Origin of the sequence: Magnetospirillum sp., from assembly GCA_027532905.1 — a bacterium.
Classification (GTDB): Bacteria; Pseudomonadota; Alphaproteobacteria; order CACIAM-22H2; family CACIAM-22H2; genus Tagaea.
The window spans coordinates 230,687-285,327 of sequence record JAPZUA010000005.1 but is presented as its reverse complement, the minus strand read 5'-3'; the positions used below and the strand labels follow the sequence as shown (position 1 = coordinate 285,327).

General features: G+C 65.7%; 62 protein-coding genes and 1 pseudogene (2 of these 63 running past the window's edge). 25 read left to right on the top strand and 38 right to left on the bottom strand.

The features are described from left to right. Positions 1-375, top strand: the 3' portion of a protein-coding gene (locus tag O9320_17945) for an Lrp/AsnC family transcriptional regulator (GenBank protein MCZ8312731.1). 72 nt of this gene lie to the left of the window's left edge; the window shows 375 of its 447 coding nt (coding positions 73-447); its start codon lies beyond the left edge, outside the window; its stop codon occupies positions 373-375. Here O9320_17945 and O9320_17940 read toward each other — a convergent pair. Next, positions 372-1,265, bottom strand: coding sequence for a YegS/Rv2252/BmrU family lipid kinase (locus O9320_17940; GenBank protein MCZ8312730.1), 894 nt, complete (start codon positions 1,263-1,265; stop codon positions 372-374). The two genes, O9320_17945 and O9320_17940, sit on opposite strands and share 4 nt — an antisense overlap. A 150-nt stretch (positions 1,266-1,415) precedes the next feature. Between O9320_17940 and O9320_17935 the strand changes: the two genes are divergently transcribed. The 3 genes from O9320_17935 to O9320_17925 are packed head-to-tail and all read left to right on the top strand — an operon-like array spanning position 1,416 to position 3,592. After that, on the top strand, positions 1,416-2,234 hold the full coding sequence (locus tag O9320_17935; GenBank protein MCZ8312729.1) for a UDP-2,3-diacylglucosamine diphosphatase: 819 nt from the start codon (positions 1,416-1,418) through the stop codon (positions 2,232-2,234). Further along, positions 2,231-3,307: a glycosyltransferase family 1 protein gene (locus O9320_17930; protein MCZ8312728.1), complete on the top strand. Its 1,077-nt coding sequence runs from the start codon at positions 2,231-2,233 to the stop codon at positions 3,305-3,307. Before O9320_17935 ends, O9320_17930 begins: the two co-directional genes overlap by 4 nt. Positions 3,308-3,349: 42 nt before the next feature. Beyond that, positions 3,350-3,592 carry a hypothetical protein gene (locus tag O9320_17925; protein ID MCZ8312727.1) on the top strand — a complete coding sequence of 81 codons (243 nt, stop codon included), beginning with the start codon at positions 3,350-3,352 and terminating at the stop codon, positions 3,590-3,592. 12 nt (positions 3,593-3,604) lie between these two features. Here O9320_17925 and O9320_17920 read toward each other — a convergent pair whose 3' ends face one another. Next, positions 3,605-3,853 (bottom strand): hypothetical protein, encoded by a 249-nt coding sequence (locus tag O9320_17920; protein ID MCZ8312726.1) that lies wholly within the window; start codon positions 3,851-3,853, stop codon positions 3,605-3,607. A 268-nt stretch (positions 3,854-4,121) separates the two neighbouring features. On the opposite strand from O9320_17920, the gene fusA reads away from it, so the two are divergent. Further along, complete coding sequence (fusA, locus tag O9320_17915; GenBank protein MCZ8312725.1) at positions 4,122-6,197, top strand: elongation factor G; 2,076 nt, start codon at positions 4,122-4,124, stop codon at positions 6,195-6,197. Positions 6,198-6,263: 66 nt separating this feature from the next. Here the strand turns inward: fusA and O9320_17910 are convergent, their stop codons facing one another. Genes O9320_17910 through O9320_17900 form a run of 3 tightly spaced genes read right to left on the bottom strand, consistent with a single transcriptional unit; the run spans position 6,264 to position 8,474 of the window. After that, a complete protein-coding gene (locus O9320_17910) occupies positions 6,264-6,659 on the bottom strand; it encodes a DUF350 domain-containing protein (GenBank protein MCZ8312724.1) in 396 nt (131 codons plus the stop codon). Positions 6,660-6,664: 5 nt separating this feature from the next. Beyond that, positions 6,665-7,801, bottom strand: a complete 1,137-nt coding sequence (locus O9320_17905; protein MCZ8312723.1) for a glutathionylspermidine synthase family protein — start codon at positions 7,799-7,801, stop codon at positions 6,665-6,667. A gap of 19 nt (positions 7,802-7,820) precedes the next feature. Beyond that, entirely contained in the window at positions 7,821-8,474 is a 654-nt protein-coding gene (locus O9320_17900; protein ID MCZ8312722.1) for a DUF1190 domain-containing protein, read from the bottom strand. Positions 8,475-8,735: 261 nt separating this feature from the next. On the opposite strand from O9320_17900, the gene O9320_17895 reads away from it, so the two are divergent. Continuing rightward, positions 8,736-9,365, top strand: coding sequence for a cyclic nucleotide-binding domain-containing protein (locus tag O9320_17895; protein MCZ8312721.1), 630 nt, complete (start codon positions 8,736-8,738; stop codon positions 9,363-9,365). A gap of 7 nt (positions 9,366-9,372) precedes the next feature. On the opposite strand, the gene O9320_17890 is transcribed toward O9320_17895, so the two are convergent. From O9320_17890 to tldD, 4 genes are all read right to left on the bottom strand, one after another. Continuing rightward, the gene (locus O9320_17890; protein MCZ8312720.1) at positions 9,373-10,179 is read right to left on the bottom strand and encodes an undecaprenyl-diphosphate phosphatase; all 807 of its coding nucleotides are present in this window, start codon (positions 10,177-10,179) and stop codon (positions 9,373-9,375) included. An 18-nt stretch (positions 10,180-10,197) separates the two neighbouring features. Next, positions 10,198-10,818, bottom strand: a complete 621-nt coding sequence (locus O9320_17885) for an exopolysaccharide biosynthesis protein (GenBank protein ID MCZ8312719.1) — start codon at positions 10,816-10,818, stop codon at positions 10,198-10,200. Between the two features lie 74 nt (positions 10,819-10,892). Further along, on the bottom strand, positions 10,893-11,210 hold the full coding sequence (locus O9320_17880) for a cupin domain-containing protein (protein MCZ8312718.1): 318 nt from the start codon (positions 11,208-11,210) through the stop codon (positions 10,893-10,895). Then, complete coding sequence (tldD, locus tag O9320_17875) at positions 11,207-12,643, bottom strand: metalloprotease TldD (protein MCZ8312717.1); 1,437 nt, start codon at positions 12,641-12,643, stop codon at positions 11,207-11,209. The genes O9320_17880 and tldD overlap by 4 nt, the downstream gene beginning before the upstream one ends. 163 nt (positions 12,644-12,806) lie before the next feature. On the opposite strand from tldD, the gene O9320_17870 reads away from it, so the two are divergent. From O9320_17870 to O9320_17860, 3 genes are read left to right on the top strand one after another with little or no spacing between them, the layout of a single operon-like run. Further along, a complete protein-coding gene (locus tag O9320_17870; protein MCZ8312716.1) occupies positions 12,807-14,117 on the top strand; it encodes a DUF3422 domain-containing protein in 1,311 nt (436 codons plus the stop codon). Then, positions 14,118-15,791 (top strand): acyl-CoA synthetase, encoded by a 1,674-nt coding sequence (locus O9320_17865; protein ID MCZ8312715.1) that lies wholly within the window; start codon positions 14,118-14,120, stop codon positions 15,789-15,791. A 17-nt stretch (positions 15,792-15,808) separates the two neighbouring features. Beyond that, positions 15,809-16,327, top strand: a complete 519-nt coding sequence (locus O9320_17860; protein ID MCZ8312714.1) for a cyclic nucleotide-binding domain-containing protein — start codon at positions 15,809-15,811, stop codon at positions 16,325-16,327. 18 nt (positions 16,328-16,345) lie between these two features. Here the strand turns inward: O9320_17860 and O9320_17855 are convergent, their stop codons facing one another. Beyond that, complete coding sequence (locus O9320_17855; GenBank protein MCZ8312713.1) at positions 16,346-16,510, bottom strand: YdcH family protein; 165 nt, start codon at positions 16,508-16,510, stop codon at positions 16,346-16,348. 156 nt (positions 16,511-16,666) lie between these two features. Then, positions 16,667-17,173: a TIGR02444 family protein gene (locus O9320_17850; GenBank protein ID MCZ8312712.1), complete on the bottom strand. Its 507-nt coding sequence runs from the start codon at positions 17,171-17,173 to the stop codon at positions 16,667-16,669. Between the two features lie 24 nt (positions 17,174-17,197). Here O9320_17850 and O9320_17845 point away from each other — a divergent pair, with 24 nt between their 5' ends. Beyond that, positions 17,198-17,404 carry a DUF465 domain-containing protein gene (locus O9320_17845; GenBank protein MCZ8312711.1) on the top strand — a complete coding sequence of 69 codons (207 nt, stop codon included), beginning with the start codon at positions 17,198-17,200 and terminating at the stop codon, positions 17,402-17,404. Positions 17,405-17,408: 4 nt separating this feature from the next. Here the strand turns inward: O9320_17845 and O9320_17840 are convergent, their stop codons facing one another. Then, positions 17,409-18,158: a GGDEF domain-containing protein gene (locus O9320_17840; protein ID MCZ8312710.1), complete on the bottom strand. Its 750-nt coding sequence runs from the start codon at positions 18,156-18,158 to the stop codon at positions 17,409-17,411. Between the two features lie 145 nt (positions 18,159-18,303). Between O9320_17840 and purE the strand changes: the two genes are divergently transcribed. Then, complete coding sequence (gene purE / locus O9320_17835) at positions 18,304-18,792, top strand: 5-(carboxyamino)imidazole ribonucleotide mutase (GenBank protein ID MCZ8312709.1); 489 nt, start codon at positions 18,304-18,306, stop codon at positions 18,790-18,792. Continuing rightward, a complete protein-coding gene (locus O9320_17830; protein MCZ8312708.1) occupies positions 18,789-19,889 on the top strand; it encodes a 5-(carboxyamino)imidazole ribonucleotide synthase in 1,101 nt (366 codons plus the stop codon). The genes purE and O9320_17830 overlap by 4 nt, the downstream gene beginning before the upstream one ends. Here the strand turns inward: O9320_17830 and O9320_17825 are convergent. Then, positions 19,886-20,536, bottom strand: coding sequence for a COQ9 family protein (locus O9320_17825; protein ID MCZ8312707.1), 651 nt, complete (start codon positions 20,534-20,536; stop codon positions 19,886-19,888). The genes O9320_17830 and O9320_17825 overlap by 4 nt on opposite strands. Continuing rightward, positions 20,533-21,099, bottom strand: coding sequence for a peptide deformylase (def, locus tag O9320_17820; protein ID MCZ8312706.1), 567 nt, complete (start codon positions 21,097-21,099; stop codon positions 20,533-20,535). Before def ends, O9320_17825 begins: the two co-directional genes overlap by 4 nt. A 185-nt stretch (positions 21,100-21,284) precedes the next feature. On the opposite strand from def, the gene rpsU reads away from it, so the two are divergent. After that, positions 21,285-21,488, top strand: a complete 204-nt coding sequence (gene rpsU / locus O9320_17815; protein ID MCZ8312705.1) for a 30S ribosomal protein S21 — start codon at positions 21,285-21,287, stop codon at positions 21,486-21,488. Positions 21,489-21,554: 66 nt separating this feature from the next. On the opposite strand, the gene O9320_17810 is transcribed toward rpsU, so the two are convergent. From O9320_17810 to O9320_17790, 5 genes are all read right to left on the bottom strand, one after another. Then, entirely contained in the window at positions 21,555-21,953 is a 399-nt protein-coding gene (locus tag O9320_17810) for a type II toxin-antitoxin system VapC family toxin (protein MCZ8312704.1), read from the bottom strand. Further along, complete coding sequence (locus O9320_17805) at positions 21,950-22,189, bottom strand: hypothetical protein (protein ID MCZ8312703.1); 240 nt, start codon at positions 22,187-22,189, stop codon at positions 21,950-21,952. The genes O9320_17810 and O9320_17805 overlap by 4 nt, the downstream gene beginning before the upstream one ends. 159 nt (positions 22,190-22,348) lie before the next feature. Next, the gene (locus tag O9320_17800) at positions 22,349-23,755 is read right to left on the bottom strand and encodes an NAD(P)(+) transhydrogenase (Re/Si-specific) subunit beta (GenBank protein MCZ8312702.1); all 1,407 of its coding nucleotides are present in this window, start codon (positions 23,753-23,755) and stop codon (positions 22,349-22,351) included. A gap of 18 nt (positions 23,756-23,773) precedes the next feature. Next, positions 23,774-24,184, bottom strand: coding sequence for an NAD(P) transhydrogenase subunit alpha (locus tag O9320_17795; protein MCZ8312701.1), 411 nt, complete (start codon positions 24,182-24,184; stop codon positions 23,774-23,776). A 15-nt stretch (positions 24,185-24,199) separates the two neighbouring features. Further along, a complete protein-coding gene (locus tag O9320_17790; GenBank protein ID MCZ8312700.1) occupies positions 24,200-25,348 on the bottom strand; it encodes a Re/Si-specific NAD(P)(+) transhydrogenase subunit alpha in 1,149 nt (382 codons plus the stop codon). Between the two features lie 195 nt (positions 25,349-25,543). Here O9320_17790 and O9320_17785 point away from each other — a divergent pair, with 195 nt between their 5' ends. The 5 genes from O9320_17785 (at position 25,544) to O9320_17765 (ending at position 30,833) form a co-directional block, all read left to right on the top strand. Then, positions 25,544-26,650 carry a winged helix DNA-binding domain-containing protein gene (locus O9320_17785; protein MCZ8312699.1) on the top strand — a complete coding sequence of 369 codons (1,107 nt, stop codon included), beginning with the start codon at positions 25,544-25,546 and terminating at the stop codon, positions 26,648-26,650. A 154-nt stretch (positions 26,651-26,804) separates the two neighbouring features. Further along, positions 26,805-28,097 carry an O-acetylhomoserine aminocarboxypropyltransferase gene (locus O9320_17780; protein MCZ8312698.1) on the top strand — a complete coding sequence of 431 codons (1,293 nt, stop codon included), beginning with the start codon at positions 26,805-26,807 and terminating at the stop codon, positions 28,095-28,097. Positions 28,098-28,100: 3 nt separating this feature from the next. Continuing rightward, positions 28,101-28,889: an alpha/beta hydrolase gene (locus O9320_17775; GenBank protein MCZ8312697.1), complete on the top strand. Its 789-nt coding sequence runs from the start codon at positions 28,101-28,103 to the stop codon at positions 28,887-28,889. A gap of 4 nt (positions 28,890-28,893) precedes the next feature. After that, the gene (locus tag O9320_17770; GenBank protein ID MCZ8312696.1) at positions 28,894-29,334 is read left to right on the top strand and encodes a thioesterase family protein; all 441 of its coding nucleotides are present in this window, start codon (positions 28,894-28,896) and stop codon (positions 29,332-29,334) included. 101 nt (positions 29,335-29,435) lie between these two features. Beyond that, complete coding sequence (locus O9320_17765; GenBank protein ID MCZ8312695.1) at positions 29,436-30,833, top strand: hypothetical protein; 1,398 nt, start codon at positions 29,436-29,438, stop codon at positions 30,831-30,833. A 12-nt stretch (positions 30,834-30,845) separates the two neighbouring features. Here the strand turns inward: O9320_17765 and O9320_17760 are convergent, their stop codons facing one another. Next, entirely contained in the window at positions 30,846-31,331 is a 486-nt protein-coding gene (locus O9320_17760) for a hypothetical protein (GenBank protein ID MCZ8312694.1), read from the bottom strand. Between the two features lie 63 nt (positions 31,332-31,394). Beyond that, positions 31,395-31,856 (bottom strand): Hsp20 family protein, encoded by a 462-nt coding sequence (locus O9320_17755; protein ID MCZ8312693.1) that lies wholly within the window; start codon positions 31,854-31,856, stop codon positions 31,395-31,397. A 177-nt stretch (positions 31,857-32,033) separates the two neighbouring features. Here O9320_17755 and O9320_17750 point away from each other — a divergent pair, with 177 nt between their 5' ends. Then, positions 32,034-32,456, top strand: coding sequence for a DUF1465 family protein (locus tag O9320_17750; protein ID MCZ8312692.1), 423 nt, complete (start codon positions 32,034-32,036; stop codon positions 32,454-32,456). Positions 32,457-32,462: 6 nt separating this feature from the next. Here the strand turns inward: O9320_17750 and O9320_17745 are convergent, their stop codons facing one another. Genes O9320_17745 through O9320_17735 form a run of 3 tightly spaced genes read right to left on the bottom strand, consistent with a single transcriptional unit; the run spans position 32,463 to position 34,657 of the window. Continuing rightward, a complete protein-coding gene (locus O9320_17745; protein ID MCZ8312691.1) occupies positions 32,463-33,389 on the bottom strand; it encodes a DMT family transporter in 927 nt (308 codons plus the stop codon). Positions 33,390-33,399: 10 nt separating this feature from the next. Next, positions 33,400-34,062 carry a peroxiredoxin-like family protein gene (locus tag O9320_17740; protein MCZ8312690.1) on the bottom strand — a complete coding sequence of 221 codons (663 nt, stop codon included), beginning with the start codon at positions 34,060-34,062 and terminating at the stop codon, positions 33,400-33,402. A gap of 25 nt (positions 34,063-34,087) precedes the next feature. Next, positions 34,088-34,657 carry a carboxymuconolactone decarboxylase family protein gene (locus O9320_17735; protein ID MCZ8312689.1) on the bottom strand — a complete coding sequence of 190 codons (570 nt, stop codon included), beginning with the start codon at positions 34,655-34,657 and terminating at the stop codon, positions 34,088-34,090. 127 nt (positions 34,658-34,784) lie between these two features. On the opposite strand from O9320_17735, the gene O9320_17730 reads away from it, so the two are divergent. Then, positions 34,785-35,696 carry a LysR family transcriptional regulator gene (locus O9320_17730; protein MCZ8312688.1) on the top strand — a complete coding sequence of 304 codons (912 nt, stop codon included), beginning with the start codon at positions 34,785-34,787 and terminating at the stop codon, positions 35,694-35,696. A gap of 223 nt (positions 35,697-35,919) precedes the next feature. On the opposite strand, the pseudogene rpmE reads toward O9320_17730, so the two are convergent. Next, positions 35,920-36,132 (bottom strand): annotated as a pseudogene (gene rpmE, locus O9320_17725) (50S ribosomal protein L31). 207 nt (positions 36,133-36,339) lie between these two features. Between rpmE and cyaY the strand changes: the two are divergent. From cyaY to O9320_17710, 3 genes are read left to right on the top strand one after another with little or no spacing between them, the layout of a single operon-like run. After that, complete coding sequence (gene cyaY, locus O9320_17720; protein MCZ8312687.1) at positions 36,340-36,669, top strand: iron donor protein CyaY; 330 nt, start codon at positions 36,340-36,342, stop codon at positions 36,667-36,669. A 13-nt stretch (positions 36,670-36,682) separates the two neighbouring features. Continuing rightward, positions 36,683-38,524 (top strand): ABC transporter transmembrane domain-containing protein, encoded by a 1,842-nt coding sequence (locus tag O9320_17715; GenBank protein ID MCZ8312686.1) that lies wholly within the window; start codon positions 36,683-36,685, stop codon positions 38,522-38,524. Beyond that, positions 38,521-39,594, top strand: a complete 1,074-nt coding sequence (locus O9320_17710) for a hypothetical protein (GenBank protein ID MCZ8312685.1) — start codon at positions 38,521-38,523, stop codon at positions 39,592-39,594. The genes O9320_17715 and O9320_17710 overlap by 4 nt, the downstream gene beginning before the upstream one ends. A 1-nt stretch (position 39,595) precedes the next feature. Here the strand turns inward: O9320_17710 and O9320_17705 are convergent, their stop codons facing one another. Then, on the bottom strand, positions 39,596-40,294 hold the full coding sequence (locus O9320_17705; GenBank protein ID MCZ8312684.1) for a response regulator: 699 nt from the start codon (positions 40,292-40,294) through the stop codon (positions 39,596-39,598). Continuing rightward, positions 40,291-41,778, bottom strand: coding sequence for a DUF4118 domain-containing protein (locus O9320_17700; protein MCZ8312683.1), 1,488 nt, complete (start codon positions 41,776-41,778; stop codon positions 40,291-40,293). Before O9320_17700 ends, O9320_17705 begins: the two co-directional genes overlap by 4 nt. Before the next feature lie 152 nt (positions 41,779-41,930). Between O9320_17700 and O9320_17695 the strand changes: the two genes are divergently transcribed. Further along, positions 41,931-43,850, top strand: coding sequence for a potassium transporter Kup (locus O9320_17695; protein ID MCZ8312682.1), 1,920 nt, complete (start codon positions 41,931-41,933; stop codon positions 43,848-43,850). Here O9320_17695 and O9320_17690 read toward each other — a convergent pair. From O9320_17690 to efp, 11 genes are all read right to left on the bottom strand, one after another. After that, positions 43,840-44,142, bottom strand: a complete 303-nt coding sequence (locus O9320_17690) for a GNAT family N-acetyltransferase (protein ID MCZ8312681.1) — start codon at positions 44,140-44,142, stop codon at positions 43,840-43,842. The genes O9320_17695 and O9320_17690 overlap by 11 nt on opposite strands. 9 nt (positions 44,143-44,151) lie before the next feature. Next, entirely contained in the window at positions 44,152-45,660 is a 1,509-nt protein-coding gene (locus O9320_17685) for a tripartite tricarboxylate transporter permease (GenBank protein ID MCZ8312680.1), read from the bottom strand. 16 nt (positions 45,661-45,676) lie between these two features. After that, on the bottom strand, positions 45,677-46,150 hold the full coding sequence (locus tag O9320_17680) for a tripartite tricarboxylate transporter TctB family protein (protein ID MCZ8312679.1): 474 nt from the start codon (positions 46,148-46,150) through the stop codon (positions 45,677-45,679). Between the two features lie 18 nt (positions 46,151-46,168). Then, entirely contained in the window at positions 46,169-47,137 is a 969-nt protein-coding gene (locus tag O9320_17675; protein ID MCZ8312678.1) for a tripartite tricarboxylate transporter substrate binding protein, read from the bottom strand. 107 nt (positions 47,138-47,244) lie between these two features. Continuing rightward, a complete protein-coding gene (locus O9320_17670) occupies positions 47,245-48,132 on the bottom strand; it encodes a TauD/TfdA family dioxygenase (protein ID MCZ8312677.1) in 888 nt (295 codons plus the stop codon). Between the two features lie 246 nt (positions 48,133-48,378). Beyond that, complete coding sequence (locus O9320_17665) at positions 48,379-48,813, bottom strand: CAP domain-containing protein (protein MCZ8312676.1); 435 nt, start codon at positions 48,811-48,813, stop codon at positions 48,379-48,381. Further along, positions 48,810-49,940 carry a peptidoglycan -binding protein gene (locus tag O9320_17660; GenBank protein ID MCZ8312675.1) on the bottom strand — a complete coding sequence of 377 codons (1,131 nt, stop codon included), beginning with the start codon at positions 49,938-49,940 and terminating at the stop codon, positions 48,810-48,812. The genes O9320_17665 and O9320_17660 overlap by 4 nt, the downstream gene beginning before the upstream one ends. 6 nt (positions 49,941-49,946) lie before the next feature. Further along, positions 49,947-51,104 (bottom strand): flagellar motor protein MotA, encoded by a 1,158-nt coding sequence (locus tag O9320_17655; protein ID MCZ8312674.1) that lies wholly within the window; start codon positions 51,102-51,104, stop codon positions 49,947-49,949. A 29-nt stretch (positions 51,105-51,133) separates the two neighbouring features. Next, on the bottom strand, positions 51,134-52,297 hold the full coding sequence (locus O9320_17650; protein MCZ8312673.1) for an OmpA family protein: 1,164 nt from the start codon (positions 52,295-52,297) through the stop codon (positions 51,134-51,136). A gap of 61 nt (positions 52,298-52,358) precedes the next feature. Continuing rightward, entirely contained in the window at positions 52,359-53,180 is an 822-nt protein-coding gene (locus tag O9320_17645) for an inositol monophosphatase family protein (protein MCZ8312672.1), read from the bottom strand. Beyond that, positions 53,181-53,747: an elongation factor P gene (gene efp / locus O9320_17640; protein ID MCZ8312671.1), complete on the bottom strand. Its 567-nt coding sequence runs from the start codon at positions 53,745-53,747 to the stop codon at positions 53,181-53,183. It abuts the gene before it with no gap. A gap of 117 nt (positions 53,748-53,864) precedes the next feature. Here efp and O9320_17635 point away from each other — a divergent pair, with 117 nt between their 5' ends. Further along, positions 53,865-54,641, top strand: partial view of an SMP-30/gluconolactonase/LRE family protein gene (locus O9320_17635; GenBank protein ID MCZ8312670.1) — the 5' portion only. It continues 114 nt past the right edge of the window; the window shows 777 of its 891 coding nt (coding positions 1-777); the start codon lies at positions 53,865-53,867; the stop codon falls past the right edge of the window.

Here is a 54,641-nt window from a genome sequence, read left to right as displayed (position 1 = left end):
GCCAAGGTCGGGCTGTCGCACTCGGCCATCTCGCGCCGCATTGCGCGTCTCGAGAAGGCCGGTATCATCGAAGGCTACGGCGCGCGCATCGACCGCGCGAAGCTCGGCCTAACCGTGCGCGCCTTCGTGGGTGTGACGCGCGATCCGTCGATCTCGGCCGAGGACTTGGCGCAAACGCTTGCGGCGATTCCGGGCGTTGCTGTCGGCTACGTGGTGACCGGCGACCAGGACGTGTTCCTGGAGGTATTCGCCAAAAACCTGCAGGACTTCGCCGACCTCATGCTGGCGCGCGTGCAGAGCGTTCGCGGTGTGGCGACCACGCGTACCATCTTCGTCATGCGCGAATGGCGCGCCGATGCGGAGGCTGTCGCTTAACCCGGCGGACCGACGAGGATTGCGGCAGCGCGCAGCGCTTCGAATTTTGCGGGCAGGTGTGCGATCACGTCGCCGTCGCCTTGCACGGGCTCGCCGACAGGCCCGTCGATGTCGATCGTTTGGGCCGCAAGGATGCGCACGTCGGGCCGCGTGGGCAGGCGGCCGGTGGCAAGGGCGAGCGCATAGCGGATCGTCGCAAACCGCCCGGCGCGCTGGAACAGCACCACTTGCAGCTCCGGCGATTCGAGCCGCGCTTGCGGGGCGGCCACGAACTGGCCGCCGTAATAGTGCCCGTTGCAGATCAGCAGCGAGGCCGCGCGCATTGGCACACCATCGACGCGCACATCGTAGAATTTGTTGCTGTAGACGACGAGCTGGCGCAGCGTCTCGAGCACGTAGGCGCCCTTGCCGAGTGCGCGCTTGAGCTTGCTCGACACGTCGCGCACCACGTGCGCATCGAAGCCCACGCCCGCCATCATCGAAAAGCGACGGCCGTTGACTGTGCCGAGCGTGACGCTGCGCGGGCGGCCGTCCATGATCGCCGCCGCGACGTTTTTGGCCGACATGCCGATGCCGAGTTCGGCGGCGAGCACGTTGGCGGTCCCGAGCGGCACGATGCCGAGAGCCACCGAGCTGCCGCAGAGCCCATTGAGCGCCTCGTTGATCGTGCCGTCGCCGCCCGCCACCACGAGGCGGGCTGCCCCGGTAGCTGCGGCCGCACGCGCCAGCGCTTCGGCATCGCCGCGCGCCTGAGTGGGCTCGAGCCGCACCGAAGCGGCGCGCGCTTCGAGCGCTTCGAGGACGCGCGACAGAAATCGGCGCCGCCGCCGCCCGGCGATCGGGTTGTAGACCACGAGCAACGGCGCGGGGGCCGCGAGGTCTTGTGACATGACGATGACGATCCTGTGAAGTTACGAAGATATTCGACCGCAATGGAATATTCACTTAAGTTTACTACCACAAAAACAATATACAGAAGATGAATTCCTGACGACATCCATATATGGGGTGGGCTTGTGGATCGTTCTGTGGACAATCGTATGCTGCACGAACCCGACGGTCTCGATCGCGGCGCCGTGCCCGACGAGGTCGGCGTCCGGCGTTGGCGCGCCATCTTCGTGTCCGACATCCATCTCGGCACGCGCGGCTGCAAGGCCGAATTCCTGCTCGATTTCCTGCGCTACAACGAAAGCGACAAGCTCTATCTCGTGGGCGATATCGTCGACGGCTGGCGCATGAAGCAGAGCTGGTTCTGGCACCAGTCGCACAACGACGTGGTGCAGAAGATGCTGCGCAAGGCGCGCAAAGGCACCGAGGTCGTCTACATCCCCGGCAACCACGACGAAATGCTGCGCGACTATCTCGATCTGCATTTCGGCGGCGTTTATGTGGCGGGCGACGCGATCCACACCACCGCCGACGGGCGCAAGATGCTCGTGATCCACGGCGACGCGTTCGACGGCATCGTGCGCTATGCGCGCTGGCTCGCGTTCCTGGGCGACCACGCCTACAATTTCGCCCTCTGGTCGAACGAATGGTTCAACCGCGGACGCCGCGCTTTCGGCTTCCGCTACTGGTCGCTGTCGGCCTGGCTCAAGAACAAGGTCAAGAACGCGGTCAAATACATCGACGATTTCGAGCAAGCGCTCGCCGCCGAAGCGCGCCGGCGCGGGCTCGACGGCGTGATCTGCGGCCACATCCACAAGGCCGAGATCCGCGACATCGACGGCATCGCCTACATGAACGACGGCGACTGGGTCGAAAGCTGCACGGCCCTGGTCGAAGACTGGGACGGAACTTTCCAGATCGTGCATTGGGCCGAAGTTCGGCAGCTCGACATGATGGAGACAGTGCGATGATCGATTCCAGCGCTGCGGACTCGCGCAAGAGCTTGCGCATCGCGATCGTCACGGATGCGTGGCGCCCGCAGGTCAACGGCGTGGTGCGCACGCTGACGGAGACCAAGCGCGAGCTCGAGCTCGCGGGCCACACGGTGGAGATGGTGGCACCCGAACTTTTCACGACGTTCCCGTGCCCCACCTATCCCGAGATCCGCCTGTCGCTCGCAGGGGCGGGCAGTGTCGGCAAAATTCTCGATCGTTTTGCACCCGACGCCGTACACATCGCGACCGAAGGCCCGCTCGGCTGGGCGGCGCGCAAAGCCTGCCTCACGCGCGGCCTGCCGTTCACGACCGCTTACCACACGCGCTTTCCCGAATATGTCGAAGCGCGCACGAAGCTGCCCGTGGGCATCAGCTATTCGGTGCTGCGCCGCTTCCATGCGCCCGCCAGCCGCGTGATGGTGCCCACGCCCACGGTCAAAGCCGATCTCGACAAATGGGGTTTCAAGAACGTCGTGCTGTGGACGCGCGGCGTGGATCTCGAAATCTTCAAGCCCGGCCCGCGCGACCGGCTGCAGACCAAGCCGCCGATTTTCGTTTATGTCGGCCGCGTCGCGGTCGAGAAGAACGTCGAAGCGTTTCTCGCCCTCGATCTGCCCGGCTCCAAATGGGTCGTGGGCGAGGGGCCGGCGATGGCGTCGCTGAAGGCCAAGTACCCAACCGTCTCGTATCTTGGCGTGCTGCAGCAGAAGGAACTGGCAAGCGTTTACGCCGCCGCCGACGTGTTCGTGTTTCCGTCCAAGACCGACACGTTCGGCCTCGTCCTTCTCGAGGCCATGGCCTGCGGCACGCCCGTGGCGGCGTTCCCGGTCACCGGCCCGCTCGACGTGCTGGGCGACGTTCCGCCCGACCAATCCGGCGGGGCGATGGACGACGATCTGCGCGTCGCCTGCTTGCGTGCGCTCGAAATTCCGCGCGAGCGTGCCCGTGCCCACGCCATGCGCTACAGCTGGGCCGAATGTGCGCGCCAATTCGCCGACCATCTGCGCCCGCGCAACTTCGGCGGGCCGACGGCAGCCGCGGCCGAATAGCCCTCGCCGCCTGCGCGTTGTCGCTTCCAAGGAGGCGACACGATGCGGATTTTCATCTATGCGGCGATCTTTGCGGCCCTGGCGGGGCCGGCACTGGCCGAAACGCTCGTCCAGCGCGATGCGGCTGGACGGCGAACGGGGACTATCGAGATCGAGCCCAGCGGGCGCCAGATCTTGCGCGATGCACAAGGGCGGCGGACAGGCACCATCGAACCCGATGGCCCAAACCGCATGGTCGTGCGCGACGCGCTCGGTCGGCGCATCGGCACGCAGGAACGGCAATAGACGCAGTAGGGTTTAGTGCTTGATGCCGCGCAGGCGGGCTTGCAGTTCCTGCTGGAAGACCCCGCCGTCGCGGCGGTTTTTGGCCTTCAGGAACTCGCCGACGACCTTTTGGGCGGCGGCCTTGTCGTAGATTTCCCCGCCCTCGACCACGCACTTGGCGCGTTCGAGCACTTTGGGGTCCAGCTTGACGCGGATTTTGTCGGCCTGGGCGTTGATCAGGCGCAGGCTGGCTTTGCGTTCGGGGCTCGGCGGATTCGGCATGGTTGAATCGTAGCCCAAAACCCCTAAATCAGCCAGCGATACGGCCGGGCCCTGGCCCAAGAACCAGCCTTCGGGCCAGCCTGGGGGGTTGCCAAGAGCACCCCGGCAGGATATATCCCGCGCCGTTTCAAGGTTTCCGGGCTGGCTCGCGCCCCGCCCCCCGATTCGGGGACGGGCGTCGGTCCGGTTTTTCTTGGAAATCGAACCCCATTTCCGGATTGCGGCCCCGTCCGGGGCGCGCGTCCGGCACTCTCCGACGGAGGCAGTCGTGCCCAGAACAGTCGCGCTCGAGAAGATTCGCAATATCGGCATCACGGCGCATATCGACGCCGGCAAAACCACGACAACCGAGCGCATCCTCTATTACACGGGCAAGTCCCACAAAATCGGGGAAGTGCACGACGGCAACACCACGACCGACTACATGGCGCAGGAACGCGAGCGCGGCATCACCATCACGTCCGCCGCCGTGACCGCCGAGTGGGAAGGCCACCGCATCAACGTGATCGACACGCCGGGCCACATCGATTTCAACATCGAAGTGAACCGCTCCTTGCGCGTGCTCGACGGCGCGATCTTCGTCATTTGCGGCGTGGCCGGCGTGCAGCCGCAGTCGGAAACCAACTGGCGCCTCGCCGACCGCTACAACGTGCCGCGCGTCGTGTTCATCAATAAGATGGACCGCACGGGTGCGGACTTCTACAAGGCCGTCGACTCGATGCACGAGAAGCTCGGCATCAAGACCGCGATCTGCCAATTGCCGATCGGTGCCGAAGGCGAGTTCAAGGGCATCATCGATCTCGTGCTGATGAAGGGCGTGGTGTGGCAGGGCGACGAGCTCGGCGCCAAGTTCAACGACATCCCGATTCCGGAAAACCTGGTCGAAAAGGCCAAGGAGTACCGCCAGCAGCTGCTCGACACCGTGCTCGGCATGGACGACACGGCCATGGAAGAGTTCTACGAAAAGGGCGACGTTTCGGTCGAGATGCTGAAGCGCTGCATCAAGAAGGGCGCCATCTTGGGCGAATTCCGCCCCGTATTCTGCGGCTCGGCCTTCAAGAACAAGGGCGTGCAGACGCTGCTCGACGCGGTCGTCGACTATCTGCCGTCGCCGGCGGACGTGCGCGGCATGCGCGTCGTCACCGAAGAGGGCGAGCCCGAGCGCTTCAAGCTCGCGAAGGACGAAGAGCCGTTCTCGGCCCTCGCGTTCAAGATGATCAACGACAAGTACGGCAACCTCACCTTCGTGCGCGTCTATTCGGGCGTGCTGCGTTCGGGCGACACCGTGCTCAACACCACGAAGGACGGCAAGGAACGCATCGGCCGCATGTTCCAGATGCACGCCGACAAGCGCGACGAAATCAAGGAAGTGTACGCAGGCGACATCGCGGCGTTCGTGGGCCTCAAGGACACGACGACGGGCGACACGCTTGCCGCCCCCGAAGATCCCGTGATCCTCGAGCGCATGGCGTTCCCGGTCCCCGTCATCGACATCGCGGTCGAGCCCAAGACCAAGGACTCGGTCGAAAAGATGGCGCTTGGCCTGCAGAAGCTCGTGGCCGAAGACCCGTCGCTTCGCCTGCGCACCGACCACGAGTCGGGCCAGACGATTCTGTCGGGCATGGGCGAGCTGCATCTCGAAATCATCGTCGACCGCCTGAAGCGCGAATACGGCGTGGAAGCCAACATCGGCTCGCCGCAGGTGGCCTATCGCGAGACGATTTCGAAGGCGCACACGGAAATCTACACGCACAAGAAACAGTCGGGCGGTTCCGGCCAGTTCGCCGAAGTGAAGATCAAGTTCGAACCGGTCGAGCGCAACGGCGGCGTGCAGTTCGAAGACAAGGTCGTCGGCGGCACGATCCCGCGCGAGTTCATCCCGGCGGTCGAAAAGGGCATCAAGGTGCAGTGCGAGCAGGGCGTGCTTGCGGGCTTCCCCACGGTCGACTTCAAGTACACGCTGCTCGAAGGCAAGTACCACGACGTCGACTCGTCCGCACTCGCCTTCGAAATCGCCGGCAAGGCCTGCTTCCGCGAAGGCATGAAGAAGGCCTCGCCGATCATCCTCGAGCCGATCATGGACGTGGAAGTCACGACGCCGCCCGACCATGTCGGCGACGTGGTGGGCGACTTGAACCGTCGCCGCGGCATCATCCAGAGCCAGGACCAGATCGCGACGTCGGTCATCATCCGCAGCCACGTGCCGCTGTCGGAAATGTTCGGCTACATCTCGGATCTGCGTTCGATGTCGAAGGGCCGCGCGTCCTTCACGATGCAGTTCGACCATTACGAACCCGTGCCGCGCAACATCGCGGACGAGATCATGGCCAAGAACGCGGCCTGATCCAAAGGTTCGGCAGCGACAAAAACGGCGTCGGCAGCAATGCCGGCGCCGTTTTCTTTTGGGCGTTTACGTCATGCAGGCGGCGTTGAGCAGGCCCACGCCCAATGCAAACGCCGCATAGGTGACGGCTGTCGCCGTGCGGCCGGCTTCGATATCGGCCGCAAGACCCGGCTTCAACATGCGGGCGACAAAAAAGACGCCGAGCTGGATCACGAGGGCGATCGCACTCCACACGGCCATGTCGGCGATGTTGAGGCTTTGCACGGTCGCCGAGGCGAGCGGGATCGCAAAGCCGAGCCCCGCCCCGCTGAGGCTGATGGCGGCGGCATTGTTGCCGGCCCGGATGAGGGCGAGCTCGTTCCACGGCGTCACGCGCGTGTAGATCGCAAGGAAGACCGCCGCGTAGGCAAGGCACGCGCCGAAGAACAGCAGAAAATTCGGGATCGTTTCGAGATAGACCATGTTTGTCACCTGACGATGTGGGGGATGAAACGCGCGCGCGATCCGACGAGTTCGCCGTCGGCCCCACGCAAGGCGAGCCCGGCAGGCTGCGAGGCGACCATCCAGGTCGAGGCCAGCAGCTGGGTGGACCCGAGCTTGCCAAGCGGGGCCATCGCCTGCAGCACCACGGGCCCGTCGCGCGCATCGGCGGGCTCGGTGTCGCCGCCGGTCTGGGCAGCATCCAGGCCGTTTGCGAACAGCTTCACGCCCTCGCCGTTGCGGCCCAAGGCGGGCTTGGCGACGGCCGGGCCGCCGATGTCGCTGGGCTCGAGGCTTGCTTGCAGCAGGTTCGGATGGTTCGGGAACATCTCCCACAAGGCGGCCAGCATGCGCTTGTCGGCGAGCAGCATTTTCCAGGCAGGCTCGATCGTCAGAATTTCGGCATCTTCCATGTGGGCGCCGAACGCGTCGGCGAGCATCCAGCTCCACGGATAGAGCTTGAACAGCGTGCGGATGGGCGCATCGTCGCCGTCGAGAAATTTCTCGCCGTCCCAGCCGATCGCTTCGATGTCGAGCCGCTTTGTCGCAAAGCCCGCCGCCTCGGCGCATTTGGCGAGCAGATCGAGCGTGAGGGCGGCATCGCCGTCGCCCGCACCGCCGGCAAGATGCACGGGCAGGCGCGCAAGGCCCATTGCACCCCATGCCGCCCCGAGGCGCGCTTCGATCTCGTTCCATTGCAGATCGTCGGGGAAGTGCCGCTGCTGCCACGCGGCCTGGAAGGTCGCCGCCTCGACCAGCAGCACCGGCGTTTCGGCGTTGTATTCGATGAGCTTGGGCGGGCTGCCGGGCACGTACGCAAGATCGAAGCGGCCGATCAGGTTGCGCTGCCCCTGGCGCCAGCTCTGCGCCACCATGCGCGCGGCAAGGTCGGAGAGGCCGAAGCGCGCATAGTCTTCGTCGGCCACGATGCGCTCGACGAGTTCGAGGCACAGCCGCTCGAGCTCGGCGCTCGCATCGTAGAGCGCATCGATCTCGGCTTTGTCGAACAGCACGCCTTCGCGCGGATCGATATAGACGGCACCGTCGTCGTAGGCTGGATCAAGCCCGAGCGAACGGACAAGGACGCCCTCGGTGTCGGGCGAAGCGGGGGCGATCCACTGCATTACTTAAGGCGAGAGCGGCTCAGCCGCCGCTCGCGCGCCCGCCGCCCGACATGCCGAAGCCGCCGCGCTGCACAGGGGCGGTCGCGGCCCGGCGTTCCTGCACGGGCGCACCCGTCGCCTGCTGCGGCCCACGCGGCATTACTGCGGCTTGGCCGACGGGGCGCGGCGGCGGCATCATCCGGTCGTCGAAGCGGCCCATCGGCCGCGTGCCCGAATAGGCGCGGTTGTTCGCGTCGCGATAGAGCGGCTGAGCGCTCATGCCGCCGCCCATCATGCGGCCGAGCATGTAGCCCGTGAGCAGCGGCATGAACCAGCCGCCGCTCGCTTGCTGAACTTGTTGGGACGCTTGTCCGGCGGCGGCGGCAGCAGCGGGCACAGCCTCGCCTGCGGCCGCGGCAAGCTGTTCGGCGGACGGGCGGACGTCGGTCACGAGCTGGCAATTGGCAGCACCGAAGCGCTCTTCGCACGCGGTCTGGCTTGCGAAGGCCGGGGCGGTGCGCTGGTGGGCGGTGCGCGCATCGGCCAAGGCCTGGCGACAGGCGCTGGGATCCGACTGGCTGGCGCATTGCGCCTCGTCGCGGATGAATTCCGAAGCGATGTCGTTTTTGTCGTCGCAGGCGGCAAGAGCCAGGGCAGCGACCGACGCGAGCAGCAGGGGGCGGAGTTTGCGCATGCCCTCAATGTAGGCACATCGCGGCGCGCTTCAAGGGAAGAAAAAGCGTTGGAAAATCCATGGCATCGCCGTTGAATGCGCGTGTGGCGCCATACTTGCGCAAAATGCAAACTGAATTTTCGCAAATTGCTTTTTATCTATCTGATTTTGTTTGCGAATTTTTGTATCGGAAACGCATCGCCGAACGCATACTTGAAACAACGAGCGACGCTTGTCGTTTCTGGTTCCGGTTGCAAAATCAAGTCGTGAAGGAAACCCGGCATGTCGGATGCGCCATCGCCGTTCAAATTCGCCAAGGAACAGGTCTGGCAAGCGCGCGACGCGAACGGCAATGTGCGCGACGTCAAGGTCGTGCAGGGGCGCGCGCAGCAGCGCTGGAGCTTCGACGCGCAGAAGGCGATCTTTTTCGAAGGCCAGCCGGGCGATGCGGCCTATCTGATCGAAAGCGGCGAGGTTGCGATCGTCAAGAACGCGCCGCCGGGCAGTGCCGCCAAACACGTGCCGATCGCGCGCCTCAAAGCGGGCGACGTGTTCGGCGAATTGGCGCTGATCGACGGGCGCAACCGTTCGGCCTCGGCGATCGCGATCGGCAAGGTCGTGGTGCTGGTCATCGAGTCGTCGGATTTCGAGCGCGAGCTCGACGGGGCGGAACGGCTGGTCGCCGACGCGTTGCACATCATGCTCGCCTATATCCGTGCCGTGCCGCCGCGCGATCTGTGGATCGACGGCAAGATGCCCGCCTTGTCGGGGGAGATCAGCCGCGAAAAAGTCTCGCAGGTGCTGGCCGAGGCGGCCGGCCAATTCGCGAAGATCGAAAACGAATTTCTGCGCGCGCTCTACGCCAAGCTCGCCGACTACGTATTGGCGCGCATGCCCAAGCTCGGCGCGTGAATTCGGGTCAGCGATAAAGGATCAGCAGGCCGAGTGCCACTGTGCCGAGTGCGATGCGGTACCACGCGAACGGCGCAAAGCCGTGGCGCGCAACGAAGCCCACCACCGTGCGCACGACCAGCAATGCGGCAACAAACGCGGCCGCAAAGCCGACGGCGATCACGTTGAAATCTTCGGCCCCCAGCAACGCGCGGTTTTTGTAGAGGTCGTAGACGGTCGCCCCCAGCATCGTCGGGATCGCGAGGAAAAACGAAAACTCGGTCGCCGCCTTGCGGTCGACGCCGAGCAGGAGCGCACCCATGATCGTCGCACCCGAGCGCGACACGCCCGGGATCATCGCCACCACCTGGCAAGCGCCGATCTTGAGCGCCATCATCGGGCCGATTTGGTCGATCTCGTGCACGCGCGGCAGCGGCAGATTGCGCTCGATCCACAAAATCGCCACGCCGCCCGCGATCAGCGCCACCGATACGACCCACGGATTGAACAAAACACCTTTGATGAAGCCGTGCAGCGTGAAGCCGAGTACCAGCGCCGGCAGAAAGGCGAGGATCACGTTGCGCGCAAAACGCCGGTCGGCGGGCTCGCTCGCAAGTCCGAGTGCGACGCCGAACAATTTGGCGCGATAGACCCACAGAATCGCCAAAATGGCGCCGAGCTGGACGGCGATTTCGAACGTGTGGCCAGGCGGCCCGTCGAAGCCCAGCAAAGCGCTGCCCAGCAGCAGATGGCCCGTCGACGAGACGGGGATGAATTCGGTCAGCCCTTCGACCAGCCCGAGCAGAAGCGCATCGCCGTAAACGCCCAACCCCATCGCCCCGCAATCCCTTCGCTAGCTTCCGAGTACGGCGCTGCCCGCACTGAACATGCCGAACACCAGCGCCCCCACCACCGCAAACGCGAGCAGCCCCGCACTATAGCCCATTATCACGAGCCGCCCGTCGCGCTCGAGCAGGCCTACCGCGAGCAAGGCCAGGGCGATCGCGGGCGGCGGGTTGCCGAACGGAATGGGCGCGGCCAGCAGAATCGCAACCGGAATGCCGAAGAGGCCGATAAGCCGCTTGCCACCGCTCGAGGTCAGCACAGGCAAGCGCGGCTTCACGAACGATTCGAGCTTTTCAAGATAGGGGAGGAAGCGCCGTACGACATTGGCATAGGTGGCGCGATCGACCGTGCGATCGAGAAGTTTGGCCGGCAGCCATGGTTTTTCCACGCCGAGCAGCAGCAGCAGGCACAAAAACGCGATGGGCAGGCCCGTGAGAGCGGAGAAGCCGGGGATCGAGAAGGGCAGGAAATTCGGCACGCACAGCAGCACGATCAATGCGCCGAAGCCGCGCTCGCCCAATTCGCCGAGCATCTCGCGCAAGCTGATCGAGGCCCCGCGCGCCGGATCGAGAAGGCGCAAAAACACCGCCGACAAAGCGTCGGTATCGGAACCGTGCGGGGCGGACATGGAAAACCTCAGGGGGCAGAGGAAAAGCGCCCCGCTTCTAGGCGGGCACGCGCGGCAAGGTCAAGCTCTGTCGGTTATGCACCCGGCCCGAACACGACCCACATTTGCGTGTCCGGCGTGTGGTCTTCGAAACGATGCGCCTCGCCTGCCGCCGCAAACAGCATATCGCCCGCCGCAAACGGCACGCGCGCATCGCCGCGACGGAAGAATCCGCTGCCTGCCGTCACCAGATAGATCTCGTCGCGGTCGTGCGGCGTTTGCGGGTCGGGATTGGGCGGCTTGTACCAGCGCACTTCCAAGCCCGGCGTATTGAGCAACAGCGAAGACCGCCGCCCGCGCTCGAGCGGCGCGTTTGCGGCTTCGGCCTGCGTTATGCGTGTCGGAGCGCTCAAGCCGCCGTGCCGCCCACGGTGAGCCGGTCGAGCAGCAGGGTCGGCTGGCCCACGCCCACAGGCACGCCCTGGCCGTCTTTGCCGCAGGTGCCAATACCCGGATCGAGCTTCATGTCGTTGCCGACCATGCGCACTTGGGTGAGCGCTTCGGGGCCGGCCCCGATCAGCATCGCACCCTTGACGGCCGGACCCACCTTGCCGTCTTCGATCAGATACGCCTCGGCCGCGTTGAATACGAATTTGCCCGACGTGATGTCGACCTGGCCGCCGCCGAAATTGACGGCGTAGAGGCCCTTCTTGATCGAGCGGATGATCTCGGCCGGATCGTGGCTGCCCGCCGCCATCACCGTGTTGGTCATGCGCGGCATCGGATGGTGCGCGAAGCTCTCGCGCCGGCCGTTGCCGGTCGGCTTCATGCCCATCAGGCGCGCATTCTGGCGGTCCTGCATGTAGCCCACCAGAATGCCGTCTTCGATCAACACGGTGCGCTGGGTGGGGGTGCCCTCGTCGTCGATGGTGAGCGAGCCGCGCCGATCGCGCAGCGTGCCGTCGTCCACGACCGTGACGCCGGGTGCGGCTACGCGCTGGCCCATGAGGCCGGAGAAGGCCGAGGTCTTCTTGCGGTTGAAATCGCCTTCGAGCCCGTGGCCGATCGCCTCGTGCAGCAGGATGCCGGGCCAGCCTGGCCCGAGGACCACCTGCATTTCGCCGGCGGGCGCGGGGATCGAATCGAGATTGACGAGCGCCTGGCGCACGGCTTCGTCGACACCGTGCTGCCAATTGGCCGGATCAACAACTTGGCCGAACGCAAAACGCCCGCCCCAGCCGAAGCTCCCGCTTTCCTGGCGCTCGCCCTGGCCCACGACGACGGACACGCCGAGGCGCACGAGCGGGCGGATGTCGGCCAGGCGCTCGCCGTCGGCGCGCAGGATCTGCACCGCCTGCCATTCGCCCGCGATCGAGCACATGACCTGGCGCACGCGCGGATCTTTGGCGCGCGCATAGGCGTCGATGTCGGCGAGCAGCTTGGTCTTCTCGGCAAAGGCCATCAGTTCGAGCGGATTGTCGTCGGCATAGAGGCGCGCATTCGTCCCCTTGGGCCCGTCGGCAGCCGCACTGCCCGAATAGCCGGCTTTGGCGGCCGCAACCGTGCGCGCCGCGCGCTCGATGGCGCCATGGCTCAAGTCGGACGCATGCGCATAGGCGGCCGTTTCGCCCGCAATGGCGCGCAGGCCGAAGCCTTGCGTGGTGTCGAACGAAGCGCTTTTGAGCTTGCCGTCGTCGAAGGACAGGCTCTCGGACTGGCGGTATTCGAGATAAAGCTCGCCGTCGTCCATGCCGGAAAGGGCCGCTTTGGTCTGCGCTTGGGTCCGCGCGAGATCGAGATTGCTGTCGGCGAAAAACAGCGCGTCGGTGCGGGCAAGATGGCTCATGGGCGGGGTCAAGCTCCGAAAGATGGGGGTACGCAGAAGAATGTAGGCGTATTGGCGCCGATTTCCAAATTGCACGGTTTTCCACAGGTTCGGGGGCAAGGCTGGCCTCGCTAGCCGCGATATTGCATAACTCTAGGGGCTCCCCTCGAACGTCCGAGAGACCATGGAAACGCCGATTAAAGCCGCCGCTCAAGCCAACGACCATCCGCTGCGCCTGGCGCTTGCCAACGAGGTGCATGCGCGCCCGTTCCTGTCGCTGGCCGCCCCTGAGCGCGCCACGCACCTTGCCATGACGTCGGGCGAGCAGGGGGCGGCGGGCGACCACGCGCATCTCACGGCCCTGTGCCAGCGCTACGGTGTGGCGTTCCCGCCGCCGGGGGCCAATCATTTTGTGGCCGAGCTCGACGGCTATCGCCTCAAATGGGAGCGGCATACCGAATTCTGCACCTGGACCTTCCTGAAAGCGGGCGCTTTCGCCACACCGTTTGCGCAGAACGCGATCGACTTCGCGCCCCCCGATTGGGTTGCAGCGATCCCGGGCGCGCGCCTGGTGGCCGTGCATGTGGCCGTGCTTGCGCGCGCCGACGACAACCCGTCGCCCGAAGATCTCGGCGAATGGCTGCATGCCGACTATCTCGTCGGCAGCGTGGTCGCCGGGCGCGCGGCCACGGCTTGGACCGATTTCCGCCTGCACCCGGACGGGTTCGCGCGCATCGTCGTGCAGGACCACGGGCTCGGCACACGCCAGAGCGGGCGCTTGGTGCAGCGCCTGCTCGAGATCGAAACCTACCGCACGATGGCGATGCTCGCATTGCCAATGGCGCGCGAGATCGCACCCAAGATCAGTACGGTCGACAGCGACCTGCTCGCGATCATGGATGCGATGCCGAACGCCCAGGCTTTGTCCGAGCAGCGCGCGCTGCTCGACCGTTTGAGTGCGCTGGCGGGCCGCATCGAACAGGCGACGGCGGCGTCCGCCTTCCGCTTCGGGGCGGCCGTCGCCTATGCCGATCTCGTCGGCCACCGCACGCAGGAGCTGCGCGAGGAACGCATCGAAGGTCTGCAGACCTACCGCGAATTCCTCGAGCGGCGCTTTGCTCCCGCCATGCGCACCTGCCAATCGACGGCCGAGCGTTTGACGCAATTGTCGCAGCGCCTCACACGCGCGGTCGCGTTGCTGCGCACGCGCGTCGACATCGCGGTCGAAGCGCAGAACCAAGCACTGCTGGGCTCGATGGATCAGCGTGCCCGCCTGCAATTGCGCCTGCAGCAGACGGTCGAAGGCCTGTCGGTTGCGGCCATCACCTACTACACGGTGGCGCTGGCCGCGTATGGTGCGCGTGCGCTCGAAACGGCTGGCCTGCATATCGACAAGGACATCGCGACCGGCGTTGCGATCCCGATCGTCGCCGTCGCGGTATGGCTCGGCTTGCGCCGCTTCCGCAAATCCCTCGAAAAAGACGAGCGCAAATAGATGGCTGCCAAGAAGAAAACCGCCGCGAAAAAGAAACCAGCGGTCAAGAAATCCGGCAAGTGGGAGCGCGACCTCGGGCGCAATCAAGCCAACTACGAGCCCTTGTCGCCGATCGGGTTTCTCGCGCGTGCGGCATCCGTGTGGCCCAAGCGCACGGCCATCCTGCACGGGCGCATCTCGCGCAATTGGGCGCAGACGCATCTGCGCTGCAAGCGCCTCGCCAGTGCGCTTGCAAAAGTTGGCGTGCGCCGCGGCGACACGGTGGCCCTCATGGCGCCGAATATTCCGGCCGCCTACGAATGCGCGTTCGGCGTGCCGATGGCGGGGGCCGTGCTCAATGCCATGAATGTGCGGCTCGATGCCGACACGCTCGCCTTCCAGCTCGACCATGGCGAAACCAAAGTGCTGATCGCCGACACCGAGTTCGCACCCGTGATCGCCAAAGCGCTCGCCAAAGCCAAGCGCAAACCTTTGGTGATCGACATCGCCGATCCCGAGGGGCCTGGCGGCAAGCGCCTGGGGACGGCCGAATACGAGGATTTCCTCGCCGGCGGCGATCCCGATTTTTCGCCCGTCAAAATCCGCGACGAATGGGATCCGTTGGCGCTCAACTACACCTCGGGTACGACGGGCAATCCCAAGGGTGTCGTCTACCACCATCGCGGCGCCTATCTGAACGCGGTCGGCAACATCATGGTCTGGGATCTCGGCCATTATCCGGTCTATCTGTGGACCTTGCCGATGTTCCACTGCAACGGCTGGTGCTTCCCTTGGACGATCGCGGCGATGGCGGGCACCAATGTGTGCCTGCGGCGCGTCGAGGCACCCGCGATTTTCGCGGCCATCAAGGAACGCGGCGTCACGCACATGTGCGGTGCGCCGATCGTCATGAACATGCTGATCAACGCGCCCGAAGAAATGCGCGAGGATCCGCACCAGCCCGTGCGCATCATGACGGCGGCCGCGCCGCCGCCCGCCTCCGTCATCGAAAAGATGGAGCGCATGGGTTTCCGCATCACGCATGTCTACGGGCTCACGGAAGTCTACGGACCCGCCGTGGTGTGCGAATGGCACGACGAATGGAACGCGCTGCCGCCCGCCGATGCCGCCGTGCGCAAGGCCCGCCAGGGCGTGCGCTATCCCGTGCTCGAAGGGCTGATGGTCGCCGACGAAAAGACGCTGAAGCCCGTACCGTCCGACGGGCAGACGATGGGCGAGGTCTTCATGCGCGGCAACATCGTGATGAAGGGCTATCTCAAGAACCCGGACGCGACCGCGAAGGCCTTCAAAGGCGGCTGGTTCCACACGGGCGATCTCGGCGTCGTGCACGAAGACGGCTACATCGAACTCAAAGACCGTTCGAAGGACATCATCATCTCGGGCGGCGAGAACATCTCGACGATCGAGGTCGAAAGCGCGCTCTACCGCCATCCCGACATTCTCGAGGCCGCGGTGGTCGCGCGGCCCGACGAAAAATGGGGCGAGACGCCGTGCGCGTTCGTGGCGCTCAAGGACGGGGCATCGGCCAGCGAGGCCGACATCATTGCCTTCACACGCCAGCATCTGGCAGGCTACAAAGTGCCACGCAAAATCGTGTTCGGTCCGCTGCCGAAGACATCGACGGGCAAAATCCAGAAGTTCCTGCTGCGCGAACGCGCGAAGACGGAAAGCTAACCGATCGAGGTATCATCGTGAGCGATCAGGTCCGCAAATACCGCCCCGGCACGATCGTGTTTCGCGAAGGCGAGTCCGGCGACTATGCTTGCCTCGTCAAGACCGGCGAGATCGAACTGCTGAAACTCGCCACGCCGAACGTGCCGCCCTTCGCCACCTTGCCGCCGGGCCACATGTTCGGCGAATTGGCGCTGCTCGATGGAAGCCCGCGCATGGCGACGGCGCGCGCAGGCGCCAAAGAGACCGAAATCGTCATCGTCGATCGCGTGCGCTTTCAAGCCAAAATCAAGAATCTGACGCCTACCCACCGCGAACTGTTCGAGTTCTTCGCGGGTTTCATCCGCGAGACGCCGATCTGGGTGAAGCCGAATTTCGATCAAGCGCCGCCGGAACTCGACGCGCGCGCCAAGCGCATCGCCACGCTCATTCCGGCGATCGAAAACTCGGATCGTATGAAGACCGGCGACGCCTTCATCGACGTAATGGTGAAAATGCTGGTCCATTACGCCAAAAGGCGTCTGCCGGCTTCCGGCTGAGAATTGCGCGTCCGGCTTCTAGCCGGACATGCGCATCATTTCGTCTTTGATTCGGAGTTTTTCGCGCTTGAGCGTGGCGACGACGCCGTCGTTGGGCATCGGCCGCGACTCTTCGTGGCTGAGCTCGGTGTCGATTTTGGCGTGCTTGGCTTGCAGCGAGCGGATGCGATCGGATTTTGGCATGGTCCCAACCTCCTTCGTCTTGCGCGAGCGTCCCGTTTCGTCACGAGACCGTCATGAAGCGTATGCCTCGTTCGAGGCGCGCGCAAGCGTATGGGAATATGCGGGCTTCTCCGAAGGTTGCATTCTCAGGCGTATGCGCGGTTCATGCCCTTGATATCAAGGCGCCTCGCGCAGGGCCGAAAAAATCTTCCGCAATGGTGCGGAGTCTTTGCCGCGCTGCAGCATTAGGCGCGCATTCGCATGCGCGTCTTGCAGTCGCGCATGCGGCGCGCGCACTTGCCGTGCTGCCGCATCGTGTTCCAAGGCTTCGAGCTGCAGCTTTTCGGCGGCGAGCTCGGCGCGTTTGACGGCGGCGTAGAGGTCGGCCGCGTCGTGCGCCTTCAGCGCCCGGCGCGCTTGGCGCAGCGGGCCGACGATCTGCTTGCGCCAAGCGCGCGCATTCGCCTGCCAGCGCTTTGCGCGCGCGGCCGCAAGGGGGCCATGTCCGGTCGCCCCGTGCCAGATCGCGGCCAGCAGCAGCGGCACGTCGGCGCCGCATTCGTCTTGGAGTGCAAGGCACGCCTTCGCCACCCCCGGTTTGGCGTAGAGTGCGCACGCAAATTCCCATAGACCGTCGTTTCGCGGCCGCGATTTTGCTGCTACACTCGCCTTAGTTTTTGGCATCAAGTTGCTCCGGCCCCGCCGTCGATGGACGATCCGCTTTTCGAAGAAATCCGCCGCCAGATCGCCGAGTTGCAAAGCGCGCATCGCGATCTGGACGACGTCATTGCGCGCCTGCTCGAGCACAGGCCCGTCGACATGCTGCAGGTCCAGCGCCTCAAAAAGCGCAAATTGGCGCTCAAAGACCAGCTCGCACGCCTCGAAAGCCAATTACTGCCCGATATCATCGCGTAGTGCTTTAGGCGGGTCCGCGTTTGGCGTCGCGTTTGCGTTCGTACATTTCGCGGTCCGCACTTTCGAGCAGCCGCGAAATGTCGTCGCCGCCGCGGAACGTGTACACGCCCCATGCGACCGACGGGCGGATCGATACGCCGCGCCAATCGAGCGCGCTGGCCTCGACTTGGGCGGCCAGGAAGGCGGCCTTCTCGTCGGCGAGCGGCTTGTCCATGTAGGTCAAGATCACGCCGAATTCGTCGCCGCCGAGGCGCCCGACCACGTCGGTGTCGCGCACATTGCTCACGAGCACGCGTGCGATGTGCGCGAGAAGTGCATCGCCCGCCGCGTGGCCGTGCGTGTCGTTGATGTTCTTGAGGCCGTTGGCGTCGAAATAGACGAGGCTCGAAGGCTGGTCGTAGCGCTCGGCGAAGGACTGCATGCGCCCCAATTCGCGCACGAAGGCGCGCCGGTTGAAGACCGGAATGAGGCTGTCTTGGTCGGCGAGCCGTTCGAGATGGGCGCTGCGCGCATTGGCTTGGGCCGCTTCGCGGCGCAGTTTATCGACCTCGGCCATCAGCCGCATGATCGCGTCGCGGACCTTGGGCGTGAATTCGGCTTCCGGAATGCCCAGCACCAGCGCCATGTCGACCGGTGTGCGCAAGCCGACGGCTGCACCCGTCGGCGCACCGGCGGGCCGGGCAACCGAGTCGGCGCGTTTGACCGGCGTTGCCGGGCCGGGGCCCTGGATTTTGGTGGGATCGCCGATTTTCATCCGCTTGCCGCAGAAATAAGCTGCCGAGTCTTTGAAATACCACAGCCGCCGGAAAAAGAACGCATCGTTCTTCCCCTGGCGGACCCTGCCTCCCTATAGTGGCTTGGACGCCGCGACGAACGCAACGCGAAGGAAGACGCAACGCATGGCCAAAAAGCCGCTGGTCGGGATCATTATGGGCAGCCAGTCGGACTGGGAAACCATGCGCCATACCGCCGAAATCCTGACCCAATTGGGCGTGCCGCACGAAACGCGCATCGTCTCGGCCCATCGCACGCCCAAGCGCCTCTACGACTACGCCAGCGGCGCGGCATCACGCGGGCTTTCCTGCATCGTGGCGGGGGCGGGCGGGGCTGCCCATCTGCCCGGCATGGCGGCTGCCCTCACGCGCCTGCCGGTGTTCGGCGTGCCGGTCGAATCGCGGACGTTGAAGGGGCTCGACTCGCTGCTGTCGATCGCCCAGATGCCGGCCGGCATTCCGGTGGGCACGCTCGCCATCGGCAAAGCGGGGGCAACGAACGCAGGGCTCTTGGCCGCCGCCGTGATCGCCCTTGGCGATGCGAAGATCGCTGCCGCTCTCGACCGTTTCCGCGCGGCCCAGACCGCCAAGATCAAGCAGAAACCCGCAAAATGAGCGTGAAGCGTCTGCCGCCCGGGGCAACGATCGGGATCTTGGGCAATGGCCAGCTCGGGCGCATGGCGGCACTTGCCGCGGCACGGCTTGGCTATCGCACGCACTCGTTCGGGCCCGAGGCGGATGCACCGGCCGCTCAAGTCTCGAGCCGTGCCATGGTCGGCGACTATCGCGACAAGGCGGCCCTCGTAGCCTTCTTCGCCGCCTGCGACGTCGTGACTTACGAGTTCGAGAACATCCCGCTCGAAGCGCTTGCAGGTGTCGCGCAAGCCAGCAAAACGCCGCTCTACCCGTCGGCCAAGGTGCTGGCGATCTGCCAGGACAGGCTTGCGGAAAAGACGTTCCTCAACCGCATCGGCATTGCGACGGCCCCGTTCGCGCGCGTGCGCAATCGCCACGATCTCGAGATGGCGCTTGCCCAATTCGGCCGGCCGGCCGTGCTCAAGACCACGCGCATGGGCTACGACGGCAAGGGCCAGATCAAGATCGGGCCCAAGACGCCGATCGATGCGGCGATGGCCGTGCTCAAAGGGCAAGAAGGCATTCTCGAAGGCTTCGTCGATTTCGAACGCGAGATCTCGGTCGTGATCGCGCGCGGGCGCGGTCAGATCGCAAGCTACGTGCCGGTTGAAAACCGCCACGCGCACCATATTCTCGACGAGACGATCGCACCTGCACCCGTGTCGCGCGCCGTTGCCCAGCAGGCCGAAGCGATCGCCCATCTGGTCGCGGCCAAGCTCGCCCTTGTGGGCGTGCTCGCGGTCGAGATGTTCGTCACGCGCCGGGGCCGCGTGCTCGTGAACGAGCTTGCCCCGCGCCCGCACAATTCCGGCCATTGGACGATCGATGCGTGCCCGGCAAGCCAGTTCGACCAGCAGATCCGCGCGGTCGCAGGTTTGCCGCTCGGCTGCCCCGAGCGCCACAGCGACGCGCGCATGAAAAATTTGATCGGCGACGATGTGCGCAAGGTACCGTCACTGCTCGCCGATCCGCGAGCGATCGTGCATCTCTACGGCAAAGCCGAACCGCGCCCCGGCCGCAAGATGGGCCACGTCACGTGGCTGGCCCCAAAGGGTTCGGCGAAGAAGGGGCGTTAGCGCGCGCGGCTGAAGTGCGCGCGCAGAGGGGCGAGCGGGTTCGGGAGTTTTCCGAACATGGCTTTGACGCTTGCCGTCGCCTTCGGGATCGCCATCACGTTGGCGATGCGCCGGTCGAGGAAGCGCCACGTGTCTTCCTGGTTTTCCGACTTGTCTTCGAGCCAGAAGAGCAGCGTCGTCGAATAGACGCCGGCGGCCAAACCGCGCTTGGAATAGAAATTGAAATCCGTGGCACGGTCGCCCGCCAGATGCCAGACCGCATCGACTGTGCGCCAAACGGTCTGCAGCGAAGTCGCCACACCTGTGGGCAAGGCCAGCACGGCAAGGGCGCGGCGCACCGCCTCGCGATGGGGGCCGAGCGGGGCGAGGCGCGCGCGGATCGCGGCGGCGATTTTCTCGCGCACTTTGAGCGTGGCGAAATTTTCGTCCACCGTGCAGGCCTCGACCATCGCGCGGTCGGCCATGGCGCACCAATGGGCGATCGCTTCGACCGGGCCACCCGGGAACACGCGCAACGCCGTCAGCGGATCGTAGCCCGCATCTTCGGCCGCACGCGCAAGCACGGCGGCCGTCCAGCCGTCGAACGCGATGTGCGGGAGGGCTGCTTCGCAAATACGGTCGCGGGCAAGGGCGCGGTCGAAGCTCATTTTTGCGTCTCCTGGTTTTGCGAGCCCGCGCGGTCGGCTTCGGCGCGGCGGCGCATTTCTTCGACGAAGCCGAACTCGGCGAGATCGTCCATGCGCTGGGGATAAAGGATTCCGTCGAGATGGTCGCATTCGTGCTGCACCACGCGGGCATGGAAGCCTGCGACCGTGCGCTCGATGCGCTCACCCTCGAGGCCGAGGCCGCTGTAGCGCAGATGTGTGAAGCGGTTGACCTTGCCGGTCAGGCCCGGCACCGACAGGCAGCCCTCGAAGGCGGCGTTGGCGGCTTGGCCCAGCGGCTCGAGCACGGGGTTGATCAGCACGGTCAGATCGACCGGCGTGTCGCCGTCCATTCCGGTCGTGCGCTCGGGCCGCACGAAAAACACGACGACGCGCAGCGGCACATAGACTTGCGGGGCGGCCAAGCCCGTGCCGGGCGCGTCGATCATCGTGTCGATCATGTCGGCCACGAGATCGCGAATCGCCGGGTCGGTCGGGTCTTCGACCGGGTCGGCGACGCGAGCAAGCACGGGGTGCCCCATGCGGGCGATTTTGAGAATGGCCATGTTGCTCAAGCATATGGCACGGTGGGTGGCAGCCGAAAAGGGGCCAATCGAGGCTTTGCAAGCCCGCGAACCCTATGTTATAAGCCCCGGCTCATTCGGTTGATGGAGGGTCGCGCGGTTGCCTTGAGGCGGTCGGGATGCTCCCTTAACCTCTTGAAACGGTTATGGAAAGGAGCACGGCCCCCGTGCAAGTCATCGTTCGCGACAACAATGTCGACCAGGCCCTGCGCGCGCTCAAGAAGAAGATGCAGCGCGAAGGCATTTTTCGGGAAATGAAGCTGCGCCGCCATTTCGAGAAGCCCTCGGAAAAGCGCGCGCGCGAAAAGGCCGAAGGCGTGCGTCGCCTGCGCAAGCTGCAGCGCAAGCGCCTGGAGCGCGAAGGCTTCTAAGCTTCCGTTCGATTTCGCGGGTTTCCGCCAAAGCCGCCTGGGCCTGCCCCGGCGGCTTTTTGGCATTCAGAGCGTTTCGACGATGTAGCCCTTGGTGCGCGCTTTGCGCGCAAATACGGCATCGGCTGTGACCAGCTTAACCCGCAGTGCGCGCGCTACGGCGAGATAAACGCAATCCTGTGCCGCATGGTCGAGCTCAAGGGCAAGGGCCAGACTCGCACGCCCCAACTCGGCACTGTCGGGCTCGAAACCGACAGCTTTGCAAAAATCTTCGTGCACGAATTGCGCATGAGCAACGGTCCAACCGTTCAGCTTTGCCGCGCGGCGGATGAGATTGGCAAGCTCGGTGCGCAACTGCGGTGGTGCGGCCAAACCCGGCGTGCGGAGGAGTCGCAAGGCCGCTTCGGCCTCGGTCTCGTGGAAAAGCACGATGCTGAAAATGCTGGCATCGAGGACGCAACTCATCGCCGATCGCGGTCCGCGCGAATCATCTCAAGCGACGATGGCCCCTTCCACTTGTCCTTCATTTCACGGGAGAGGGCTTCTATGCGATCCAATGCCGCGTGCCGCTCGGCGCGCATCGCCGCCTCGTCGAGCGCTTTGCGCGCAAGATCTGCGACCGACACGCCTTGGTCCTTGGCCTGAAGCTTCAGCGCTTTTGCCGTCTTTTCGGATACGCCGCGTACGAGGATGTCGGGCATGGGGATATCTCCAGTGATATCGCAAACGATATCACTGCTGCCGCGCTGCGGTCAAACGAAGCCGCAGCGGGGCGCTCGCGCGCGTATGAAAAAGCCCCCGGCCATATCGCGTGCGATGCGGCCGGGGGCTTGTCTGGTCCGAAGCGAAGCGGGGAAGGCTCAGTGCCCGCCGCTCATCGCCTTCACGATGTCTTCGACAACCTTCTTGGCGTCCCCGAACAGCATCATCGTGTTGTCGCGGAAGAAGAGCTCGTTTTCGACGCCCGCATAGCCCGAGGCCATCGAGCGCTTGATGAACAGCACGGTCTTGGCCTTCTCGACGTCGAGGATCGGCATGCCGTAGATCGGGCTCTTGGGGTCGGTCTTGGCGGCCGGGTTCGTCACGTCGTTGGCGCCGATCACGAAGGCGACGTCGGCCTGCGCGAAGTCGCGGTTGATGTCGTCGAGCTCGAACACTTCGTCGTAGGGCACGTTGGCTTCGGCGAGCAGCACGTTCATGTGGCCCGGCATGCGGCCGGCCACCGGATGGATCGCGTAGCGCACCGACACGCCTTCTTTCTTCAGCATGTCGGCCATTTCGCGCAGCGCATGCTGGGCTTGCGCCACCGCCATGCCGTAGCCCGGCACGATGATGACCGAGGACGCGTTTTTCATGATGAACAGCGCGTCGTCGGCCGAGCCCTGCTTGACCGGGCGCTGTTCTTTGACACCGCCCGCAGCGGCCCCGGCGGCCGCATCGGTGCCGAAGCCGCCCAGGATCACGTTGAAGATCGAGCGGTTCATGCCCTTGCACATGACGTAGGACAGAATCGCACCCGACGAGCCGACGAGCGCACCCGTCACGATCAGCAGCGAGTTCTGCAGCGTGAAGCCGATGCCGCACGCAGCCCAGCCCGAATAGCTGTTCAGCATCGACACGACGACCGGCATGTCAGCGCCGCCGATCGGCAGGATCAGCAAGAAGCCCAACGCCAGCGACAGGATGACCAAGCACCAGAAGGCGGCGGGGCTGCCCGTCATCGACAGCCACACGATGTTGGCGACGATCAATACGCCGAGAAGTGCGTTGAACGGATGCTGCATCGGGAACTGCAGGGGCGCACCCGAGACGAGCCCCTGGAGCTTGGCAAACGCCACGAGCGAGCCCGTGAAGGTGATCGCACCGATGGCCGTGCCGATCGCAAGCTCGACGAGGCTCGCGGCCTTGATCGCACCCGGAATGCCGATGCCGAAGCTCTGCGGCGAATAGAGGGTTGCGGCCGCCACGAACACGGCAGCGAGGCCCACGAGGCTGTGGAAGGCTGCCACGAGCTGCGGCAAGGCCGTCATCTCGATGCGCAGCGCCACGAACGTGCCGATCGCACCGCCGATGACGATGCCGGCCAGGATGAGGCCGAACGAACTCGTCTGCGGCAAAGCGAGCGTGGTGAGGATCGCGACGGCCATGCCGACGACACCCCACATATTCCCGCCGCGCGCCGTTTCCGGGCTCGACAGGCCGCGCAAGCTCATGATGAAGCAGATCGACGCGAACAGATACAGAAGCGAAGCGGCATTGGCACCCATGGCTGATATCCCCTTTGCCTATTTCTGCTTCTTTTTGAACTTGGACAGCATGCGCTGGCTCACGACGAAGCCGCCGAAGATGTTGACCGAAGCCAGCACCACGGCAAGGAACCCCATCGCCTGGCTGAAGCCGACGGCCGAAGCCCCGGCCGCGAGCAGAGCGCCCACGATGATGACCGAGCTGATCGCGTTGGTGACGGCCATCAGCGGCGAATGTAGGGCGGGCGTCACGCGCCACACCACGTAGTAGCCGACGAAGGTCGCGAGCACGAGCACGGTCAGGCCCATGGTCAGCGCATCGGGGCCGGCACTCGCACCCACTTCGGGCGACATGGCGGCTTGGGCGGCAAGCTCGCGCGCTTTGGCGGCAAGCGAAGCCGCGTCGGTCGCAAGCTGTGCAGCCCGGTCGAGAAGGGCAGAATCGGCCATGGTTTTGGCTCTCCGTTAAGACGCGAAATTCGGATGCACGATCTGGCCCTCGCGGGTCAGCAGCGATCCTTTGATGATTTCGTCGGCAGGGTCGATGCTGAGCGTGCCGTCTTTGGCGACGATCAGCTTCAGGAACTCGGCCAAGTTGCGCGCATAGAGGGCGGAGGCATCGACCGCCACGCGCGAGGGCACGTTGGCATAGCCAACGATCTTCACGCCATGCGCCACCACGATCTGGCCGATGGCACTGCCTTCGCAATTGCCGCCGTTTTCGACCGCCAAATCGATCACGACCGAACCGGGCTTCATCGAAGCCACCATCGCGTCGCTGACGAGGCGCGGGGCGGGACGGCCCGGGATGAGAGCCGTGCAGATCACGATGTCCATCTTCTTGATCGTTTCGGCGATCAAGGCGGCTTGCTTCGCTTTGTAGGCGTCCGACATTTCCTTGGCGTAGCCGCCCGAGGTTTCGGCCTGGCGGGCTTCTTCGTCGTCCACGAACACGAACGTCGCACCCAAGCTTTCGACCTGTTCCTTGGCCACAAGCCGCACGTCGGTCGCCGAGACCACAGCGCCCAAGCGCCGCGCGGTCGCGATCGCTTGCAGGCCCGCAACGCCCGCACCCATCACGAGCACCTTGGCAGGGGCGACCGTGCCGGCCGCCGTCATCATCATCGGGAAGGCGCGGCCGAACTGTTCGGCCGCGTCGATCACGGCCTTGTAGCCTGCGAGGTTCGCTTGGCTTGACAGCACGTCCATCGACTGCGCGCGCGTGATGCGCGGCACGAGTTCCATGGCAAACGCCGTGAGGCCTTGCGCCGCGAGCGACGCGACCTGCTCTTTATTGCGGTAGGGATCGAGCTGCGAGACGACGACCGCACCTTGCTTCAAGCCGGCGAGTTCGGCCGTACCGCCGTTTTCGGCGGCCGTCAGCGGGCGGCCGACTTTTAAGAGAATGTCCGACTGGGCGAGCAGGCTCGCCGTGTCGGCCACGATCTCCGCACCGGCATCGACAAAGGCTTGGTCCGGGATCGCCGCCGAGAGGCCGGCCCCCGCTTCGACCGCAAAGCTCAAGCCAAGCGGCTTCATGCGCTTGATCGAGTCCGGTGTCGCTGCCACGCGCGCTTCGAATGCGCGGCGTTCTTTGGGGATGCCAACCTTCATGCGCGTCTCCCGGCCAAGCCCGCCCAAAGCCGGTAGGGCCGGGCCGCCTGTCTCGAAAATGGTGCGGCACAATGCCAACCGCAACGCCCTTTGCCAAGCGCCGATTTTGGGAACGATGCCCTTGCGGCAAGGAATATCGTTTTAGCGGGGCAGCCGCGATCTCGAACGAAGCGGCGTCGGTGCTACCGTCGGCAGATGCCTGCGATTCTCACGCTCGACCATTTGCGGCGCTACGCCGTTGCGCGCAGCCTCTTCAAGCCGACGCGCCTTGCGCGCGCGATCGCCAAGCTCGGCTTCGTGCAGATGGATCCGATCCGCGCACCGGCACGGGCACAGGATCTGACGCTGCGCCAGCGCGTCAAAGACTATCGCGCGGGCGATCTTGAGAAGCGCTATCCGCGGCTGGCGGTCGAGGAAGATTTTTTCGTCAATTACGGCATTGTGCCGCGTGCCACGCACGCGCTGATGCATCCGCGGGCCGCACGCGCAAGCTGGCCCAAGGCGCGTTGGGCGCAGGCTGAAGCGGTGCTGGAATTCGTACGCGACAACGGTGTGGTGCATCCGCGTGCGGTCGATGCCGCTTTCGACCACGGCACGACAAAAAATTGGTTCGGCGGCAACAGCCGGGCCAGCACGCAGCTGCTCGACGGCCTGCATTATCGCGGCCTGTTGCGTGTGGCGCGGCGCGAAAGCGGCGTGCGGCTCTACGCGCCACTCCAGCGCGCGGCATGCGATGCGCCGCGTGATCCGGACGCGGCGTTCGACGCGCTGGTCGACGTCGTCGTCGGCAAATATGCGCCGCTGCCCGCATCCACGCTTGCACGCTTCGTCGCGTGGCTGGGCAGGTCCGCCGTGCCGCAATGGCAGGGGCTGTATCGCGTGGCCCTTGCGCGCGCCAAGGCGCGGCTCGCACAGGCGACGGTCGATGGCGTGCGCTGGTATTGGCCGGTTGGCGAAAATCCCGGCAGCCGCCGTTTTGCCGACGATGCGATGCTGGACGACGAGCTGCGCTTGCTCGCACCGTTCGATCCCGTGGTGTGGGATCGCGACCGCTTCGAGAAATTCTGGGGCTGGGCCTATCGCTTCGAGGCCTATACGCCAGCACCAAAGCGCGTACGCGGCTACTATGCGCTGCCGATGCTATGGCGCGGCCACGCGATCGGCTGGGCGAACGTCGCCGTGCGCGACGGGCAACTGCAGGTGCAGACGGGCTACGCAAGCGGGAAGGCACCCGGCGATGCCGCGTTCAAATCTGCATTGCAGACCGAAGAGGCACGCCTCGCGCGGTTTCTGGGGCTGTAAGGCGCGCATCTCGGCAATTGACGGCGCCGCCGGTGTCTGGGTAGGGTTCGCCTCCGCTGCGGGTTGAACAGGGACGCGCATGCTGGTTTAGAGCCGCCCGGAAGACGCACATAAGTGCCGCCGGGCGGTTCTTTTTTGAGGAAAGGGCAGCGCCATGGCCGACAAATTTCCGCGCTTCGACACGCTCGCCCTGCATGCGGGCCAGCATCCCGATGCGACGACGGGTGCGCGCGCCGTTCCGATCTACCAGACCACCTCCTACGTGTTCAAAGACGTCGACCATGCGGCTTCGCTGTTCAATCTCGAGCGCGCCGGCCACATCTACAGCCGCATTTCGAACCCGACCGTCGCCGTACTCGAGGAGCGCATCGCCGCTCTTGAAGGCGGCGTGGCCGCGATCGCCACCGCCTCGGGCCAGGCGGCCCTTCATCTCGCCATCGTCACGCTGATGGGGCAGGGCGGGCATATTGTGGCTTCTGCTTCGATCTATGGCGGCTCGCACAACATGTTTGCGCACACGCTGCCGCGCTTCGGCATCACGACGAGTTTCGTCGATCCGCGCGACCCCAAAGCGTTTGCCGCCGCCATCCGCCCCGAAACGCGGCTGCTGTTCGGCGAAGTGCTCGGCAATCCGGGGCTCGAAGTGATGGATGTCGATGCGGTGGCTGAAGTGGCGCACGCCGCCAAGCTGCCTTTGATGCTCGACTGTACCTTCTGCACGCCCTACCTGTTCCGTGGCTTCGATCATGGGGCCGATCTCGTCATGCATTCGGCAACCAAATGGATCGGCGGCCATGGCGTGGCCATCGGCGGCGCCCTCGTGGACGGCGGCCGCTTCGATTGGGAAGCGTCGGGCAAGTTTCCGACATTGACCGAGCCTTATGCGGGCTATCACGGGCTCGACTTCGCCGAGGAGTTCGGGCCGGCAGCCTTTGCGATGCGCGCGCGCGCGGAAGGCTTGCGCGATTTCGGCGCGTGCCTTTCGCCGACCAATGCGTTCCATCTGCTGCAGGGCCTCGAGACGCTGCCCTTGCGCATGGCGCGCCATGTGGCGAATGCGCGCGCGATCGCAAGTTTCCTCGAAGCGCACGACCAGGTCGCTTGGGTCAACCATCCCGACCTTGCCAGCCATCCCGACCATGCGCTTGCCCAACGCCTGCTGCCCAAGGGGGCGGGCTCGATCGTCACTTTCGGCATCAAAGGCGGGCGAACGGCGGGCAAGCGCTTCATCGAAGCGCTGGGCCTCTTCAGCCATCTTGCCAATGTTGGCGACGCCAAATCGCTTGTGATCCATCCCGCCTCGACCACGCATCAGCAGATGGATGCGGCATCGCTGAAGGCCGCCGGGATCGGCGAAGAAATGATCCGGCTGTCGATCGGGCTCGAAGACGCGGCCGATTTGCAAGACGATCTCGCCGCCGCCCTCAAGGCGGCATCAAAGGGGTAAGCGATGGAGATCGACGTCGCGGGCACCAAGATTTTCGCGGCCACCGGCGGGCGGCCTTTCATGGCCGAACAGCCCACCTGCGTGTTTCTGCACGGGGCCGGCATGGACCACACGGTGTGGATGCTGCAGGCACGCTGGTTCGCCCATCACGGCCGCAACGTGCTCGCGGTCGATCTGCCGGGACACGGGCGCTCGGGCGGGGCACCGCTCGCCACGATCGCGGCGATGGCCGATTTCACCGTCGCTTTGCTCGCTGCGGTGGGGGCCAACAAAGCAAATCTCATCGGCCATTCGATGGGCGCCCTCGTGGCCTTGCATGCGGCTGGCCACCATCCTGCGCGCGTGGCCGCGCTGGCGCTGTTGGGGGTCGCCGCGACCATGCCCGTGCATCCCAAACTTTTGGCGGCCGCCGCTGCCAACGATCCGGCGGCGGCTGCCATGATCGTCGATTGGGGTTTCGGTACGTCTGCGCAATTGGGTGGGGCGCAAGCGCCGGGCGCTTGGATGACCGGCGGCGGCGCGCAATTGCTGGCGCGCGCCAAACCCGGCGTGCTCGCCGCCGACCTTGCCGCGTGCAACGCCTATCAAGATGCAGCATCGGCCGCCGCCGCCGTCGCATGCCCCACAGTTTTTCTGCTGGGGGCGCAGGACCGCATGACGCCGCCCAAGGCAGCACAGAGCCTCGTCGCCGCCGTCAAAAACGCGACGGCCACGACGCTGCCGGCCACGGGCCATATGCTGATGGTCGAGCGGCCGGACGAAATACGCGACGCACTTGCCGGGATCTGCTGAAAAAATGGCCACTGAAAGAAAGCCCCCTGCCGCGCGCACGGCCTTCCCGCATTTCGAAAACATACCCACACGCTGGCGCGACAACGACGTCTACGACCACGTCAACAACGCGGTCTATTACGCGTATTTCGATACCGTTATCAATCGCTGGCTCGTCGATCGGGGCGGGCTCGATTTCCGCAACGGCGACATTGTCGGGCTTGCGGTCGAGACGATGTGCCGCTTTCACGGCTCGTTTGCGTTTCCCGACACGATCGAGGCGGGTTTGCGCGTGGCGCATCTGGGGACAAGCTCGGTGCGCTACGAACTCGGCCTGTTCAAGGCGGGCGAGACCCATGCGCGGGTCGAAGGGCATTTCGTGCATGTGTTCGTGCGCCGCGATACGCAGCGCCCGGTACCGATTCCTGAAAAACTGCGCGCGTGCCTTGAAATTCTGTGTCGATAGCAGTGGTTGGCCGCGCGCCGACCGGCTAAACTTTCAGTTCCATGCTGTGCCAACGCCCTGAAGAAGTTTTCGAATTTTCCGCGCGCGAATTGTTGTTTCGCGTGGCGCAACCCTATCTCGAACAGGTGCGCCTGACCGCGACCGAACTGATGTTCGATCCGCGCGAGCATCGCAAAATTCTGAACGCGGCGACGAAGTTCCAGGAGTATCTGCAGCGCGTGGCGATTCTGCAGGGCCAGCAAAGCCAGAAGCCGGTGGCCGAGCGCATGCGCCAGACGCTCGACATGGTCGATGCCGCGATGCGCGCGGTCGAGGCCGCCGTCCGCCGCGGCCGAGGTGCGGCGACCGACGCAGCCGCCCTCGAAGCGGCGGCGGCTGAGGCGCCGCTCGAGGCCGGAATCGCTTTGGCCCTTGCTTTGGCGGCCGCTCCGCCGGGCGACTTCGCGGCCCGCGCCGCGATCTGTTTCAAGCTGCTCAACGACGCGCGCGCGCCCGTCACGGTCGGCCTGCTCGACCAGACATTGGCGCAGATGCTGCGGCTCAAGATCGCGGCTACGGCACTGGTGGGTCCGGTCGACGCGCTGGCGGTGCAGATCCGCGCCTGCCTTGCGATCGCGGGCGACGCGGATGCGATCCGCGCCAATCGCAGCCCGTTCGTGGCCGAGATCGCGCGCCTCAACGGCGTGCATTCCCTGCCGCATCTTGCCGCCGCCGCCGTCGACACGCTCGACGCCGCACTGGCAGGGCCCGCGAAGATGGTCGAGCGCGATCCGATGGAGGAGCTCAAAACCACGCGCGATCTGCGCAAAAAAATCGCCGCACTGCCCGTGCTGGCGGCGGCACCGCAGCTTGCCGAAAACCTGTCGCGGCGCATGTCGCGTCTTGTGGTGCCCGAAAGCCTCGATCCGTTGCTCGCGCGCGAAATGGGCACGGGGCGCAAATTGCTGTCCCTCGTGCGGCTCTACAACGAGATCGACGACACGAACGCGCGGCGCCATCTCGATGCGATGGTCAGCAATCTCGTCGAAAGCCGCGACTTCAAGGACGAGTTTTTCATGCCCGGCCTTGCACACGACGAAAAACGCGCGCTGGTGGGCGAAGTCGCCGAGGCGGTCGGCGCCTCGGCGCTGCTCGAGATGCGCAAGTTGCGCTATCGCGAAGTGGCGGCCATGGCCTTTGCCGATCTGGGCCAGGTCGCCGGACGGCGTTTGTCGCCGCGCATGAGTGCGGGACCGGAAGACCGCGTGCAGCTGATGGGCCAGCGCGTGCCGCTGCGCAATTGGAGCGAGACGGGCTTGATGTTCGGTCCCTTCGCGGGCACGCTCTTGCCTGGGCAGACGCTGCGCGGCACGGTCTTGCTGCGCAACGCCTATATCTCGATCGGCTTCGAGGCGAATCTCGAAATTGTGCGTTTCGCCGACGGGCTGGTCGGCGCCAAATACACATGCGCCGATCCGCATGTCCGCCAGCGCATCAAGGCGCATTTCGCGGCTGTCTGAGCGGCGTCTGTTTCAGGCCGCGAATTTTTCGTAGGCGGCCGCGTCGAAGAAACTCGTCCCCGCCACATAGGCGCGGCCGGGCCGCATGTCGGGCGGCGGGCCTTCTTCGAACGCCCCGTCGAACGTGAGCTCGAGCTGCACGCCCGACGGATCGTAGACGAAGATCTGCCATAGCGTGGTGCCGGGCACCAAAAACTCGCGCCAATCGAGGCCGGCTGCGGCGATGCGGGCACGCGTGACGTGGTAGCCGGTCGTGGCGAGCGAAACATGGTCGATGGCGGCCGTGCCTGAGGGCGCTTGGCCGCTCGGGCCCAAGGCAGGTCCGCCCGCATAGATGTGAATGATCGCGGGCGCGCCCGGCAAAGCCGAGCCGAGCCATGCGCCTGGATAGCCGAAATCCGGGCGCTTGTGTTCGACGAGGCCGAGGATCGTTTTGTAGAAACGATTGGTCGCGGCGAGGTTGCCGGTTTTGATCGCGACGTGGAAAAGCGACAGCATCTCCCGACTAAAGCCCAGTCTTGCGCGGACGGCAAGCGCCCGCGCAAGAAGCCGGGAGGGGACCTACGCGGCTTGTGCCGCGATCGTGCGTGCCGCAGCGGGTGCGGCCTCGACCGGAATGCGGCGCGGCTTCAGCGCTTCGGGAACTTCGCGCACGAGATCCACGAAGAGCAGGCCGTTTTCGAGCTTCGCACCCACCACGCGGATGAAGTCCGCAAGCTGGAAGCGGCGCTCGAACGCGCGCTGTGCAATGCCGCGATGCAGGTAGGCGGCCGCCTGGTCGGCGCTCTGCTTCTTCTGGCCCGAGATCACGAGCAGCGTATCCTGCTGCACGAGGCTGAGCTCGTCGTCGGCGAAGCCCGCCACCGCCATCGCGATGCGATAGTCGTTGTCGCCGGTTTTTTCGATGTTGTAGGGCGGGTAACCGGTGGGATCGGCGGTGCGCAGCTGTTCGTCGATCAGACGCGACAGCCGGTCGAAGCCGATGGTGGAACGCAAAAGGGGCGCGAAATCGAACTGTGTCATGACCCTATCCTCCTGTGAGCGATGGGATTTCTGTGGTTCTGGCCGGGCGACCCCAAATGGGCATCCCCGGTCGCAGGAGAAGATAGGAACGGCAATCGCGGCTTCAAGCCCTCTCAAAAACGCATTTGCGTTTTCTCGCGATCGCGCCGAAGATTTTGACGTGGAAAGGGGTTGTCCATGTCCGCAGTCGAAAACGGTAGTCGCGAAGCTGAACGCACGGTGCCTTTTTTCGGCCGGACCTACGACGATACGATGGGGCTGCTGTTGTCCGCCCGCGACTACGTCGCCAACGTCCAGCCCGGCGAATTCAGCCAGATCGAGCCCGGCGAGCGGCTGCATCTCAATTGCGAGGCGCTGCGCTTGACCACACGCTTGGCGCAGATCATGGCGTGGCTGCTGGCGCAGAAGGCCTTGGCTGCGGGCGAGATCACGCGCGAAGAGGCGCAAGCCGACGCCTACCGGCTTGGCGCCCATGCTTTGTGCCTCGCCGACACCGATGCGCGCGTCGCCGCAAACAGCAAGAAGCTCGGCGCCTTGATGGCGCAGAGCCGCTTGCTGTTCGAACGCGTGGCACGCCTGGATCGCCAGCTCGACAGCTGAAGACTTCTACTTTCTCGCCAACACGCTGTAGAGCAGACCGCCAGTCGCGAGCACGATCCCGGCCGCCTGCCACAGCCCCGGGATCTCGCCCGTGATCGGCATGCCGATCAGCACGGCAACGGCCGGAACGAGGGCCGGAAACAGCCCGGCTTTGGCGGGCCCGATCAGACGCACGACGTGCGTGAACGCAACCACGGCAACCACGCCCGACAAAACGCCCTGCACGACGATCTGTGCTGCCAGCATGTCGAGCGAAATGGCGGCCAGGTGATCAATGCCGTACAGCGCCAGATAGATCGGCACATAGACCGCCGCCGAAATGACCGACAAGGCGGCGGTTGCCTGCAAGGGCGCCAAGCCCCAGCGTTTGGCAAGTGCGCCGAAACTTGCCCACATGAGCCCCGCCAGAATGAACAACGCGTCGCCCGGCAAGGTTGCGGCATCGCCCGCAAACAGACCTGGCCCTGCGACCGCCGCGATTCCGGCGACCATCGCGACAAGCCCCAACGCTTGGCGTAATTTGAGCCGCTCGCCGCCGACGACCATGGCAAGAAACGTGGCCCCCAGCGTCAGCGCTGCCGGCTGCAACGCTGCCCCGTGCGCCAACGGCGCAAATTGATAGCCCGCCACGCCGATCAGAATGAAAGGCGGGCCGACCAGCAAGGCAAGCAGGAATGCGCGCGCCCAGCCGATGCCCGCGGCGTCGGCGACACCCGCGCGCACGAACACCGGCAGCAGGATCAGGCCTGCCGGTACATAGCGCAGGAACGCAAGATCGGCGGGGGCCAAACCGGCCGAAACGCCGGCCCGCGCCATAGCGAGGTAGGCACCCCAGATGAGGGCCGCACTCAAACCGAGTGCGACCCCCTTGGCCAAGGGCGATAGGGCGGGCAGGTGCGATGTGAGGATCGGTGCGGCGATGGTCTTGGCCATGGCATCCTCCCTACTGCGCCGGTTGGACGAGGCTGGCCAAAGCCGCCAACACTTCGACCGGTTCCGCGCGACGGCGATAGTCGGGATCGACATGCGCATAAGCGATGCGCCCGCCGCGTTCGACCACATATGTCGCCGGGATCGGCAGGCTCCATTCGCCGTCGCCATTGTGCGTCGGCAGATCGTGGCCGAATTTGCGGTAGAGCGCTTCGATCTCGGGCGACAGTCGGAAGCGGATGCCGAGTGCGTCGGCAAGAGTACCCTTGACGTCCGACAGCACGTCGAAATCGAGATCGTTTTTTTCGACGGTGCTGAGCGCGTTGTCCGGCGTTTCGGGCGTGACGGCCACAAGGCGTGCACCGGCCGCTTGGATCGCGGCGAGCTTTTGCTGGTAGGCGCGCAGCTCGAGATTGCAGTACGGGCACCAGCCGCCGCGATAGAACACGATCACGAGCGGGCGTTCGTCGGCCAGCAGGCCGAGATCGACCGGGCGGCCGAGCTGGTCGGGCAACGCAAGGCGCGGGAAGGCCGCCCCTGCGTTTTTCGCGCGCGCGACGATGCCGGTACCGTCGAGGGCCGCGATGTCTGCGGCGATGGTGCCGGCGATGGTGCCGCCGACGCGTTCGATCCAGGCGGTGCGGAAAGCGTCGAGTTGGGTGGCGAGATTTTCCATGGCGATTCTCCTTGGATTTCCGCGATCAAGCCGCAGCACGGCGCGACGGGGCAGTCCAGGCCGTGTCGGCCATAAACGCGTCGTTGGGGGTGTGCGCGATGTGGTTCACGTAGTTGGAGATCGTCTTGGTCGCGACGACGAGCACCACTTCGAGCACGTTGCGCTTGGTGAAGCCCGCACCGAGAAATGCGGCCACGGCCGCGTCGCCGACCCGGCCGCGCTCGCGCACGACGGCTTTTGCGAACGTGTGCAGCGCTTCGAGCCGCGCATCGGCGAGCTTCGCGTTTTCGCGCAAGGCCGCAATCGCGTCGGCCGGCACCTTGGCCATCTTGGCCAGCACCGAGTGGCCGGCCATGCAGTACTCGCATTCGTTTTCGTAGTTGACCGTGAGGAACACGACCTGCTGCTCGGCCGGCGTCAGCGTCGATTTGCCGACGAGCCCGAAAAGTGCGTCGTAGCCTTCGAGCGTTTCGGGGCTCTCGGCGAGGATGCGGTGCAGGTTCGGCACGAACTGCCAGGCCTGTTCGATCTGCGCCAGTTTGGCGGCGGCTTCGGGCAGGGCGGTTTGGGCGGTATGCAGCGTGAAGTCGGTCATGGGTTCCTCCTCGTGTGTGGGGCGAAGCGGGCTGCTTCGGTGCACCGACAATCACCCATACGAATTATATTGAGAACATGGCTCGATTTTATAAGTATGATACGGTTTATGTATAAATGAGGGCGTTATGGACATCATCGAGCCGCTCAAAAGCTTCGTCAGGGTCTTTGAGACCAAGAGTTTTTCGATTCCGGCGCGCGAGGCGCGAACGAGCCAGCCCACGATCTCGCGCCAGATCGCCGCCCTCGAAGCGCGGCTCGGCACACGGCTTTTTGCGCGCAGTACGCGCGCTTTGACCCCGACCGAAGCAGGCGTGGATTTTTACGCCCAAGCGCGCCGCGTGCTCGAAACGCTGGCCGAGGCCGAGGCGTCGGTTGCCAAGAGCAATGCGGGCGTCGTCGGTATTCTGCGCTTGGCCTGCCCGGTCGCGTTCGGGCGGCTGCATGTGGTGCCGCGCTTGGGGCGCTTCATGCGCCGTCATCCCGCTCTCAAGCTCGATCTTGTGCTCTCGGACCAGTTCGTCGATCTGGTCGAGGAAGGGGTCGATCTGTCGATCCGCGTGGGCGAGGTCAAATCGCCCGATCTGATCGCGCAGCGTATTGGCGAAACGCGGCGCGTGGCGCTCGCTTCGCCCGACTATCTGGCACAGCGCGGCACGCCGCAAACGCCGCGCGATTTGGGCGAACACGATTGCATCGTCTATACGCGGCTGGCGACAGGCGCGCGCTGGCATTTCGGCGGCCCCGGCGGCCCGTGGGAGATCGAAGTCGACGGGCGCTTCCGCGCCAACAATTCCGAAGCCGTGCGCGAAGCGATCCTGGCGGGGCTCGGTATCGGCGTTGTGCCCGTGTGGCTGTTGGCGGACGAAGCCGAACGCGCCCAACTGCAAACCGTGCTTGCGGAATACGAGCCTGCGCGCTTGCCGATCAACGCCGTCTATCCGTCGCGCCGCTTCGTCCCGCACAAGGTGCGCGCGATGGTCGAATTCTTGGGCGCCGAATTCCGGCTTGATCCGCTACTGAGCTTCTACCGCGCCTGAGCGGTTGCGGCATTCGAACGCCACCAAACAAAAACGGGTGCTGTTGCCAGCACCCGTTTCGACCGTCGCAAAGATTTTGCGAAGCGGTTTATTTCTTGGCGGCGGGCGCCTTCTTGGCGGCCGGGGCGGCAGCCTTGGCGGCCGGCGCCGCAGCTTCCTTCGGCGCTGCCGGAGCAGCCGTGGCCTTGCCGGTCGGCGACGGACCCGTGGGGCCGGCCTTCATGCCCATGCCGGCAAAGCGCTTGTTGAACTTGGCGACCTGGCCGCCCGTGTCCATCATGCGCTGCTGGCCGGTCCAGGCCGGATGCGTCTTGGGATCGATGTCCAAACGCAGCGTGTCGCCGGCCTTGCCCATCGTCGAGCGCGTTTTGAACGTCGTGCCGTCGGTCATCACGACGTTGATTTCATGGTACTCAGGATGGACATTGGCCTTCATGGAACGCTCCGGGATTTCCCCAAACAGGACCGGGGCCGCCAAAGGGCACCCCGTTTCAAGACGGGCGCTTATACAGGCTTGTCCGCCCGCTTGCAAGGCAACGCAAAACGGGGCTCGCGCACCCTGCCCAAGCCCCTCTCGACCTTTTGCGGGAGCCATGCTAATTCGCGGGTCGGATTGAGCTTTTTCGGGAGACCGCACACGCGCATGGACGACAGCGAATTCGCCCTTGTGGCCGACCGGACCTTGGTGCGGCTCGCGCAAAATCTCGAAACCGCCCTCGATGCCGACGATCCGGACATCGATCTGGCGCACGGCATTCTGACCGTCGAACTCGAAGACGGGCGCACTTTCATCGCCAACAAGCACCAGCCGACGCGCCAGATCTGGCTGTCCTCGCCGATCTCGGGCGCTTCGCACTACACCTTCGATGCGGCCGCCGACGCCTGGCGCTCGACGCGCGGGCCCCAGACGCTTGCCGCACAATTCAGCGCCGACCTTGCCGAATGCGTCGGACATTCGGTGGCCTTGGGATAGAGTGGCGCATCCGATGGCCGATCCTCGCTCCCCCACCGCCCCGCGTCCCGTCAGCCGCAATTTCCGCATCCTGCTACGGCTCGGCGGATTCTTGCGCCCCTATCGCCTGCGCATGCTCGCTGCGGCCGTTGCCCTCACGCTTGCGGCCGCCTCCGTGCTCGGGCTCGGCAGTGCCTTGCGTTGGCTCATCGATGCCGGCTTCGCGAGCGGCGACGCAACGCTGCTCGATGCGGCCTTGGGCGGGCTTGTGGGATTTGTGCTGCTGCTCGCAGGGGCGACCTACGCGCGCTCCTATCTCGTAACCTGGCTCGGCGAGCGCGTGACGGCCGATCTGCGCAAGGCCGTGTTCGCCAGCACGCTGCGCCTGTCGCCGGCCTTCTACGAAGCCACACGTACGGGCGAGGTCGTCTCGCGCCTCACGGCCGACACGACCGCGATCCAGACCATCGTCGGCTCGACCGCGTCGATGGCGCTGCGCAACGTGCTGCTGCTGGTGGGCGGCATTGCGATGATGGCGATCACCTCGCCGCAGCTCACGATGATGGCGCTTTTGGTGGTGCCGCTCGTGGTCGCCCCGATCATCTTCTTCGGCCGCCGCGTGCGTGCATTGAGCCGCGAAAGCCAGGACCGGCTCGGCGACGTCGGTGCCGACATCGACGAAACGCTGAACGCGATCCGCACGGTCCAGGCTTTCAACCGCGAGCAAGCCGACGGCGACAAGTTCGACGCGCGGGTGGAAGAAGCCTTCGGTGCGAATGCGCGCCGAGCGGCCGCACGCTCGGCAATGATCGGGCTGGTGATGCTGCTCGTGTTCGGCGCGGTCGGCTTCGTGCTGTGGATCGGCGGCCATGGGGCACTCAAGGGCGAAATTACGGTCGGCCAACTCAGCGCCTTCGTGTTCTACGCGATCGTGGTTGCAAGCGCTTTCGGCGCCATTTCGGAATTCATGGCCGACATGCAGCGTGCGGCCGGGGCCTCCGAGCGGCTGTTCGAACTGCTCGACAGCCGGCCCGATATTGCGCGCCCCGCATCGCCCGCGATCTTCCCCGCGGGCCGCGGCGGTGCGGCGTCGTTCGAGAACGTCACCTTCCGCTATCCGTCCGCGCCCGATCGTGCCGCACTCGAAGACCTTTCCTTCGCCGTGCGCGAGGGCGAGACGGTCGCGCTCGTCGGCCCCTCGGGGGCCGGCAAAACCAGCGTGTTCCAATTGTTGCTGCGCTTCTACGATCCGCAGATCGGCACCGTGCGGCTCGACGGCGTGGATTTGACCAAGGCCGATCCCGCCGACGTGCGCGCGCGCATCGGCCTTGTGTCGCAAGAGCCGACGATTTTCGCGGCCGACGTGCTCGAGAATATCCGCTACGGCCGTGCCGGTGCGAGCGACGCCGAAGTGATGGCGGCCGCCCGTGCTGCCTATGTCGACGAATTCGCCGAGCGCCTGCCGCAAGGCTGGAACACGTATCTGGGCGAGCGCGGCGTGCGCCTGTCGGGCGGGCAGCGCCAACGCATCGCGATCGCGCGTGCGCTTGTGCGCGATCCGGCCCTATTGCTGCTCGACGAAGCGACGAGTGCCCTCGATGCCGAGAGCGAGCGCTACGTGCAAGCGGCCCTCGAGAAGCTCGGCCAGGGCCGCACGGTCGTGGCAATCGCGCATCGTTTGGCGACGGTCGTGCGCGCCGACCGGCTCATCGTGCTCGATCGCGGGCGCAAAGTCGCCGAAGGACCGCATGCGCGCCTGGCCGCCGAAGGCGGGCTCTATGCGCGGCTTGCGGCCCTGCAGTTCAATGTCGGCCCGCTCGATCTGGGCGCGGGTGAGGCCGTTCTGCCGTCCAACTATCGCAAGGTGGCACCATGAAATCGCCGTGTATGCGCGCAATGCTGGTCGCAGCGACGCTTGCCGTGTTGGCCGCGTGCAGCAGTGCGCCCACGATCAGCCAGCGCAACCAGGTGCTGCGCGCGACCGAAGTTCTGTCCGACCAGGATTTTGCGGTCCCGGTCGAGGGCGGCCTCACCACGCTGCTGCCGGTCTATTCGAACGTGAAGCTCGTCGAAGCGCATCCCGGCATCAAGCGCGCCACGATCGCGATCCAGACGCCGACGCGCGACGCCTTTGCCGTCTACGACGCGCTGAAAACGTCGCTCGGCCCACGGCTCGCCGAAGGCGGCGACGCGGCGTTGCTGGTGCCGCAGTTCCTCTCGCAGCAGGATATCGACCGCCACCAGCTCGGCCCCGATTTCGCGCGCTGGACGGTCGACAATTGGATGGTCGGCGGATCGACGCGGCCCGTCACGCTGCGCGATGCGGCAGTACCGGTCTCGTCGTTCGCGGTGCTCGACGCGTTGCTGCTGTATCTGGCCGACCGCCAGCAATATCCCGATCTCGAGGAGATCCAGCTCGTCGGCTACGGGGCGAGTGCGCGCCTCATCCAGCTTTATGCCGCCGTCGCCAAGGGGCTTGGGCCCCCGCGTGCGGCCGGCATTCGCGTGCGCTACGTGGTGCTGTCGCCCGAATCCCATCTCTATTTCGACGACCGCCGCGCCCCGCGCGCCGACGCACCCTTCGCCCTCGTCGAGCGCGACCGCTGTGCAGGCTACCAGCTTTGGCCCTACGGCACGGTGGTGGCGCCGGCCTATGCCGCAGGCCAGCTCGCGCGCGACATGGCGGCCGAATACGCGGCGTCGGACATTCTGCTGCTGCGCGCCGAACGCGAGATCGAGGGCACCGATCGCGGCTGCGAGGCAATGGCGCAGGGCCGCAACCGCGTCGAGCGGCTCGAGACCTATTTGCGCCATCTTGCGGCCTATATCGGCGGTGCGCCTTCTGGCGTGCGCAGTGCTATCGTGCGCGGGGCCGACGGCAGCTTGCGCGGCATGCTGACCTCGTCGTGCGTGCGCGAAGTCCTGTCGGGGGCAGCGGGCTGCTAGCTCAAACGCCGCCGGTGCCGTTTTCTTCGGCCCGGTAACCCACACCCGGCACCGTCGCGATCAGACGCGGCTGTGCCGGATCGGTTTCGATCTTCTGGCGCAGCTGGCTTACGAACACGCGCAGATACGCGACGTCTTCGACATGCGCAGGCCCCCAGATCCGCGTCAAGATCTGGCGATGCGTCAGCACGCGGCCGACATTGCGGGCCAGCAATTCCAGAAGCTCAAATTGTTTGGGGGTGAGTTTGAGTTTCCGCCCGTCGCGCGCGGCGTCGTGGGCGGCGGCGTCGATCGCAAGATTGCCCAGGCGCAGCACGCCCGCGACGGGGCCCGTGCTTGCGCGCGCACGCAAGCACGCGCGTAAGCGCGCCAGCAATTCGCCGATCGCGAAGGGTTTGGCCACGAAATCGTCCGCACCCATGTCGAGTGCCGCGATCTTGCGCGCCTCGTCGTCCTGCGCCGACAGCACGATGATCGGCAGCATCGAGGTCTGGCGGATCTGCCCGATGAGCGTGATGCCGTCGGTATCGGGCAGGCCCAGATCGACGATCGCGATGTCGGGGGGTGTGGCCTTTACGGCGCTGAAAGCGGCGGCCGCCGTTTCGGCCGACAATACGCGGTAGCCGGCAGCCTCCAGCGCGTGGCGCAAAAAGCGCTGGATATGCGGTTCGTCGTCCACGATCAGGACAGCCGCACTCATGGGGCACCTGGCGGGCTCGCAGCCGCGAATGCGAAGACGATCTGCGTGCCCGTACCGTCGGCCTTGGGGCTCGCGATGTCGACGGTGCCGCCGAGTGTGCGGGCAATGTCGCGCGCGATCGTAAGGCCAAGCCCGGTTCCGCCCGGCCGCGCATCCGCACCGCGGAAAAACGGGTCGAAGACGCGCGCAAGATCGCCGGCGGCAATGCCCGGTCCGTCGTCGGCGACGGCAACGCGTACCATCCCGCCGTCGGCCCAGACGCGCACTGCGACGACCCGGCCGGGCGGCGAGACGCGCGCGGCATTTTCGAGCACGTTGAAAATCGCCTGTTCGAGCAATACGGCATCGGTGTGCAGCAGCGGTGCGGCGTGCGCCGCAGCAAGTGCGAAGCGCACGGTGGGGAAGGCGTGCTTGGCGCGCGCGACGGCCCCTTGGGCGATGTCGTTGGCGTCGGCCCAATCGACGTTCGGCTCGATGCCGGATTTGAGCCGCGTCATGTGCAGGAGGTTGGCGACGTAGCGCGCAAGGCGCCCCGCCTCCTCCTCGATCGCCGCCGCGAGTTCGCCGCGTGCCGCCGGCGAAAGTCCGCTGTCGAGTTCCCGCAAGCTCGACGCAGCCCCCAGAATGGTCGCAAGCGGCGTTTTGAGGTCGTGCGACAGCGACGCGAGCATGGCCGCACGCACATTCGCTTTTTCGGCCTCTTCCTTGGCGCTGCGCGCCGCTTCGCCCAAAACCGCGCGCGCGGCGGCAAGTTGGCCTTGCAGCAGCATGGCGTCGAGCACCGCATCGGGGGCGTCGTTTGCGGGGCGAAATCCGACCACGGCATCGCTGTCGGCGAGCCGCACGAACACGAACATGTTGCCGGCCCATCCGGGCACGGTGCGGCTTTCGCGCGTGCCGTGGCGCCAGGCGCGGTCGGCCGCTTGCAGTTCGACCGCGTCGAGCACCAAGCTCTCCGGCATGCGGTGCACGACCGCAAGCCGGTCGTGGCGCCAGCGCAGCAGCACGGCAGCGCCGGCTGCCGCCGCAAGATGTTCGACCGTCAGGCGTTCGATCTCGCCAGCGTCGCGCGAAGCGGCGATCTCGGCAGTGAAGGCGGCGAGCCGCTCAAGGGCGGCCGCGCGCGCAGCCGCCGTTCTGGCTTCGGCGCGCATACGGCTTGCGAGCCATCCGGTCGTCGCGGCGGCAAACAGGAAGACGGCCAGCAACAAGAGATCGGCCGGTGCTGCGACGCGCAGCGTGTGCACGGGTTCGATGAAAAAGAAATTGTAGGCGACGAACGCGCCGAGCGATGCGGCGATGCCGCCCGACATTCCGAGCCGCAGAGCCGCCACCAGCACGCCGACCAGAAACAGCAGCGGCAGACTTGCGGCCGGCAGGAATTGTGCAGCGATCGAACTCAGCGCCGTGACGGCGGCGACGATCGCGGCGGCGGCCCCGATAGTGGCCCCGACAGTGGACGAAGGAGAGGCAAGGCGTCGCATTGGCATCTTGTGTGCGGCAGGCGGGCTTGCTTTGTCCACCGTCTTTACGGGTTCTTTATGCAGGCACCTCGCAATCCCCATCGAATCTTTACGCGCCGCCGGCGATCTTCGGGGGGCGTGGCCCGCTTGCATCCCGGGCCCTTGGAGCCGTTATGACCACCGCCCTTCGCACCTCTTCTTCCACTGCCGCTGCCGCCGCAACACCCGCCGGATTCTGGGGCCTCACGCTCGGCTCGATCGGCGTCGTCTACGGCGACATCGGCACCTCGCCGCTCTACGCGTTCCGCGAGGCGATTTTGGCTGCGGGCGGCGTCGATGCAGCCGCCAATGCAGCCGCCTTGCGCGAACAGGTGCTGGGCCTGCTGTCGCTGATCGTGTGGGCGCTCGTGATCGTCGTCACGCTCAAATACGTCTTCGTGCTGCTGCGCGCCGACAATCGCGGCGAAGGCGGCACGTTGTCGCTGGTTGCCCTTGCCCAACGCGCGCTTGGCGGTTCCGCTCCGGTGGTCTTTGTGATCGGCGCCATTGGTGCCGCACTCTTTTACGGCGATGCGCTGATTACGCCCGCGATCTCGGTTCTTTCGGCGGTCGAAGGCCTGAAGTTGATCGCGCCCGAATTGGCGCCGTTCGTGGTGCCGACGACGGTTGCGATCATTCTGGCGCTGTTCGCCGTGCAGAGCCGGGGAACTGCGGCTGTGGCGGGGTGGTTCGGGCCGATCACGCTCGTCTGGTTCTTGGCAATGGGCGTGGGCGGCCTCGTGCACATCGTCGGCGATCCGACGATCCTGGCGGCGGCGGATCCCTCGCATGCGGCGGGCTTTCTTGCGCGCAACGGGGCCGTCGGCTTCGTCGTGTTGGGGGCGGTGTTTCTGGCGGTGACCGGGGCCGAGGCGCTTTATGCCGATCTCGGCCATTTCGGCCGCCGACCGATCCAAACCGCTTGGCTGTTCGCGGTGTTCCCGGCCCTCGTCACGAACTATTTCGGCCAGGGCGTTCTCGTGCTGCAGAATCCCGAAGCGCTCGAGAATCCGTTTTTCCTGCTCTATCCCGAATGGGCGCTGATCCCGATGGTGGTGCTGGCCACGATGGCGACTATCATCGCGAGCCAAGCGGTGATCACGGGCGCCTATTCGCTGACCCGCCAGGCGATCCAACTCAAACTGCTGCCGCGGATGCGCGTGCTGCACACGTCGCACGCGCAAGCGGGTCAGATCTACATGCCGCTCGTCAACGCGCTGCTCGCCGTTGGCGTCGTGGCGCTGGTGCTGGCGTTCGGCACCTCGTCTTCGCTTGCCACCGCCTACGGCATCGCCGTGACCGGCACGATGTTCTTCACGACGATCCTGGCCGCGATAGTCGCCGTGCGCGGCTGGGGCTGGCAGCTGTGGCGCGCGGCTCTGCTGTTCGCGCCGCTGATGGCGGTGGATGTGGTGTTCCTGGGGGCAAACATGGTCAAGATACTCGAAGGCGGCTATGCAACGATTCTGGTTGCGGCATTGGTGCTGGCCACGATGCGCACATGGCGCAAGGGCGCGCAGCTGCTGGCGCAGAAAGACCGCGCTGCCGAGACGCCGCTTGCCGACCTGCTCGCCATGCTCGAGCGGCGCCCGCCTGCCCAAACGCCGGGAACGGCCGTGTTCCTGACGGCGCATCCCGACATGGCGCCCGTCGCCCTGATGCACAGCCTCAAGCATTTCAAGGTGCTGCACGCGCACAACGTGATCCTGACCGTCGCCACCGCCGACGTACCGCGTGTGTCCGACGCTGACCGCGTGAAGCTCAGGCGACTGGCTGCCAACTTCACCGCCGTCACGCTGACCTTCGGCTACATGGACGAACCCAACGTGCCGCGCGCCCTTGCGCTGTGTGCACCTCTGGGCTGGGATTTCGACGCGATGTCGACGTCGTTCCTCGTGTCGCGGCGCGCACTGAAGCCTGCAGCCGACAGCCCGCTGCCGCTGTGGCAGAACCGGCTTTTCATTCTGCTCAACCGCAATGCGGCCGGTGCGACCGACTATTTCCAGATTCCGGCCGGACGCGTGGTCGAAATCGGCACGCAAGTCAACCTGTAGGCCGCTCGAAATAATCGTCCCATTCTTCGCTGTGCGTGCGGCGGAAGCCGTGGCGTTCGTAGAGCCGCGCGGCGTCGCTCCGTTTGAGCACGCCCAAACGCACCGGCAAGCCGGCCGCGTCGGTCTCGGCGAGGATGGCGGCGAGCACGTTACTGCCGAGACCGCTTTTCTGCCGTTTGTGTGCGATGAAAAAATGTTCGATCTCGAACGCGTCGTCGCGGCGGCTGCGGGCGATGCTGCCCGCGAGTTCGCCAGCGACGCGCACGAGGCGCAGCGTTGCGGCGATCCGCAAGATCGAGCGCTACCCTTCCCCCTCGCCCGGCGGGAAAATGCGCTTCCAAAGGCGCGACATACCGCCGAGTGCGACGACGATGAAGACCACGCTCCAGATTCCGATCGTGATCGGACTGCTCCAGAACACGGAAAGGTCGCCTTGGCTCATGTAGAGCCCTTCGCGGAAATGCTTTTCGATCATCGGCCCGAGCACCACGCCGACCACCAGCGGTGCGAGCTGGAATTCCAGCTTGCGCAGCACGTAGCCCAGGATGCCGAGCCCCAGCAGCAGGGATACGTCGAACATGCTGTTGCGCAGGCTGTAGGAGCCGATGACGGCCATCATCAGGATGGTCGGCAGCAGGATGTATGCGGGAATGCGCAGCATATTGACCCAGAGCCCGATCATTGGGACGTTGATCACCACCAGCATGATGTTGCCCACGAACATCGAAGCAATGACGGCCCAGAAGATTTCCGGGTGGATGGTCATCAGCAGCGGGCCGGGCTGCACGTTGTGCACCATCATGGCGCCCAGCATAAGCGCCGTCGCCGAGCTGAAGGGGATGCCGAGCCCGAGCAATGGCACCATCAGCGACGTCGCCGCCGCGTTGTTGGCCGTCTCGGGCGCGGCGACTCCCTCGATCGCACCTTCGCCGATCTCGTGCTTGTACTTGGAGACCGCCTTCTCGAGCCGGTATGCCGTGAACGTGGACAGCGTCGTGGCCGGCCCCGGGAGCAGTCCGAAGAGGAAGCCCACGATCGTGCCGCGCCCCATCGGCGCCCAGGAGCGACGTATTTCCGCGCGCGTCGGCAGCATCTCGCGGACCCGCACGCGCATGGGCTTGGCCTGATCGGCCAGCGATTCGACGACGACCATGACCTCGGCAATGCCGTAGACACCCACCGCCAGCACCGCCAGTTCCAGCCCCTGGGCGAGGTCGTTGATACCGAAGGTGAAGCGATACTGTCCGGACACCGCTTCCTGGCCGACGGTGCTGAGCAGGAGGCCGATGGCCATCGGCAGCAAGCCGGCCGCCATCGTGCCCGCGGAAATGCGCGACAGTAACAAGAGGCCGCCTGCGGTCAGCGCGAAAAACTCGCCCGGGCCGAAAATGATGGCCAGCTCCGCAAGCGTCGGCACGAACAACATGACGCCGACGATGGAGATCGTGCCGCCGACAAAGGAGCCGGCGGCGACGATGAACAGCACGGCGCCCGCGCGGCCCTTTTTGGTGAGCTTGTAGCCGTCGATGCAGGTCATCACCGAGGCGGCTTCGCCCGGCATGTTCATCAAGATGGCGGTGGTCGAGCCGCCATACATCGCGCCGTAGAGCATGCTCGCCATCATGATGAGCCCGGTGCTTGGCCCCATCGCATAGGTGAAAGGCAGCAGCAGCGCGAGGCCCGCCGTCGGGCCGAAACCCGGCAGCACGCCGATCGCGGTGCCGGCAAACGCGCCTGCGAATGCGGCGAGAAGATTCTGGTACGTAAAGGCGAGGCTCAGCCCGTACCATAGTCCTTCGATGGGGTCCATTTCGCGCCGACTCCGGTCAAAGATCCAGGAGGCCGCGCGGCATCGGGACGTTGAGCAAGCGCACGAAGACGGCGTAAAGCGTGCCGGAGATGGCCAGCGAATAGGCGATCACGCGCGGCCAGCCCACGTCGGACAGCACGCGCATGAGCATGATCAGGAACAGCGAACTCGCGATGATCTGCCCCAGCCACGGCAGCGCCACGATGTACACGAACAGCGCGCCCAGCAGCACCAGCAGGCGCCGAGCGTCTTGGCGGGCAGGGAATTCCACTTGCTCGGCGGCCGGCATGCGCCAACCCTCCCACACGGTGCTCAGGCTCGCGAACGCGAGAATGACGCCGACCGCGATCGGAAAGAGGCTGGCGCCGGGCCGGGCCAGCTCGCCGAACGGGAGCTGGACCGACATGCCGAGATATCCGGCGGACATTGCCAGCCCTCCGGCGCCGAGCGCGAGGTAGGCCTTGCGCTTCTGGAGGCGGGAGACGTTCATTGCGGACGCTCGCCCTGCCTATTTGTCGGCGAGCCGCTCGGCGAAGTCCTTGCCTTGCTTGAGCAGGTCCTCGCGCGTCGCGTCGGGGCCCTTCACGTCGGGCACGAAATCCTGCTTCTTGGCGAACGCAGCCCAATCGTCGCTGCGACCGACCTGCGTCGAGGCAGCGACCAGCTTGTCGAGCACGTCTTTGGGCAATCCCTTCGGCGCGAAGACGTAGAACTCGGCAAGGATCGACACGTCGCCGTGGGTGTCGTCGATCGAGGCCGCTTCGGGATACACCGCGTGTTTGCCGCGCTGGAACACCGCGAGCGCACGCAACCGGCCCGCAGCGACATGGCCCGCACCCACCGACACCGAACCGGCGCTGGCTTCGACACGACCGCCGAGCACGGCCAGCGTGGCCTCGGCGCCGCCGCCGCTGAAGGGAACCGTGACGATGCGCACGCCTGCCACTTTGTTCAGCTTCTGGATCGTGAGTTCGCCCAGCGTACCGACGCCCGGGATGGCCACACGCATCTTGCCGGGGTTCTGTTTGGCGTCGGCGACGAAGTCGGCGTAGGTCTTCCACGGCGCGTCGGCCCGCACGTAAAGCACGTCCGAGCGGTAGCCCAGCTTGACGATCGGCTGGTAGTCGTCGGACGTCTTGAAGACCAGAGCGGGGTTCAGCAGCGGCTGCAACACCAGCGCATCGTTCGCGACGAAGCCGATCGTGTAGCCGTCCGGCCTGGATTGGATGACCTGGGTGCTGCCGATCGTGCCCGTTCCGCCGGGCTTGTTCTCGACGTTGATCTTCGCACCCAGCACCTTCGCCAGATCGCCGGCGAACTGGCGCCCGATGATGTCGGTCGATCCGCCGATGCCGAAGGGGATGACGAGCGTGATGTCGCGGCTCGGATAGGACTGGGCGTGCGCCGCGGATGCGAGGCTCAACAGGGCGGCCGCGGACAGCAGCATGCGGCGGGACAGATCGGCGAGGCGCGTCATCGGGTTTTCTCCTTCATAGGGGAAACATCGTCGCGCGGCGGCGCCATGCGCGTCGCCGCAATTTTGGAGGAACTATTCGGTCGGATGCCGGGGTTGATTTCCCGGCATCAGGAAACCGCCGCAATCTCCGCCTTGGCCGCCAAGCCGCTCAGGCACGTACGATGCAGGACGCGCGCTTGGACGCCGACATTGAAGTTGTCGTCGCCGCGATGCAGCAGGCTGCCATTGTCCCACATCAGCACGTCGCCCCGGCGCCAGGAATGGCGGTAGACGAACTGCTCCTGGGTTGCATAGGCCTCCAGGGCATCGATGGGCGCCCGCCCGGCAGCTTCCTGGCCTTCCAGATGCGAGGCGTGCTCGCCCATGAACAGTCCTTTGCGTCCCGAGTACGGGTTGATGCGGACCAGCGGATGGGCCATCGGCGGGCCGGCGTCCTCGATCTCTTGGGGCGTGGGCACCTTGCCGGCCCGCCGAATGGAATATTCGCGGCTGTGGACCACTCGGACGTTCTCGAGTTTGGCTTTCTCCTGCGCCGACAGCGCGTCGTATGCCGCATTCATGTCGGCAAAGCATGTCTCGCCGCCGGCCGACGGTAGGATCACCGGATGCAGAATGGTGGCAAAGCAGGGCGTGGAAAGGAAGGATTTGTCGGTGTGCCAGCGCCGGGTCTCCAGATTGCCCGTCGGCTTGCCGTCCTTGCCGAGATTGGTGACGATATTCAGCAGCGGCAGCGGGTTGTCGATGCCCCGGTTGGCGATCGTGAAGAGCTCCAACGGGCCGAATTGCTGCGTGAATGCGACCTGCTGCTCCCCGCTGAGCGTCTGGTCGCGAAAACAGACCGCCTTGAACCGGATCAGCGTCTCCAGCACGGCCTCGCGCGCGGCGGCATCGAGCGGATTGCGCAGGTCCAATCCGACGATTTCGACAGCGAATTGGTCCGAGAGCGGGCGGATTTCGAATGAAACGTGCCGATCATTGGCGTGGTCGTCGGGCATCGTGGGGTCCCCCAGCAGAGCGTTCCGGCGCGGGCAGAACACGCTGCGTCGGACCGGCGTCTTTTTTGTCGAGCAGTCGAGCGGTTGCTAGACCGCACCTGCCATTTCCGCCATTTGGGAAATTGTATTATCTACAAGTCAATAAGGCAATACCCAACCTCGACCGACCCAAGTTCGGTCGGATGCGCCTGATGACGTCGCCGAACGGCGGCGGCTTGTGCGAAGACGAAAGCCGGTGCCATCGCGTCAGCCCGCCACCACGAGCGCCCAATAGGTGCGTGCGCGCGCCAGCCCGTGGCGCGTGATCGCAGGCAGTTCGAGATTGGCGCGATGCGGCGGCGAGGCGACCCACAGATCGAGCGCTTCGCTTTCGCTTGCCGCCCCCACCGCGAGATTTTCGGCGACGATGCGCCAGGCGACGCGCGTTGCGGCCGCGCGCTCGCCAAGATCGCGGCCTTGCCCGTCGCGATGGTCGAGGCGGCCGCGCGCGTCGTTGTCGGCTGCGATTGCGGCTGCGACCGCCACAAGCCGTGCATCGGGAGCGGTCACTTGCAGACCGCGCGTGCGGCGGAATTCGGCGAAGCCCGCATCGAAGGCCGGAGTTTGGGCGGCGGCGGCCGGCATGCCGAGCAAGCAAAATCCCGAAATCAGAAAGCGCCGCCGCTTCACCGGCCAGCTCATCGATTGGTGAGCCGCAATTCGATGCGTCGATTGCGCCGCCAACCCACCTCGTCGTCGCGCTCGTCGATGGGCTGGAACTCGGCCATGCCGGCGGCTTGCAGCCGCTCGGCCGGCAGGCCGTTGGCCATCAAGAAGCGCACGACCGAGATCGCGCGTGCGGACGACAACTCCCAGTTCGACGGAAACTCGCGCGTCGCGATGGGCCGCCGATCGGTATGGCCCGTCACCTGCAGCACCCAGTCGATTTCCTTGGGGATGCGCGATGTGGTGTCGCGCAGCACTTCGGCGAGGCGCTGCAACTGGCGCCCGCCGTCGAGTTCGATGGTGGCGGCACCCGAGGCGAACAGCACTTCGGACTGGAACACGAAGCGGTCGCCGACGATGCGCACTTCGGCGCGGTCGCCGAGCGCTTGGCGCAGGCGGCCGAAAAACTCCGAACGGTAGCGGCTGAGTTCTTCCACGCGGCTTGCGAGCGCCAAGTTCAAGCGCCGTCCGAGATCGACGATCTGCGCCTGCGCTTCGGCCGATTTGCGTTCCGAATCGGCGAGGATCGCTTCAAGGCGGCGCAATTGCTCGCGCAATTCGGCCGTCTGGCGATTGAGCAAGGCGACCTGCGCCTGCGCTTCGCTCGACACGCGCCTTTCGGCCGTGGTGGCCTCTTCGGCGGCGGCGAGGCGCCGCTCCATCTCGAGCCGCATCGAGGCGAGCGCTTCGAGCTCGCGCAGCTGCATTTCGACCTTGGCGCGGTCGGCGTCGATCGTTTTGTTTGCGTCTTCGAGCGCTTTGGCGCGCTCGGCCGAGAGGGAAGTGGCGGCGGCCGCCTCGGTCTTCAACCTGTCGGCCTCGGCAAGGCTCGCCTGCAATTCGGCGACGACGGCATCGAAGCGCTGGCGGATGTCTTGCGTCTGGCGGCGCTCGAGGGCGAGGGTTGCCGCAAGCTCCGAGATCTGGGCGGACGCGCGCGCGAGCTGGTCGTCGCGCCCGGCGATCACGTCTTTGAGATAGAACTGGAAGACCGCGAACACCATCATCACGAAAACGACCGCGATGACGAGCGTCGCAAGCGCATCGACGAAGCCCGGCCACACGTCGATCGTGCGCACGTGCCGGCGCGAGCCGCCGCGCATGGTGGCCTAGCTCCGCGGTTCTTCGGCGAGGTTGGCGATGGTGCGCGCCAACAGCCGGATCTCGTTGCGGATGTCCTGCGTCATCTGCAGGCGGCCGGCACTGCCTTCTTCGACCACGCGCGCGAGGGCCAGATCCATGTTGCGGATATGCAGGCGCGTGGCGTCGTCCATCGCGGCCCCGCCGCCGCCGCGCGGCGCTTCGGCCATCTTGACGAGGGCGGTGCGCAATTCGATCTGGCCTTCGGCGAGTTTCAGCAGCAATTGCTGCTCGGCCTTCATCTGGTCGGCGAGCTGGCCGAGCTTGTCGATGAGCTGCAGGCTCGCACCTGCGGAGGTGGCGCGGCCGTCTTCGGCACGCGCCATCGTGCGCTGCAGATTCTCGAGATTGTCGGCCGTCGTCTCGAGCAGGGCTTGGATGTAGGCGGGCACGGTTTCCCCGCCTTCGCCGCCGCCGATGGATCCGCTCGACAGGCGCGTCTGCGCCGACAGCCATTCTTCGAGATCGTTGTAGAAGCGGTTCTGCGCCTGGCCCGCCTGCAGATCGCAGAAGCCGAGCACGATCGAGCTCGCAAGCCCGAACAGCGACGTGCCGAAGGCCGTCCCCATGCCGGATAGCGGCGCTTTGAGGCCGGCTTGCAGATCGTTGAAGAGGGTGGCCGTGTCGGTCGAGGCCGACAGCGTGGAAACGACGCCGCCCACCGCCGCCACGGTCTGCAGCAAGCCCCAGAAGGTGCCGAGCAATCCGAGGAAAATCAGCAGGCCTACGAGATAGCGCGACAGATCGCGGCTCTCGTCCATGCGGCTGCCGATCGAATCGAGCAGCGAGCGCATCGAAGCGGTCGAAAGACTGAAGCGCCCGGTGCGTTCGCCAAGCATCTTGGCCATGGGGGCAAGCAGGCGCGGCGGCGCTTCGTTCGACAGGGCCGGGCGGTTGGCGCGGAACTTGTCGATCCACGCGATCTCGGCATTCAGCGAAACGATCTGGCGGAAATTGAACAGAATGCCCAAAGCGAGCACGCCGAGGATGAGGCCGTTCAGCGCCAGATGGTGTTGGAAGGCTTCGGATATGCCGTCGAACAGCAGATAGACCACGCCGCCGACGGCCGCCAGGAACAGCAAGGTGCGAACCAGAAAACGTGTCGGGCGGCCGATCGGCTGGTCCATCGCGGCGCTCGCCTTTCCGGTCTCGGCGTCTAGCGGCGGATCAGCAGCACATCGACGCGGTCGGGCGGGCCGTCGCTCGCACGGCCCAGTGCCCGCACGTCGATGCGCGTGGACGCGATCCCTTGCTCGATCAGATAGCCGCGCACGGCGAGCGCACGCGACAGCGACAGGCGCCGCGCTTGGCCGCCCTGGTCGTCGCCGCCCGAGGCAAAGGCCTGCAGTTGCAAGCGCGCAGCCGTATCGCGCTGCAATTCTTCGATCACGCGCGCGAGCGAAGGCCGCGCGTCGGCGCCGAGCTCAGCACCGCCCGCGGCAAAGCCCAGCCGTGCGACCGGATCGGTTGCCGCGCGAGCTGCCGGTGCGGCTGCGACTTGTGCCGGCGCAGCGGCGGGTGCCGGTGCGGCAACGGGTGCCGGTGCCGGTGCCGGTGCAGCCACGGGGGCAGGTGCGGGTGCTGGAGTCGGTGCTGGTGCTGGGGCAGCGATTTGCGCCGGCGGCGGTGCGATGGCGGCCGGTGCCGATGCGTTTTGAGCCGGGGCGCTGGGCGCCGACGCAGCAGGCGGCGGTACGATCGTCTGCGGCGCGCGCATCACGTTGGCCGAGGGCGGCGGCGGCGGCGCACTTGCCATCGCGGTCGGTGCGGGTGTGGACGAATTGAGCGTCGGCGGGGTCGGGCGCCCGGCGCTGCTTGCGGGGGCATTGGCAGCCGGCGGCGGCGTGATGGCTTGCGGTGCGGCGGCCATCGCGGGCGGCGGGGCAGACGGCGTGCCGAGCGGATTGGCCGGCGTTGCGGGCACGGGTACGGCGGTCGAGGGGGCGGCATCGCCGAAGGTCGGCGGGGCTGCGGGCGGCACAAAACCGCTGCCCGACGGCGGCACCAAGGGGGCGCGCGTCACCGGGCTTGTCGGCGCGGCGGCAAGCGGTGTGGGTGCCGTACGCGGCGGCGTCAAACCGCCGAAATTTGCAGCAGGGGCGGCAGCACCTGGGCCCGTGGCACTGCGCGGCAGGCGCAATTGCGGCGTTTCAGCACCGGGGACCGGCATCTCGTCGAGGACGGACCAATCGACCTCGACGCTCGGGCGCGGCTGGCGCAATTGCTGTTGGGCGGCCAGCGGGGTGGCGGCAACGGCAAGGCCCAAGGCCAGGACGCTTGTGGCCAAGAGAGGGGTGCGGGGGATCTGATGTGCGCTCATAAGGCCCTGACCTTACCGCGATGCAGCGGCGGCAAACAACGGCTTTGCGTGCCGTTTGGGCTCAAACCTGGGGAGAACTCGACCCGCCCGCTTCGCGAAGCAATTTGCCAAGCCGGTCGAACAATTTGGCATTGCCGGCCACGACGTTGCCGGTGGCGAGCGCATCGGGCCCGCCGTCGATGTCGCCCGCAAAACCGCCTGCTTCCTTGATCAGCAGCAGGCCTGCCGCGATGTCCCATTTTTTGAGGCCGATTTCGAAAAACCCGTCGAGTCGCCCGGCCGCGACATAAGCCAAATCGAGGGCGGCGGCACCGGCCCGGCGCACGCCCGCCGTCTCGGCGATCGTGGCGGCCAAAAGCTTCAGATAATGCGGATGGTCGCCCATGCCCCGGAACGGCACGCCCGTGCCGATCAAAGCTTCGCCCAAATCGCGGCGGCCCGACACGCGCAAGCGGCGGTCGTTGAGGAAGGCACCGCGGCCCTTTTCGGCGAAATAAAGCTCGTCCGTGACCGGGTTGAAGATGAGCCCCGCAAGAATGTCGTCTTTGTGGACGAGAGCGATCGAAATCGCGAAATGCGGGATCGAGTGCAGGAAGTTCGTCGTGCCGTCGAGCGGATCGATGATCCAGCAATGGTCGGGATCTTTGCCTACGACCGCCCCGCCTTCTTCGAGCAGGAAGGAATAGCCGGGGCGCGCCTTCTCAAGCTCGCTGCGCAAGGTGCGCTCGGCGCCGAGATCGGCGGTCGACACGAAGTCGCTGGGGCCTTTGACCGACACCTGCAGCTGTTCGACCTCGCCGAAATCGCGAACGAGATTGCGCCCGGCCTTGCGGGCCGCGCGTTCCATCACGTTGTAGAGGGCTGAGCGGGCGGTCGGGCGCATTTAGTCTTTGGCGCGCTCGACATAGGCGCGCTCGGCGATGTTCACGACCACGCGCTCGCCAGCCGCCACGAACGGCGGCACGCCGATCTTCACGCCGTTGTCGAGCAAAGCGGGCTTGTACGACGAAGACGCCGTCTGGCCTTTGACGACCGCATCGGCCTCGACGATCGTGCAGATCGCCGTAACCGGCAATTCGACGCCGACCGGAATGCCTTCGATGAACTGCACCGACACGACCATGTTGTCGGTCAGGAACGCCGCCGGATCGCCGATCATCTCTTCGACGAGCATCACCTGTTCGTAGGACTGGTTGTCCATGAACGTGTATTGTTCGCCTTCCTTGTACAGATACTGGAGGTCCTTCTCTTCGACGCGCAAAAGCTCGCACGTTTCGTCGGAGCGGAACTTCATGTTCGACTTCGTGCCGGTCTTGATGTCGCGCACTTCGATCTGGTTGAAGGCGCCACCTTTGCCCGGGCTCACGATATTGTGCTTGATGACGCGCCACATCTTGCCGTCGACTTCGATGACGTTGCCCGCACGGATGGCGCTGCCGATGATCTTCATTCTAATATCCGCCGAAATGTCCAGGGTTCGGGAAGGGCCGGGAAACTAACGTGGGTTCGCCCGCTTGGCAACCGGGAAACCCCGGCACCAAAAGCCCGGCATCAAGAGGAAGCTTTTATGAGCTGGTTTGCCCGTCCGCGCGACATCGACACGAAGATGCATGCGCGCCTGCCCGAAAGCTTGCGTGCCCCAGCCCGCACAGCGTGGGCCGACGCCAACAAAGGCGGGCAGGCGGTCGATAGTTTTCTCGAAGGCCCGTGCTTGGCCGCCGACGGCACGCTTTATCTTGTAGATATTCCGTTCGGGCGCGTGCTGGCCGTGTCGCCTTCGGGCGATTGGCGCGTGGTGGCGCAATACGAAGGCTGGCCCAACGGCCTTAAAATCCGCGCCGACGGCTCGCTGTTGGTGGCCGACTATCGCCGCGGCCTCGTTGCGATCGATGCGCGCACCGGCGCTGTCGCCCCCGTGCTGGCGACCCAGCACAGCGAGAGCTTCAAGGGTCTCAACGATCTCGCTTTGGCGGCCGACGGGTCGGTGTGGTTTACCGACCAGGGCCAAACCGGTCTGCACGATCCCACGGGCCGCGTCTATCGGCTGGGCGCGGATGGCGCACTCGCGCGCATTCTCGCCAATTGCCCGAGCCCCAACGGCCTCGCCTTCAACCGGGCGGGCACGCATCTTTATGTCGCGTTGACGCGGGCGGGCCAAATCTGGCGCGTGAATGCCGATCCCGGCACGCTCGGCGCCAAGACGCAGCTCTTCGCGCAATTGCCGGGCGGCGTGTCGGGCCCCGACGGGCTCGTCGTCGACGGCCAAGACCGCGTGATCGTGTGCGATCCGGGGCATGGGTGCGCGTGGGTTCTGAGCAACTGGGGCGAGCCGTTGTTACGGCTG

Coding starts and splice junctions, on each gene's coding strand:
- O9320_17940 (MCZ8312730.1), bottom strand. CDS start 1,265: ATGTCACAAGACCTCGCGGCCCCCGCGCCGTTGCTCGTGGTCTACAAC.
- O9320_17935 (MCZ8312729.1), top strand. CDS start 1,416: ATGCTGCACGAACCCGACGGTCTCGATCGCGGCGCCGTGCCCGACGAG.
- O9320_17930 (MCZ8312728.1), top strand. CDS start 2,231: ATGATCGATTCCAGCGCTGCGGACTCGCGCAAGAGCTTGCGCATCGCG.
- O9320_17925 (MCZ8312727.1), top strand. CDS start 3,350: ATGCGGATTTTCATCTATGCGGCGATCTTTGCGGCCCTGGCGGGGCCG.
- O9320_17920 (MCZ8312726.1), bottom strand. CDS start 3,853: ATGCCGAATCCGCCGAGCCCCGAACGCAAAGCCAGCCTGCGCCTGATC.
- O9320_17910 (MCZ8312724.1), bottom strand. CDS start 6,659: ATGGTCTATCTCGAAACGATCCCGAATTTTCTGCTGTTCTTCGGCGCG.
- O9320_17905 (MCZ8312723.1), bottom strand. CDS start 7,801: ATGCAGTGGATCGCCCCCGCTTCGCCCGACACCGAGGGCGTCCTTGTC.
- O9320_17900 (MCZ8312722.1), bottom strand. CDS start 8,474: ATGCGCAAACTCCGCCCCCTGCTGCTCGCGTCGGTCGCTGCCCTGGCT.
- O9320_17895 (MCZ8312721.1), top strand. CDS start 8,736: ATGTCGGATGCGCCATCGCCGTTCAAATTCGCCAAGGAACAGGTCTGG.
- O9320_17890 (MCZ8312720.1), bottom strand. CDS start 10,179: ATGGGGTTGGGCGTTTACGGCGATGCGCTTCTGCTCGGGCTGGTCGAA.
- O9320_17885 (MCZ8312719.1), bottom strand. CDS start 10,818: ATGTCCGCCCCGCACGGTTCCGATACCGACGCTTTGTCGGCGGTGTTT.
- tldD (MCZ8312717.1), bottom strand. CDS start 12,643: ATGAGCCATCTTGCCCGCACCGACGCGCTGTTTTTCGCCGACAGCAAT.
- O9320_17870 (MCZ8312716.1), top strand. CDS start 12,807: ATGGAAACGCCGATTAAAGCCGCCGCTCAAGCCAACGACCATCCGCTG.
- O9320_17865 (MCZ8312715.1), top strand. CDS start 14,118: ATGGCTGCCAAGAAGAAAACCGCCGCGAAAAAGAAACCAGCGGTCAAG.
- O9320_17855 (MCZ8312713.1), bottom strand. CDS start 16,510: ATGCCAAAATCCGATCGCATCCGCTCGCTGCAAGCCAAGCACGCCAAA.
- O9320_17850 (MCZ8312712.1), bottom strand. CDS start 17,173: ATGCCAAAAACTAAGGCGAGTGTAGCAGCAAAATCGCGGCCGCGAAAC.
- O9320_17845 (MCZ8312711.1), top strand. CDS start 17,198: ATGGACGATCCGCTTTTCGAAGAAATCCGCCGCCAGATCGCCGAGTTG.
- O9320_17840 (MCZ8312710.1), bottom strand. CDS start 18,158: ATGAAAATCGGCGATCCCACCAAAATCCAGGGCCCCGGCCCGGCAACG.
- purE (MCZ8312709.1), top strand. CDS start 18,304: ATGGCCAAAAAGCCGCTGGTCGGGATCATTATGGGCAGCCAGTCGGAC.
- O9320_17830 (MCZ8312708.1), top strand. CDS start 18,789: ATGAGCGTGAAGCGTCTGCCGCCCGGGGCAACGATCGGGATCTTGGGC.
- O9320_17825 (MCZ8312707.1), bottom strand. CDS start 20,536: ATGAGCTTCGACCGCGCCCTTGCCCGCGACCGTATTTGCGAAGCAGCC.
- def (MCZ8312706.1), bottom strand. CDS start 21,099: ATGGCCATTCTCAAAATCGCCCGCATGGGGCACCCCGTGCTTGCTCGC.
- O9320_17810 (MCZ8312704.1), bottom strand. CDS start 21,953: ATGAGTTGCGTCCTCGATGCCAGCATTTTCAGCATCGTGCTTTTCCAC.
- O9320_17805 (MCZ8312703.1), bottom strand. CDS start 22,189: ATGCCCGACATCCTCGTACGCGGCGTATCCGAAAAGACGGCAAAAGCG.
- O9320_17800 (MCZ8312702.1), bottom strand. CDS start 23,755: ATGGGTGCCAATGCCGCTTCGCTTCTGTATCTGTTCGCGTCGATCTGC.
- O9320_17795 (MCZ8312701.1), bottom strand. CDS start 24,184: ATGGCCGATTCTGCCCTTCTCGACCGGGCTGCACAGCTTGCGACCGAC.
- O9320_17790 (MCZ8312700.1), bottom strand. CDS start 25,348: ATGAAGGTTGGCATCCCCAAAGAACGCCGCGCATTCGAAGCGCGCGTG.
- O9320_17785 (MCZ8312699.1), top strand. CDS start 25,544: ATGCCTGCGATTCTCACGCTCGACCATTTGCGGCGCTACGCCGTTGCG.
- O9320_17780 (MCZ8312698.1), top strand. CDS start 26,805: ATGGCCGACAAATTTCCGCGCTTCGACACGCTCGCCCTGCATGCGGGC.
- O9320_17775 (MCZ8312697.1), top strand. CDS start 28,101: ATGGAGATCGACGTCGCGGGCACCAAGATTTTCGCGGCCACCGGCGGG.
- O9320_17770 (MCZ8312696.1), top strand. CDS start 28,894: ATGGCCACTGAAAGAAAGCCCCCTGCCGCGCGCACGGCCTTCCCGCAT.
- O9320_17760 (MCZ8312694.1), bottom strand. CDS start 31,331: ATGCTGTCGCTTTTCCACGTCGCGATCAAAACCGGCAACCTCGCCGCG.
- O9320_17755 (MCZ8312693.1), bottom strand. CDS start 31,856: ATGACACAGTTCGATTTCGCGCCCCTTTTGCGTTCCACCATCGGCTTC.
- O9320_17750 (MCZ8312692.1), top strand. CDS start 32,034: ATGTCCGCAGTCGAAAACGGTAGTCGCGAAGCTGAACGCACGGTGCCT.
- O9320_17745 (MCZ8312691.1), bottom strand. CDS start 33,389: ATGGCCAAGACCATCGCCGCACCGATCCTCACATCGCACCTGCCCGCC.
- O9320_17740 (MCZ8312690.1), bottom strand. CDS start 34,062: ATGGAAAATCTCGCCACCCAACTCGACGCTTTCCGCACCGCCTGGATC.
- O9320_17735 (MCZ8312689.1), bottom strand. CDS start 34,657: ATGACCGACTTCACGCTGCATACCGCCCAAACCGCCCTGCCCGAAGCC.
- O9320_17730 (MCZ8312688.1), top strand. CDS start 34,785: ATGGACATCATCGAGCCGCTCAAAAGCTTCGTCAGGGTCTTTGAGACC.
- cyaY (MCZ8312687.1), top strand. CDS start 36,340: ATGGACGACAGCGAATTCGCCCTTGTGGCCGACCGGACCTTGGTGCGG.
- O9320_17715 (MCZ8312686.1), top strand. CDS start 36,683: ATGGCCGATCCTCGCTCCCCCACCGCCCCGCGTCCCGTCAGCCGCAAT.
- O9320_17710 (MCZ8312685.1), top strand. CDS start 38,521: ATGAAATCGCCGTGTATGCGCGCAATGCTGGTCGCAGCGACGCTTGCC.
- O9320_17705 (MCZ8312684.1), bottom strand. CDS start 40,294: ATGAGTGCGGCTGTCCTGATCGTGGACGACGAACCGCATATCCAGCGC.
- O9320_17700 (MCZ8312683.1), bottom strand. CDS start 41,778: ATGCGACGCCTTGCCTCTCCTTCGTCCACTGTCGGGGCCACTATCGGG.
- O9320_17695 (MCZ8312682.1), top strand. CDS start 41,931: ATGACCACCGCCCTTCGCACCTCTTCTTCCACTGCCGCTGCCGCCGCA.
- O9320_17685 (MCZ8312680.1), bottom strand. CDS start 45,660: ATGGACCCCATCGAAGGACTATGGTACGGGCTGAGCCTCGCCTTTACG.
- O9320_17680 (MCZ8312679.1), bottom strand. CDS start 46,150: ATGAACGTCTCCCGCCTCCAGAAGCGCAAGGCCTACCTCGCGCTCGGC.
- O9320_17675 (MCZ8312678.1), bottom strand. CDS start 47,137: ATGACGCGCCTCGCCGATCTGTCCCGCCGCATGCTGCTGTCCGCGGCC.
- O9320_17670 (MCZ8312677.1), bottom strand. CDS start 48,132: ATGCCCGACGACCACGCCAATGATCGGCACGTTTCATTCGAAATCCGC.
- O9320_17665 (MCZ8312676.1), bottom strand. CDS start 48,813: ATGAGCTGGCCGGTGAAGCGGCGGCGCTTTCTGATTTCGGGATTTTGC.
- O9320_17660 (MCZ8312675.1), bottom strand. CDS start 49,940: ATGCGCGGCGGCTCGCGCCGGCACGTGCGCACGATCGACGTGTGGCCG.
- O9320_17655 (MCZ8312674.1), bottom strand. CDS start 51,104: ATGGACCAGCCGATCGGCCGCCCGACACGTTTTCTGGTTCGCACCTTG.
- O9320_17650 (MCZ8312673.1), bottom strand. CDS start 52,297: ATGAGCGCACATCAGATCCCCCGCACCCCTCTCTTGGCCACAAGCGTC.
- O9320_17645 (MCZ8312672.1), bottom strand. CDS start 53,180: ATGCGCCCGACCGCCCGCTCAGCCCTCTACAACGTGATGGAACGCGCG.
- efp (MCZ8312671.1), bottom strand. CDS start 53,747: ATGAAGATCATCGGCAGCGCCATCCGTGCGGGCAACGTCATCGAAGTC.